This is a genomic window from Pseudomonas putida NBRC 14164, assembly GCF_000412675.1.
GTDB classification, from domain to species: domain Bacteria; phylum Pseudomonadota; class Gammaproteobacteria; order Pseudomonadales; family Pseudomonadaceae; genus Aquipseudomonas; species Aquipseudomonas putida.
The window spans coordinates 1,408,681-1,466,351 of the sequence record NC_021505.1 but is presented as its reverse complement, the minus strand read 5'-3'; the positions used below and the strand labels follow the sequence as shown (position 1 = coordinate 1,466,351).

Here is a 57,671-nt window from a genome sequence, read left to right as displayed (position 1 = left end):
GTCTTGGCCCTATCGCCGGCAAGCCAGCTCCCACAGGTCCCGGAGAAAGCTCAGCCCTGTGGGAAGCCTGTGGGAGCTGGCTTGCCGGCGATAGGGCCAAGACAGGCCAAGCATTTACCGGGCCTTGCGCCGGTACGGAAACACATCAATCACTTTCCCCTCGCGAATTGCCGCCTGCAGCCCCTTCCAGTAATCCGCGTCATACAACTCCCCATGCAAGCGGCTGAACAACCGTCGCTGGCCAATATCGGCAAACAGGAACGGCGGAAACTCTTCGGGGAATACGTCGTGGGGCCCGATCGAGTACCACGGTTCGCCCGACATCTCGTCCTCCGGGTAACGCGGTGGCGGGATATGGCGGAAGTTTACCTCGGTCAGGAAGCTGATCTCGTCATAGTCGTAAAACACCACCCGCCCATGGCGGGTAACACCAAAATTCTTCAGCAACATGTCACCGGGGAAAATGTTTGCCGCCGCCAACTGCTTGATGGCCAGGCCGTAATCCTCCAGCGCCTCCAGCACCTGGCCTTCGCTGGCATGCTCCAGGTACAGGTTCAAGGGCGTCATGCGCCGCTCTGTCCAGCAGTGGCGTATCAGTACCGTGTCACCCTCCAGTATTACCGTCGACGGCGCCACCTCCAGCAGCTCGGCCAGGCACTCCGGCGCGAACTTGCCCTGTGGGAAGCGAAAATCGGCAAACTCCTGGGTATCGGCCAGCCGCCCCACGCGGTCAACGCTTTTTACCAGCCGGTATTTATCGATCACGGTGGCGCGGTCAACGGTTTTTGAGGGCGAGAAGCGGTCCTTGATGATCTTGAACACGGTGTTGAAGCCCGGCAGGGTGAACACACTCATGACCATGCCGCGCACCCCAGGCGCCATGACGAAGCGGTCTTCGCTGCCGGCCAGGTGGTTGATCAGCGCCCGGTAGAACTCCGACTTGCCGTGCTTGTAGAAGCCGATGGAGGTGTACAGCTCGGCAATGTGCTTGCCCGGCAAGATGCGCTTGAGGAAGTTGACGAACTCTGCCGGCACCGGCACATCGACCATGAAATAGGAGCGGGTGAAGGAAAAGATGATCGACACCTCGGCCTCGTCCGTGATCAGGCCATCGGCCTCGATACCATGCCCTTCGCGGTGCAGCAGCGGTATCACCAGCGGCCACTGCTCGTCGCTGTTGTACAGCCGGCCGACCAGGTAGGCACCCTTGTTGCGGTACAGCACCGGCGAAAACAGCTCCACCGCCAGCGTCGGGTCTTTGCAAACCCAATCCGGCAGGCACTCGCGCAGTTGCTCTTCAAGGCGCGACACGTCGCTTTCAAGGTCGCCATAGGCGAATGCGTAGTCGGAAAGAATCGCCCGCAGCAGGCCCTGCAGATTGCCATCGGGGCGGTAGGTACAGGTTTGTGTGGCGCGCTGGTGGCTGCGGATGGACGGCCGGGTGGTGTGGATGAACATGCAGCCGTCGCTGATCTGGTCATGGCTGAACAGGCTGCAGAACAACGAGTTGTACCAGGTCTCGGACAATTCATCGTCCAGGCGCGGGTCGATCAAGCGTATGTAGGCACTTTTCACCAGAGGCCACTGCTCGACCTCCAGCAGCACCTCGTCATCGAACGCATCACGCAACCAGCCGTTGACCTCGCCGACCTTCTGTTCGTAAAGGTTGATCCGAGCGGCGGCTGCCCGCTGGCTGTCTTGCCAACGCGCCTGCTCGAAGCGCTCGCGGGCGCCGAGGGTGATGCGGCGGAAATGCTCGCGGTAGTCGTCGAAGCCATCGAGGATCATCCGGGCGATCTCGCCGGCAGGCCAGTGCTGGGTCATGCGGTGGGCCTCGGTGCAAAGATTGAGTACTGAGCTTAGCCGCCCTTGTGATCATGGGTTAATGCCACACCTCGAAGGCCTGCATGGCCTTTGCAGGAGCAGCCTTGTGCTGCGAAGAGGCCGGTACAAGCACAGGTATTTTTCGCCTGTACCGGCCTCTTCGCAGCACAAGGCTGCTCCTGCAAGGGCCGTGCAGAGCGCAATGGATTGCACCGCAAGAAAGCACAAGAATCCCCCCGCCCCCTGGCGTACACTCGCGCCCTGCCCTGTACCCGGAGACCGCCGTGAGCCCCATCGCCCTAGCCCGCCTGCTGACACTTGCTGCCGTCTGGGGGGCGAGCTTTTTGTTCATGCGCATCATCGCCCCCGAGCTGGGCACGGTGCCGACCGCATTCTTCCGTGTGTCCATTGCCTGCCTGGGGTTGATCGGCATCGTCGCGGCCGCCCGCGTGCGCTGGGACTTCCAGGGCAAGCTGGGTGCCTGCCTGGTGCTGGGCATGATCAACTCCGGTATCCCGGCCACCTTCTATTCCGTTGCCGCTCAGGTATTGCCGGCCGGCTACTCGGCGATCTTCAACGCCACCACACCACTGATGGGCGTGCTGATCGGCATGCTGTTCTTCCGCGAGCCCATGACCCTGCCCAAGATGTGCGGCATCTTCCTTGGCCTGTTTGGCGTCGGCATCCTCAGCGGCGCCGGGCCAGTGGCGCTGGACATGGCCCTGGTGCAGGGCGCCCTCGCCTGCCTGGCGGCCACCACCTGCTACGGCTTTGCCGGCTTCCTTGCCCGCCGCTGGGTCAGCGGCCTGGACAGCCGCCTGTCAGCGCTGGGCAGCATGCTCGGCGCCACCTTGCTGCTAAGCCCACTGTTCGCCTGGAGCGCGCTGAGCCAGCCACCCGCCAGCTGGGGCGGCTGGCAGGTATGGCTGTCGCTGCTGGGCCTGGGCCTGCTGTGCACGGCGTTCGCCTACATCCTGTACTTCCGCCTGCTGGAAGAAATCGGACCGGTAAAGGCCAGCACCGTGACCTTCCTGATCCCGGTGTTCGGTGTATTGTGGGGGGCGTGGCTACTGGACGAGTCGCTGTCCATGGGGCACCTGTACGGCGGCTTGCTGATTGGCATGGCACTGTGGCTGGTGCTGCGCCCGGCGCGCAACTGAAGCGGGGCCCACGATGAACAGCATGTACAAAAAGGTCCTGTTCCGCCTGGAACAGGACGAGAACGGCTACCCGCCGGCCTCGGTCGAGGGCCTGTGGGCCAAGGCCGTGGAAGGTGGTTATGCCGTCGACAACATCCCCTTCCATGTTTACGGCATTGCACCAGGTGATGTAATCACCACCCGTGAAGAAAACGGCGAAACCTGGTTCGATGCACTGCGCAGCAGCAGCGGCAGCTCAGTGTTCCGGGTGCTAGTAAAGCCCCCGGAAACCCTGGACCAGGTAAGTGCGGCCTTGCAGGACTTCGGCTGCAACTGCGAAACCGAGCAGGCCGTGAAGATGCTGGCTGTCGAGGTCCCGCCGCAACGTTCGCTCGACACCCTGCTCTACTACCTGCTCACCCAGCGCGAAGCTGGGCTGCTGGACTTCGAGGAAGGCGTGCTACGCCACACCATCCCCGAAGAATTCCGCTAGGGCCTACGCCTGGGCAAGGCGTGCGGCGGGCTTGCGAAACACGAACAGCAGACCCACCACGATCAACCCCATGCCCAGCAGGCTGAGCGGTGCCAGGCGGTTGCCGAAGATCAGCAAATCCATCACTGCGGTCACCGCCGGCACCAGGTAGAACAGGCTGGTGACATTGACCAGGTTGCCCTTGGCGATCAGCCGGTACAGCAGCAAGGTCGCCAGCAACGAAACCACCAGGCCCATCCACAGCAGCGCGCCGACAAAGCCGCCGGTCCACTCGACATGCAGCGGTTGCAACGGTGCGAACACCGCGCACATGGCAAAGCCGGCCAGGGACTGCAACGGCAGCGTGCCCATAGGGTTATCGGTGATGCGCTTCTGCAGGATCGAGCCCAAGGTCATGCTGGCCAGCGCCAACAGGGCAAACAGCATTCCCGCCAGCGAGACCCCGCCCAGGTTGATGCCCTGGTAGACCACCATGATCAAGCCAGCCAACCCCAGCCCAAGGCCGAACAGACGGCTCCACGAGCGCTGACGCTCCATCAGCACCACGGTGAGGATCGGTTGTACCCCCATGACCGTGGCCATGACGCCAGGGGTGACATGGGTGTTGAGCGCCAGCAAGTAGAAGATCTGGTAGGCGCCGAGCAGCACACACCCGGTACCCAGGGCGCGCAGGATGGCTACACGGCTGCGCGGCCAGCGCAGCCCCAGCAGCGGGCCGATCAGCAGCAGGCCGGCCAAGGCCAGCGCCGAGCGCAACAGCAGGAAGGCGAACGGGCTGGCATGCGCCAGGCCCAGCTTGGAGACGATCGCCCCGCTGCTCCACAGCAGGACGAACAGGCTGGTAGTGGCCGCCGAGGCCACGGATGCTTTGGTAAAGACAGACATGTATTGCCACCTGATAGTAGGCAGGAAAGCCAAACGGACGGCGTGCGCTTCAGCGAGGGAAGTAGCCGACCGTGTTCAGTAGGTTGCGTGTGCGAAGGGGTTCGGCAAGCAGCCGATCAGCCCAGCACGACCACGCAAGGAGGCGGAGCTACGCCGCCTACAACGCCACTGACAGGTGGTGGGTAGTGACTGATCATGACCGGCTGCTGGCTGCCACGCACGACCATGCCCGCGACTGGCGCGATGGCAAAGCATGTGGTGGAAGGGCTGGCTGGCATGAACAGGTCTTCGGGAAGAGAACAGTGGGTTGGACTATAGCCCGGTGCCACATGGCTGGCAACTACCAGGCCGACACACTCCTGTGCAGGGGCAGCCTTGTGCCGCGAAGAGGCCATCACTCCCTGCACATATGTATGAGGCAGCACTGGCCCTTTCGCAGCATAAGGCTGCTTCTACACAGGCCACATCCGATTGGCCACTGGTTAATTTTCCATCGCTCCGGCTCGTCTGAATGCGAAACGCAGCACGCATTCACCCGTTCCGAGGATCACCCATGAACGCAAAAGCCTGGCTCTACCGGCCAGCCCAGATCACCTGCCTGCTGCTGGTCAGCGCCTACGCCCACGCCGCCAAGCCCGGTGATGTTTTCAAGGACTGCAAGAACTGCCCGGAAATGGTCGTGCTACCCGCCGGCAGCTACGTGATGGGCGCCCCCGACGACGAAGTCGGCCGCCAGCCCGACGAAGGCCCGTTGCACACCGTGACCTTCGCCAAGCCCTTCGCCATGAGCCGCTACCAGGTGACCGCCGCCGAGCTGGACGCCTACATCAAGGCCACCGGCACCGTCATCAAGAGCGGCGACGACCGCCCCGGCCGCTGGTGCGAGGCCAGCAAGCCGACCTATAAGCAAGGGCCCCGCCAGCCGGCGGTGTGCGTGGACTACGACGAAGTTCAGGCCTACACCCAGTGGCTCGCCAAGACCACCGGCAAGCCCTACCGCATGGTCAGCGAGGCCGAGCGCGAATACGCCGCCCGCGGCGGCTCCACCGGTCCGTTCCCCTTCCCCTTCGACGAGCCGGGCAAGTACGAAATCAGCAAGCACGCCAACACCTACGGCCCACGCGATGGCTACACCTACACAGCCCCAGTGGGCAGCTACCCGGCCAATGCCTTTGGCATGTACGACATGCACGGCAACGTCTACGAATGGGTTGCCGACTGCTACCACGAAAGCTATGAAGGCGCCCCCACCGACGGCAGCGCCTGGATTCAGGACCCGAAATGTATCCGCGCGCACATGCGTGGCAACGACTGGGGCGAGCCGCCAATTTTCTCCCGCTCGGCCAACCGCAATGACCGCCTCAAGACAACCCGCGGCGACTTCCTCGGTTTTCGCGTAGCACGTGAACTGTGAAGTTGTGACGCGGTTAACGCAGCACCGCTGAAAAAAACAGCCAATAAGAATCGTTCCGGTTTTTCACAGGTGCTGCGTCACATAGCTGACATTAAAAAAACCCTTCTGCCAACGAGACCGCAATAGATGTCCAAGTCCTTGCCCGGCCCGCTCAACCCGCTTGCAAAAGCGTTACTGATCCGTCATTCCCTTCGGCCCTGGCACGCGTTGTCACACGCCGGCATCGGTCTGGCGTTGTCCACTGCGATGGTTGCCCAGGTGCAGGCGCAGGAATGGGCGCTGGATATTCCGGCACAGTCGATGAACTCGGCGTTGCAGGCGTTGGCCAAGCAGACAGATACGCAGTTGCTGTATAGCCCGGAGGACATCGGTGGCTTGCAGTCCTCGGCACTTAAGGGCCGTCACGACCTCGCGACATCGCTGCGCATCCTGCTGGGCGGCAGTGGGCTGCGTTATCAGATCGACGGCAACACGGTGACGGTAACGGCGGGCTCTGCCGCAAAGGACGGCCAGGTCGAGCTTTCGGCGACTAACGTCAATAGCGTCGGCCTAGACGCAACCACCGAAGGCACAGGCTCTTACACGACGGGCGTGACAAGCACGGCCACAAAAATGAACCTGTCGCTTCGTGAAACACCGCAATCGATCACCGTTGTCACCCGTCAGCGCATGGATGACCAGCATCTGGGCGCTATTACCGACGTACTGAAACAGACGCCAGGTATCACCATTTCCCAAGACGGCGGGGAACGTTTCAACGTCTATTCACGTGGCAGCGCCATCGACACCTACCAGTTCGATGGCGTCAATACCAGCCAAGAGAACCAGACGCGCAACATGCCCAGCACACTGTTGGACATGGCGTTGTACGACCGGGTAGAGATCGTCCGCGGCGCCACAGGCCTCATGACAGGGGCAGGCGAACCCGGCGGGGTCATCAACCTGATTCGCAAAAAACCAACCCATGAGTTCAAGTCTTATATCAAGGGCAGCGTAGGCTCCTGGGACAATTACCGCAGCGAAGCCGATGTCTCTGGCCCGTTGACTGAAACTGGCAATGTGCGAGGGCGCATGGTTGCGGCCAAGCAAGACAACCACACATTCATGGATTGGTACGACCAGAAACGCGAAATCTTTTATGGCGTCGTCGAGGCCGATGTGACCGACACGACCCTGGTACGTTTTGGCGTCGACTACCAGAAATACCGCTCAACTGGCTCGCCTGGCGTTCCTTTGCTGTTCACCAATGGCAAGCAAACCGATTTCTCCCGCTCCACCAGTTCTGGCGCACGGTGGATGTACGATGATTTCGAGACCATGAACTACACCGCTACCCTGGAGCAGCAGTTGGTGAACGACTGGAAGCTGCGGGTAGTGGCCAACTACATGGATGTGGACCGAGACGCAGACTTGGGATGGTATCGGAGCACGTCGGGTGTCACTTACCTGAACGAAGCAACCGGTTCGGCAAGCGCCGAGCGGGCCAAGATTTCTGCCGACCAAACGCAAAAAGGCCTGGACGTCAATCTCGCTGGCACCTACGACCTGTTCGGCCGCAGCCATGATCTGGTGCTGGGCTACAACTACTCTGAATACGAGAATGACCACCGCTCCCAGACGGGCGGGATCGCCACCTTCAACTTCTACACTTGGGACAACTACCTGGCACGCGACGGCTACCGTCCATCCTTGATTTTCAACATCAAGACACGCCAGAGCGGCTACTACGTGGCCAACCGTTTCAACGTCACCGATGATCTGCACCTGCTGCTTGGTGCCCGAGTTTCGCAGTACACCTACGACTCCGACCTGACATCCCTGATCGCCAACACCAATACGGTCAGCAAGATGCGTGAAACCGGCCAGGTAACGCCGTACGCAGGTTTGATCTATGACCTGACGCCTGAACAATCCGTGTACTTCAGCTACACCGACATCTTCAAGCCGCAGACTTCGATGGACAAGGATGGCAAAGTCCTCGAGCCGGTTGTCGGCAAGAACTACGAAGCTGGCTGGAAAGGCGAGTTCTTCCAGGGCCGGCTTAACACCAGCGCTGCTGTATTCATGGTCGAGCGCGACAATTTTGCCGAACTCGATCCTGGCCAGCTCACTCCAACCGGCTCATCGGCCTATCGCGCAGTCGACGGGGCCAAGACCAAGGGCTTCGACCTTGAAGTCACGGGTGAGATCGCACCGGGCTGGAACGTACAGACAGGTTATAGCCATGCCAAAACCAAGGATGCCGATGGGGAGCGCCTGACCACGCAATTGCCCATGGACACCTTCCGCCTGTGGACCACCTATCACCTCAAAGGCGATTGGGACAAGTTAACGATAGGCGGTGGCGTGAACTGGGATTCGAGCAAATCGCTGACCTTTACCAACATCAACAACGCAAAGGCCAAGGATGACGATTATGCCGTCGTCAACCTGATGGCCCGCTACCAGGTCACCGAACACCTGGCGGCTACCGTCAACGTCAACAACCTGTTTGACGAAAAATACTACTCCGGCATGGCCGGCAGCTACGGTCACTACGGTGCACCACGTAATGCAACACTCGATGTCCGCTACGATTTCTGATCCTGCAAGCCAGTGTGAACAGCGCCCTTCTTCGTGAAGGGCGTTTTTTTTTCCCGGTACCGGCAATCAGTATCCGCCCAGGGGGCAACAAGCCTGCCCTACCTGGATAGCGGCAGGGCTGCACCCGCAGCCCAAGCAAAAAAAACCTGCGGAATCATCCTTGACGAATGACACCGCAGGTTGCTGAGCCCAGGCAAAGCCCGTGGTTCAGGGGCATGCTCCGTCAGTCACTTACCTTGTCTACCTCTTGCACCATTGTCACCAGGCCATCAATCACTTCCGGGTGTTTGAGGATGTCGTAATGCCCGGCGTTGATAGCCACGTTAACGGTACTACGGCGGGTCCAGTACGGGCTGACGGTGTCGCCCGCCCACCAGCATGAGGCCTGTGCCGAGGTGCTCGGCAAACCGCTGATCTGTGAGGACAGCGCCTTCAATCGCATGGCAACGACGAAAGTATGGGCCAACTCGCCGCTGCTGATATCGGCATAGGCCGATTGCTCGCAATGATCGGCGCGCCATTGTTGGACCATTTGTTCCAGGGCAGCCGCCTCGGTATCGACAGGCACCACCCCCGCGGGCAGTTGCTCCTTCGCAATGCCCAGGACCACGCTCAGGAAACCACGCAAATCATTACCCCAGTCGCCTTCAGCCGGTACTACCTCTGGCTTGGGCATGAAGCTGTCAACCAGGCCTAGCGCCGCTACTTGCTGCCCTTGGTTTTCCAGTTCACGAGCAACCATCACCGCCAGTGATCCACCCAGCGACCAACCCATCAGTCGATAAGGGCCCTCAGGTTGTTTCTGGCGGATGTACTGGGCGTAGTCAATGGCCATCGACTCCAGGGAGTCGTCTTCCCAATCACGATCCAGCAACATGCGGCACTGTAAGCCGTAGACACTGCAATGGCCATCCAGGCGACGCGCCAGCGGCTCGTAGTCAAATACCGTGCCGAAGCCTGCATGCAGGCAGAACAACGGTGTGGCATCGGCCACTCGGCTGTTGAGCAGCAAGAGCGGGTCAAGGTCATTTCCTGCGACAGTGAAGCCCGAAAGTTCGCCAATAGTCGGCTTGGCCATGACATCGCGCAACTTCAACTCGATGGGCAGATCTTCGTGCGCGCGTACCTTGGACAGCATCTTCAGCACCCGCAACGAGTCACCACCAAGCTCGAAGAAGTTGTCGTCGACCCCGACTTGGTCAACCTCCAACACCTCCTGCCAGATACGCGCCAGTACACGCTCGATATCATTGCGTGGTGCCACACGCTTGCGCTGCCCGGTAGCTTCGGGGGCGGGCAGTGCGTTACGGTCGATCTTGCCGTTTGGTGTAAGTGGCATCGACGCAAGCAGGACAACATGTGCTGGCACCATGTAATCGGGCAGCTCGGCACGCAACGCATCACGCAACTGGGCCGACATTACCATCGCGTTTGCTGACACCACATAGCCCACCAGTTGCTTGCCGTTGGCGACCTCGCGGGCCACGACCACCGCGTCCTTGACATCAGGAAGGTTGCGCAGACGGGCTTCAATCTCTCCAGGCTCGATACGGAACCCACGGACCTTCAACTGGTTGTCCAGCCTACCGATGAAGTCAATGACCCCATTGGCACGACGGCGTACCCGATCTCCCGTGCGATACAGACGTGAGCCTGGGTTGAACGGGTCTGCGACAAAGCGTTCAGCCGTCAGCGCCGGGCGTTGGTGATAGCCTCGCGCCACCCCCTCGCCACCGATGTAGAGCTCGCCGGCGACGCCGTCAGGCAACGGGTTCAGGTCCTGGTCGAGTACATGCAGGGTACGCTGACCGACCCGTTCACCGATCGGTGCATAGACCGCTTCGCACGACTGCTGCGCCGATACCTTCCACAACAGGGGCGTGACGACCGTTTCTGTCGGCCCGTAGCCATTGGTCAGGTATTGAGGACGCAACGTACGCTTGACCAGCTCGAACAGCGCATCAGGCACGGCATCACCGCCAAAGCAGTAGATTCGCACCGGTGGTGCAGCCTGCGTCGATGCTTCGGCGAATTCTGCCAACTGCTGCAGATAAGCTGGCGGGAAGCAGGCAATATCGATGCGCTGCGCATGCAACACCTGCCAGGTTTCTTCGGCCGTCCACAAACGGTTGTCGCGTACCACGAGGCTGCCACCACTCGACAAGGTCGAGAGCCAGCGTTCCTGAGCACCGTCGAATGCAAACGACATGAACAGCAGCTCGCGGGTCGCTGTATCCATCTCATACAACTGGGCGATAGCCTGGCAATGCATGCGTATCTGCCCATGGCTCACGGCCACACCCTTTGGCTTGCCGGTAGAGCCGGAGGTATAGATCAGGTAGGCCAGGTTGTCATCCTGCACCTGCACCTGCGGCGCGCTGTCAGGTAGTTCAAGACCTGTCAGCAGGTCGAGCTCAACGCAGCTGCGAACCTGGGCAAAGCGCTCACGCAAGCCACTGCTGGTGACTAGCAGATGCATGGCGGAGTCTTCGACAATCCACTGCAGACGGTCCTGCGGATAGTCTATATCCAGCGGCACGTAGGCGGCGCCGGTCTTCATCACTGCGAGGAATGCCACGATCACGTCCACTGACCGTTCCAGGGCGATCCCGACCGTGACTTCAGGGCGTGCCCCCAGGCTTGTCAGATGATGCGCCAATCGGTTGGCACGATGATCCAGCTCGGCGTAGGTCAATACCCGCTCACCGCAACTCACGGCCGATGCGTGTGGACGTTCGAAGGCATGCCGCGCGACTTGCCCGGCAAGGTGCAGCATGCTGCTTTCGCCGGCCGGCAGCCGATTACGCGCGACCATCTGCTGCACCTGGGCCGAAGTGAGCATGCCAAGGCTGCCGATGGCGGCCCGGGGATTATCCAGCATGGCCGTGAGCAAAGACTCGAAGCTGCCGCGTATGGCATCGGTGGCCGCCTGGGTGAAGCGGCTTCGCAGGTAGAGGAACTCGACCGACAAGGTCTCGCTCAGGTGTACGGCCAGGTCCATGGCGAAGTTGGTCACATCACGGTTGCTGACTTCACCGAACCGCAGGGTGCCATCGGCGCTTTCGCGCAAACGCTCATCCACGGGGTAGTTTTCAAAGACCACGATACTGTCGAACAACGCCTGCCCCGGTTGCCCGGCCCAGCGTTGTACGTCCGCCAGCGCTGCATGTTCATGGTCGCGCAGCTCCAAATTGTAGGCCTGCAACTGTTGCAACCAGTCAGACACCACTACGTCCGGTTGTGGAGCCTGGACCACGGGCAGGGTATTGATGAACAGGCCCAGCATTTCATCCGAACCCGCCAGTCCCGCCGGCCGCCCCGCAACCGTTGCGCCGAAGCAGACGCTGGACTGGCCGGTATAGCGTTGCAGCAACAACAGCCAGGTGGCCTGAATGAGGGTGTTCGGGGTTACCCGCAAACGCTGTGCCTGCTGGCGCAGGCGCGAGGTCTTCGCGGCATCCCAGTGCAGGTACAACGCATCGTGACCCTCAAGTTTGCTGTCGGCATACGGGGCAACCGTCCCTGCCAACAGGGTCGGGCTTTCGAGTTCGCGAAGCTTGCCCGACCAGAACGCCTGCAATGCAGCCTGCGGCTGGCGGGCGAGCCAGCGAATGTACTCTGCAAAGCGCGTGACCGGCACACTCGACCCTTGACCGTGGTAACACTGCAGAACTTCACCCAGTAGGCGCGAGTTGCTCCAGCCGTCCATGAGGATATGGTGTCGCGTCCAGATCAGATGCAAACGCTCATCGTCGAGCCTGACCAGTGTCAGTCTCATCAATGGCGCACTCATCAGATCGAAACCTTGCGCCGTTTCATCCGCTGCCAAGGCTTGCAGATCGTCAGTGCTCACCTCACGCCCACGCCAGTCCAGGACCCGCGTTGGCAATTCGGCCTGGCGGTGCACCACCTGAAGTGGCTCGGCCAGCATGGGTGAAAGCCAGAACCCGGTGCGCAAAATGTCATGACGCACGATCACCTGATTCCAGGCCGTAATGAAACGATCAATCTCGAGCCCGGCCACTTCCACCGAGGTCTGATTGATGTACAGTCCGCTCTCCGATCCCTGCAGGGTATAGAACAACATCCCTTGCTGCATCGGCGACAACGGATAGATATCAGCGACCTGTTGAACAGGTACTGGCAAGCTGTCCAGTTGAGATTGGTTCAGGCCAGCGAGCGGGAAGTCCGAAGGTGTGACACCGGTGTGCTGTTGAAGGCAGCAATGCTCGATCAATGCGTTGAGTTCGGTCACATAGTCATCGGCCAAGCGCTGCAGTGTGGCCTGCGCGAACCGATCCCGGCTGAAGCTCCAGTTCAACTTGAGCTCACCGCCGTATACCTGGCCATTTATCGTTAGCATGCTTGCCAGTGGCGCGGACTTATCCTGAGGTGCCCCTGGGTATTCCTTGGCCGGCACGAATAGAGCAGAGGATGCATCAAAGCTACCATCGAACTGGCCAAGGTAATTGAACACGACTTCGCCATGCGGTAGCTGCACCAACGTATTGCGTGCCTGCTCATCGCCCAGGTAACGCAGCAACCCATAACCCATGCCCTTGTCCGGCACCGCCCGAAGTTGCTCCTTGATCGCCTTGATCGAATCCCCCATGCCACGCTGTGGGTGCAGGTTTACCGGGTACATGCTGGTGAACCAACCCACCGTCCGGCTGAGGTCGATACCCTCGAACAAGTCTTCACGACCATGACCTTCCAGGCGAACCAGCAGCTGCGGATGTGCAGTCCAGCGGCAAACCACTCGGGCCAATGCAGTCAGCAACAGGTCGTTGATCTGGGTGCGGTATGCCGCAGGAGCAACCTGAAGCAGTTGACGTGTGCGCTCACGGTCCAGACAGCTGCTGACCGAGGCAGCGTGTTTTTGCAGATTGCCGCCTTGCGGGTTGTCACACGGCAGCGCATCGCTCGTACCTTGCAACTGCGCCTGCCAGTAGTCCATTTGCGCCACTAGCTGCGGGCTCGCCGCGTAGTCCCGCAATTGCTGCCCCCAGGCTTTGAACGAACTGGTCTTCTCCGGCAGGTTCAGCGGTTGACCGTCCCGCAGCGCCAGGTAAACCTGTTGCAGATCTGCTAGCAGTACGCGCCACGAGACACCATCAACGACCAGGTGGTGGATCACCAGCAGCAGGCGTTGCCCACCGTCGGCCAGGTCGATGAGCACTGCGCGCAAGAGTGGCCCCTGCTCAAGGTTCAAGCTGCGCTGCGCCTGCTCGGTCACCAGCGACAATTGGCTGGCATCCGTTACCGAACGCGTCCACAGCAATGCTTGGGGAGCCTCCTTGAACGCCGCATGCCAGCCGCTTTCGCTTTGGTCGAAACTCAAGCGCAATGCATCGTGATGCTCCACCAGCGCGGACAATGCGGCACCCAAGGTTTCGCTATGCAGTATTTCACTCGGCTGCAACAGTACGGACTGGTTCCAGTGCTGACGCTGAGGGATGTCTTCGGCGAAGAACCATTGTTGGATCGGAGTCAATGGCATGCTGCCAGAAACCTTCCCTTGATCGACAGCACTACGCACGTTGCGTCGCGCGATCGCCGCCAACCTTTGGACCGTCTGGTTCTCGAACAACTCTTTGGGTGTGAACTGAATGTCCTGCAGACGTGCACGGCTTACCACCTGCAACGAAATGATGGAATCGCCACCCAGTTCGAAGAAGTTATCGGTCAGCCCGACCCTCTCCAGCTTCAGCACATCCGCCCAGATCGCCGCAATCTGCTGTTCCAGCTCGCTTTGCGGGGCAACGTATTCACCCTGCAACTGGCTGGCATCCGGCTGTGGCAGGGCCTTGCGGTCGAGCTTGCCGTTCGGTGTCACTGGCAGCTTGTCGAGCAGCAACAAGTGAGCCGGCACCATGTAATCCGGCAAACCGGCCTTGAGCGCCTCACGCAGGCTGTCGCGCAGTGCGCTTTCATCTTGCGTATTGTCGACAGGCACCACATAGCCCACCAGCTGCTTGCCGCTTGACCCGTCCTGCGCCAGCACCACCGCTTCCTGCACGCTCGGCAGCTCCAGCAGGCGCGCTTCGATCTCGCCTAGCTCGATGCGCAGGCCGCGGATTTTCACCTGGTGGTCGATACGCCCGGCGTAGTCGATCACGCCATCGGCACGGTAGCGCGCCAGGTCGCCGGTGCGGTACAGGCGCCCGCCGTTATCACTGAACGGGTCCGGCACGAAGCGTTCGGCAGTCAGCGATGGGCGCTGGTGGTAGCCGCGAGCCAGACCGACGCCACCGAGGTACAGCTCACCGGCACTGCCGCGCACGGCCGGTTGCAGGCTGCCTTCGAGAATGTGGGTTTTCAGGTTGTCGATTGGCTGGCCGATCGGCACGCTGATGCTTTCGTCCGGCTGGCAGGTCCAGTGGGTCACGTCGATGGCCGCTTCGGTCGGGCCGTACAGGTTGTACAGGCCCGCTGCCGGCAGCCGTTGCAGGGTTTGACGCGCCAGCTCGGCCGGCAGTGCTTCACCGCTGCACACCACGCGCTTGAGGCTGGTGCAGCTTTCGACCGCTTCGTGGGTCATGAACGCCTGCAACATCGATGGCACAAAGTGCAGGGTGCTGATGCCATGCTGGTTGATGGTGTCCACCAGCAGTTGCGGGTCTCGGTGCGCCCCTGGCTGAGCCACGACCAAACGCGCGCCGGTCATCAGTGGCCAGAAGAATTCCCACACCGACACGTCGAAGCTGAACGGGGTTTTCTGCAACACGCTGTCGCTGGCGTCCAGGCCGTAGGCCTTCTGCATCCACCACAGGCGGTTGACCAGCGCCTGGTGGCTGTTGCCGGCGCCTTTCGGGCGGCCGGTGGAACCGGAGGTGTAGATCACGTAGGCGAGGTTCAGCGGCGCCACATCGACGGCCGGGTTGGCGTCGCTGAAGCCGCTGAGGTCTTCGACATCCAGGTCCAGGCTGCGCAGGCCGGCCGGAATCGGCAGGTTGTCACGCAGGTGCGACTGGGTCAGCAGCAAACCGATGCCGCTGTCTGCGAACATATAGGCCAGGCGGTCCTGCGGGTATTCCGGGTCCAGCGGCACGTAGGCGCCACCAGCCTTCACAATGCCCAACAGGCCGATGACCATCTCCAGGCTGCGCTCCATGGCGATGCCCACCAGCGCATCCGGGCCAACGCCCAGTTCGCGCAGCTTGTGCGCCAGCTGGTTGGCACGGCGGTTGAGCTCGACATAGCTCAGGGTCTGCTCGCCAAACACCAGTGCCGGAGCGTCCGGGGTGGCGAACACCTGAGCTTCGATCAACGAATGAATGCTGCGCTCGTTCGGATAGGCCGCTTGGGTGTGGTTCCAGCCTTCGACCATCAGTTGCTGTTCGGGCTGGGCCAGCATTGGCAGTTCACCAATAACGGCATCAGCACGATCGGTTAGCGCCTGAAGCAGGTTGGTGAAGTAACCCGCCAAACGGCCAATGGTCTCGTCGCTCCACAACGCACGGTCATGGCTGTACTGCATCGACAGGGTCGCACCCAGCTCTACTACCAAGGTCAGCGGGTAGTTGGTCTGCTCCTGCACGACCACCTCGCCAAAGCGCAGGCCACCGGGGGCGCCTTGTTGCAGCGCCTCGGACACCGGGTAGTTCTCGAACACCAGGATGCTGTCGAACAGCGCGTCACCGCCCTGCCCCGCCCAGCGCTGCACGTCGTACAGCGGCGTGTGCTCGAACTCGCGCACGGCCAGGTTGCCGGCCTGCACCTGGCCGATCCACTCGGCCACGGTCTGCTCGGCACGCGGTGCGCCGATTACTGGCAGGGTATTGATGAACAGGCCGATCTGCTCTTCCACGCCGGGCAGGTCTGCCGGGCGGCCGGCGACCGTGGCGCCGAAGCACACGCTGGCCTGGCCGGTGCAGCGCTGCAACAGCAGCAGCCAGGCCGATTGCACCAGGGTATTGACCGTGACCCGGTTGGCCCGGGCGAAGGCTTCGATGCGCGCGGTCTGCTCGTGGTCGAAGGCCAGCCGGTGGTCACCGTAGCCCGTGCCAGCAACGCCTGCGCTGCCGGCGATGGCCTGGGCCAGGCGGGTCGGCTCATCGAGGCTAGCCAGTTGGGCCTTCCAGAAGGCTTCTGCCACCGCTGCGTCCTGGTTTTGCAGCCAGGCGATGTAGTCACGGTAATGAGTGGCCTGCGCCTGTGGCGCCACGCCAGCATAGCGTTGCAGCACTTCACCCAGCAGGCGCGAGGTGCTCCAGCCGTCCATGAGGATATGGTGGTTGGTGTAGATTAGCTGGTAGCTGTCATCGCCCGTGCGTACCAGTACCAGGCGCAGCAATGGCGCTGCGGCCAGGTCAAAGCCACGCTGGCGCTCGCCTTCGGCCAACGCCTGCAAGGCCTGCTCCAGCGCCGGCTGGCCGCGCCAGTCGTGCTCGCTGAATGGCAGCTCGACCGCCTTGCGTACCACCTGCACCGCCTGCTCCAGTTCGCCCTGCATGAGGAAGCCGGTACGCAGGATGTCGTGGGCATCGAAAGTGGCCTGCCAGGCCTGCTTGAAGCGCTGCACATCCAGCCCGTGCACGTCCACGCGCAGCTGGTTGATGTAGTTGCCGGCCTGTTGGTCAAACAACGTGTGGAAGAGCATGCCTTGCTGCATCGGCGCCAACGGATAGACATCGGCGATCTCGGCGGCAGGCAGCGGCAGGCTGTCCAGTTGTGCCTGGGTCAGCCCGGCCAGCGGGAAGTCCGAAGGTGTAACACCATGATGCTCCGTCTTACAACAATGAGTAATCACAGCCTTCAGTTCCTGGGCGAGTTCATCGGCCAGGTATTGAACCGTCGACTCCTCGAACACTTCCTGGCTGAAGGTCCAGCTCAGCTTCAGTTCACCAGCATAGACCTGGCCATTGATGGCCAGCAGGCTGCTCAGAGGCGTGTTTTCATCCTGACCTTCACCACATCGCTCGGTTGCCGGAACCAGGAATGCCGCCTCATCTGCAAAGCTGCCATCGAACTGCCCGAGGTAGTTGAAAACGATATCTCCTTGAGGCAACAGCTCCAGCGCACGCTGCTGTTCCTCCCCCCCAAGGTAACGGAGTACGCCATAACCTACGCCCTTGTCTGGCACAGCCCGGAGTTGTTCCTTGACAGCCTTGATCGAGGCAGCCATTTGCGTGATGGGCTTCAACTTCACCGGGTAAATGCTGGTGAACCACCCGACCGTTCGGGTTACATCGATGTCGTCGAACAGGTCTTCGCGCCCATGCCCTTCCAGCCGGATGACCACCTCAGGTTGCCCGATCCAGCGGGCAACAACCCGGGCCAATGCAGTCAGCAGCAGGTCGTTGATCTGCGTGCGGTAAGCCGCAGGGGCTTCCTGCAACAGCTGGCGGGTATATGTCGGGTCGAGCTGGGTCGCCACCGAAGTGGCATATTTGGCCAGGTTGCGGCCCGCGGCATGATCCACTGGTAATGGGGCACTTCCGATGCCTTGCAAGCTGGCTTGCCAGTAGGCCATTTCACGTTGCAGTTCAGCACTACCCGCATAAGCATGCAGGCGCTGCGACCAAGCCTTGAAGGCGCTTGTCTTGGCTGGCAGTTTCACAGGCTGCCCGGCGTTGACTGCCTGGTAAGCCTGCTGCAAGTCTTCAAGCAGTACTCGCCAGGACACGCCATCCACCACCAGATGGTGGATGGCCAAAAACAGCCGTTGGCTGGCATCGGGCAACGTCACCAGCAACACGCGCAACATCGGCCCATGCTCCAGGCTCAAACTTCGCTGCGCCTCGTTGGCGAGCGCATGGAGCTGTTCGACACTTTCAAGAGCGCGTTGCCAAATGACCGCCTGCGCCTGCTGGGGAGCAAAGTGTGCCGACCAGTCGCCCTCGGTACACTCAAAGCGCAAACGCAACGCATCGTGATGGTCGAGCAAGGCTTGCAGGGCAGTGGTGAGGGTGGACATATCCAGAGGCGCGCGCGGACGCAAAAGCACCGACTGGTTCCAGTGGTGCCGCGCAGGTATCTCTACCGCAAAGAATCGCCGTTGTACCGGCGTCAAGGGCATGCTTCCGGTTACCGGCCCCTGGTCTATAACCAGGCCCGTCGAACGCCGGGCTACCGCTGCCAGCGCCTGCACGGTTTGATGCTCGAACAACTCCTTGGGTGTGAATTGCACGCCCGCCAGACGGGCACGGCTGACGACCTGAAGCGAGATGATCGAATCCCCGCCCAGCTCGAAGAAGTTGTCTGTCAGCCCCACCTTTTCGAGCTTCAAGACATCCGCCCAGATGGCAGCGAGCTGTTTCTCCAGCTGCGATTGCGGCGCCACGTAATCTGCCTGCAGAAGGCTGGCGTCGGGCTGCGGCAGCGCCTTGCGGTCCAACTTGCCATTTGGAGAAAGCGGCAGTTGCTGCAAAAACACCAGGTGCGTTGGAACCATGTAGTCAGGCAGGCTCGCTTTGAGGATGCTACGAAGCTCATCGCGCAACTCTGCCAACTGCCCGTCATCGATCTCAGGCCCGGCCGAGGGGGCAGGCACTACATAGCCAACCAGTTGATGGCCCTGCGGGCCAGGTTGCGCCACCACCACGGCGTGGAGAACGCTTGCATGCTCCTGCAAGCATGCCTCGATTTCACCGAGTTCGATCCGGAAACCTCGGATCTTCACCTGATGGTCGATCCGGCCCACATACTCCACTGCACCGTCGACGCGATAGCGGGCCAAGTCACCCGTACGATAAAGCCGGTCACCGCTGTGCTGTGCGAACGGATCGGGAACAAAACGTTCGGCGCTGAGCAGCGCCTTGCGATGGTAGCCACGCGCTAGCGCCTTGCCACCAATATAGAGCTCACCGCAGACACCAACAGGTACAGGCTGCAACCCTGCGTCAAGAATCAGAATGCGTGTATCAGGAAGCGCATTACCGATCTCGACATCGCCATTTCTTGCACTCAAAGCCTGGCTGTGAGTCGCGTTGATGGTTGCCTCCACCGGCCCATAGCGGTTGTAGATCTGCACATGCGGCAGGCACTCAAGGGCCTTGTTCAGCAAGTCACTGGACAACGCCTCCCCGCCCGAAAACAGGCGTTTGAGGCTGTGGCACTGGGCCAGCCCCTCGGCCTCCAGGAAGTTTCTGAGCATGGAAGGAATAAAGTGCAGGGTGGTCACGCCATGGGTACGAATCAGCTCGATCAACAACGCCGGATCACGTTGATCACCCTGACGGGACAACAGCAACCTGGCACCACAGGTCAGCGGCCACAACAGCTCCCACACCGATACATCAAAGCTGAACGAGGTCTTTTGCAGCACCACGTCGTCTTCCCCAAGCGCATAGGCCGCTTGCATCCATAACAAGCGGGAGCAAAGCGCCTGCTGATCAATACCAGCACCTTTCGGCCTACCCGTGGACCCTGATGTATAGATCATGTAGGCAAGGTTGCCGGGTTCGGTCACGTTTGGCAGATTGCCAGGGGCCTCAGCCATGCGAAGCGCGCCATGGTCGACCAACACGCATTCAACCTGATCGGGCACCGGCAGTTTCGCCTGGCAGGCCTGGTTGGTCAGCAGCAAATGCACGCCGCTGTCTTCAAGCATGTAGGTCAGGCGCTCACGCGGGTATTCCGGGTCCATAGGCACATAAGCGCCCCCGGCCTTCAGAATCGCCAGCAAGCCCACGACCAGGTCCAGGCTTCGCTCCATGGCGATGCCCACCAGCACATCAGGGCCAACGCCCAGCGCACGTAGCTCATGGGCCAACTGATTGGCCCGGTCGTTCAACCCCTGATAAGTGAGCGATTCATCGGCAAAGCGCACAGCTTGTGCCTGTGGAGTCCGTGCCACCTGCGCCTCGATCAAGGCACTGACGCTGAGCCCGTCCGTGGCGGTTGGCTGGCAACGGTTCCATTGCTCGACTACCAGGCGCTGCTGCTGTTCATCAAGCAGCGGCAACTCACTCACCGGCCTGTTCGCATCCTCGACCAACGCCTGAAGTACATTACGCAGATGCCCGGCAACACCTTGAATGGCAATTTCACTCCACAACGCACGATCATAGGTGTAGCGGATGGAAAGTACGTTGCCCAGCCCTACTGCCACGCTCAACGGGTAGTTGGTTTGCTCGACATTGTCTACCTCGCCAAAACGAAGGCCGCTGGGCGCCCCCTGTTGCAGGGCTTCGGAAACGGGATAGTTCTCGAACACCAGGATGTTGTCGAACAGCGCTTCCCCCCCAGCGCCGGCCCAGCGCTGGATCTCATAAAGCGGTGTGTGCTCCAGTTCGCGCATGGCCAGGTTGTTTGCTTGAACCTGGTTGATCCATTGCCCGACCGTCTGTTCACTGCGCGGCGAGCCAACAACTGGCAACGTGTTGATGAACAGCCCGATCTGCTCTTCGACGCCTGGCAGGTCAGCCGGGCGCCCGGCCACCGTGGCACCGAAACAAACGGTGTCCTGGCCGGTATAGCGTTGTAGCAAGAGCATCCAGGCCGATTGCACCAAGGTGTTCACGGTGACTCGATTGGTGCGCGCGAACGCTTCGATTCGAGCGGTCTGCTCCCGGTCAAAAATGTCATGCAGCGCAGCGTGGCCTGATGGTCGACCGTCTACGGGCAAACGCACAGCCTGAGCCAGGCGTGTAGGTTGTTGCAGGTTGGCCAACTGGCCTTTCCAGAAGGTCTCGGCAGCATTGCCATCCTGGCGTTGCAACCAGCCGATGTAATCGCGGTAATGCGTGGTACTGCTAGCCCGCCAATTGCCGGTGTAACGCTGGAGCACTTCGCCCAGCAGGCGCGAAGTACTCCAGCCATCCATCAGGATATGATGGTGGGTATAGATGAAGTGGTACTGATCGGCGCCGGTACGCACCAGCACCAGCCGCAACAACGGTGCTGCATCCAAGGGGAAGCCTCGCTGCCGCTCTCCCTCGGCCAATGCCTGTAGCGCGTGCTCGCGCGCAGGCTGCCCGCGCCAGTCATGCTCTTCGAAAGGTAGCGCAACGCTACGGCACACCACCTGTACTGCCTGGTCAAGATCGCCTTCCCAGATAAAGCCAGTGCGCAGAATATCGTGCGCCTGCAAGGCGGCCTGCCAGGCTTGCTTGAACGGCTCGACCTGCAGGCCTTCCACATCTACGCGCAGCTGGTTGATGTAGTTACCAGCACTTTGCTCATAAAGCGTGTGGAACAACATGCCCTGCTGCATCGGCGACAGGGGGTAGATATCAGCCACCTGGGCGGCATCGATCGGCAAGCTGTCCAGCTGCGCCTGGTTAAGTGCAGCCAGCGGGAAATCGGACGGCGTCATGCCATGATGCCTTGCATCACTGCAGTAGCTGATCAGTTGCTTGAGTTCCTCGACATATTCTTGCGCCAGACGCTGTATGGTCGACTCGTCAAACAGTTCGCGGCTGAACGTCCAGCCCATTTTCAGTTCGCCAGCGTAAACTTGACCATTGAGTGCCAACAGGCTACCCAAGGCGGCGTCTTCGCTTTGATTCGCCCCACCATACTCCCTGGCAGGTCGGAACAAGGTATTTTCATCTGCGAAACTGCCATCGAATTGACCCAGGTAGTTGAAGACGATTTCGCCCTTTGGCAACTGCGCAAGGATGTCCTGGCTTTCATCGCTTCCCATGTAACGCAGCAGACCATAGCCAATGCCCTTGTCAGGCACCGCGCGCAACTGCTCCTTGATGGTCTTGATCGTGCTGTCGAGTTGCGGCTGCACGTCCAGTTTCACCGGGTAGATGCTAGTAAACCACCCCACGGTCCGCGTCAGGTCAATCTGATCGAAAACATCTTCCCTGCCATGGCCCTCAAGCCGCACCAGCACCTGAGAACGCCCGGTCCAGCGAGAAATGACACGGGCGAGGGCCGTCAGCAGCAAATCATTGATCTGGGTGCGGTAGGCTGCCGGGGCCTCATGCAAGAGTTTGTGAGTCCACTGCGCATCCAGGTGGGAGCTGGCATAAGCAGCATCCCGTTGGAGATTGCCGCCCTGCGGATTGTCAACAGGCAAGGCATCGTCTGCATCACACAGGTGATCCCGCCAATAGGCCAATTCTTGCGCCAGATCATCACTCTTGCCGTAGCGTTGCACCTGCTCGGCCCACGCTTTGAAGGAGCTGGTCTTGGCCGGCAAGGCTACCGGCTGGCCTGCTGCAAGAAGCTGGTATGCCCCTTGCAGATCCTCCAGCAACACGCGCCATGACACACCATCCACCACCAGATGATGGACAACCAGCAACAGTCGCTGGGCGCCGTCGGCAAGCGTTACGAGCACTGCCCTCAACAACGGGCCGCCAAGGGTAAAGCTGGCCTGAGCGTCATCAGCCAGGCGCGAAAGCGCCTCAATATCGTCGACTGAACGATCCCACAGAACATCATGGGCATCCACGTCCTGGAAGGTGCCTTGCCATTGCCCTGCTACCTGATCGAAACCCAGGCGCAGGGCATCGTGGTGCTGTAACACGCAGCCCAACGCTGCACTCAGCCGCTGGGCATCAATCTGTTCACTGGGTGCCAACAGTACAGACTGATTGAAGTGATGTGGTCGGGTAATCGCCTGATCGAAGAACCAGTGCTGCACCGGCGTCAGGGGCATGGAGCCCGTGACAACGCCCTGATCGATAGCCAGGTTGTCAGCAAGCCGGGCAACCGATGCCAAGCCCTGCACTGTCTGGTACTGGAAAAGCTGCTTGGGCGTGAACTGGACGCCAGCCTGCCGCGCCCGGCTGACCACCTGCAAGGAAATGATCGAATCGCCGCCCAGCTCGAAGAAGTTATCGGTAATACCCACTTTTTCTAGCTTCAGCACGCTGGCCCATACCGCTGCAATTTCACGTTCCAGCTCCGAACGGGGCGCTACATGGCTGGCCTGGAAATGGCTGACATCGGGCTGCGGTAGCACCTTGCGATCCAGTTTGCCGTTAGGGGTCAATGGCAGTTTGGCAAGGAACAGCAACTGTGCCGGTACCATGTACTCCGGCAGGTTTTGCTTGAGCCGGGAACGCAATGCATCACGCAGCGTCGATTGTTGCGCGGGCGTGCCCGTCAGCGCTTCATCAACCGGCACGACATAACCCACTAGTTGCTTGCCAGACGGGCCATCCTGCGCCAACAGGACCGCTTCACGTACAGCCTCATGGGCCTGTAGCCGCGCCTCGATCTCACCCAGCTCGATACGGAAACCGCGGATTTTCACCTGATGGTCGATACGGCCGACATATTCAATCAAGCCACCCGCCTGATAACGGGCCAGGTCGCCGGTACGGTACATGCGGCCGCCACCCTGCTCGTCGAACGGGTCGGGAATGAAACGTTCGGCAGTCAGTCCCGGACGCCCCAGATAGCCACGCGCCAAGCCTGCCCCGGCCATGTAAAGTTCACCGTTCACGCCCACCGGCACTGGCGCAACAGCATCACTCAGCAGATAGACCGAACTGTTGGCGATGGGTCGGCCAATATTGGCTTTGCCATGGGCTGCACGAAGCGTGAAGGTTGAATACGTAGTGTCTTCCGAAGGGCCGTAAAGGTCATACACCTGCTGAACATGCCCGGTGGCGTAAAGGTCGTCGACCAACGACTGCTTCAAGGCTTCCCCGGCCAGGTTGATAGTGCGCACGGTAGCCGGCAAGCCTCCGGTCTCGTGCAGCATCTTGATCGCTGACGGCACGGTATTGACCAGTTGCACACGCTCTTTGGCTGCCAGATGAGGCAGCTCCAGGGCGTTGGCCGCCAGAACCACATAGCCGCCAGCCGACAACGTGACAAACAGCTCCCATACCGACAAGTCGAAGCAGATCGACGTGGAAGCAAGCACACCGCACAGATCCTGCTGGCTGTAAACGCTTTGTGCCCAGCCGATCAGCGCAGTAACGTTGCGGTGCTCGATCAGCACGCCCTTGGGCTTACCCGTGGAACCTGAGGTGTAGATGCTGTACGCCAGGTTGCCCGGCTGTGTGATGCAAACCGGGTCAGTGGTGGGGTAGGACGCCAAGGACAACTGGTCAAGCAACAACGTCCTGGCATGAAACTCCTCGGGCATGCGCGCAAGCAGGTGCGATTGGGACAACAGCAATATCGACTGGCTGTCCTCGAGCATGTATTCAATGCGGTCCTGCGGATATTCCGGGTCAAGCGGCACGTAGGCGCCGCCGGCCTTGAGAATGGCCAACAGGCCAACGACCATGTCCGGGGTACGCTCCATGGCGATACCTACCAGCACATCCGGACCTACGCCTTGCTGCCGGAGCCTGTGCGCCAGCTGGTTGGCACGCTCGTTAAGCTGTGCATAGCTCAGCTCATGCTCAGCGAAAAGCAATGCCGGTGCGTCAGGCGTTGCCTTTGCCTGGGTCTCGAATAACTGGTGCATGCATTGATCGGCGTGATATTCCGCCTGCGTGCTGTTCCAGTCACGAAGGACGCGTTGCAGTTCCTGGCCGTCAAGCATCGACAGGCCCGCCACAGGCTGGTTCGGTTGCGTCACGATACTGGCAAGCAGGTTCACCCAGTGTGCGGCCATGCGTTCGATGGTAGGTGCATCGAACAGGTCGGTTGCGTAGGTCAATGCTGCGCTGATGCCAGACTCATGGTCAAAGGTGTCGAGCGCCAGATCAAACTTGGCAACATGGCTCCCCCAGGTCAGTTCCTCCATCACCAGGCCAGGAAGGTTGCGAGCGCTGTCTTGGCGGGTTTGCGACTGGTGGTTGTACATCACCTGGAACAGCGGGCTCAGGCTTAGGCTCCGCTCAGGCTGCAACGCCTCGACCAGTTGCTCGAACGGCAGGTCCTGATGCGCTTGGGCACCGAGGGCACGCTGCCTGACCTGCTCCAGCAGTTCGGCAAAGGTGATGTTCAACCCAAACTCGGCACGCAATACTTGGGTATTGACGAAGAAGCCTGCCAAACGCTCCGTCTCCACACGGTTGCGGTTGGCGATGGGTACACCCACGCGTATATCCGACTGCCCCGAATAGCGATGCAGCAGCGTCTGGAAGCTGGCCAGCAGCAACATGAAGGGTGTAACACCTTGCTGCTGCGCCAACCGTTTGAGCGAGGAGGTAAGCTCGGCAGCCAGTGGGATTTCCAGCCGCGCGCCTTGCTGGCTATGGAGGGCCGGACGAGGACGGTCTGTCGGCAGCTCCAGCACAGGCTGTTCGTCGCCCAGTTGAGCTTGCCAGTACTCCAGTTGCCGGTCCTTTTCACCGGCCTCCATCCACGCTCGTTGCCAGATGGCGTAGTCGGCGTACTGAATGGGCAGCGGGGGCAGCTGGATGTCATGCCCTTGGCTGGCCCCCTCATAAAGCCGAAGCAGGTCTTCGACCATCACCGGCATCGACCAGCCGTCCGCAACGATATGGTGCAACGTGAGCACCAGTACGTGCTCTTGGGGAGCGAGTTTCAACAGCTTGGCACGCAACAGCGGCCCATGCTGCAGATCGAAGGGTTGCCGGGCCTCAGCTTCCAGGCAAGCTTGCAAGATGCCCGGCTCCTGAGACGCCACAGATTCCACGGCAAGTTCGAACTTCAAGCTTGCATGAACAACCTGTACCGCTTGCTCATCTTCGAGGCTGAACGTGGTACGCAGGATTTCATGGCGGCCGATCAGGACCTCGAAGCTGCGCTGCAAAGCGGCGATGTCCAGCTCGCCGCTGAATCTCAGGGCCGCTGGGATGTTGTAGGCCGAACTTTGCGGCTCCAATTGCCAGAGAAACCATTGCCGCTGCTGAGCATAGGAAAGCGGCAACCATTCTGCGTTCTGACGTGTTTGCGGAATTGGGAGCTGAGCCAGGCTCATGCCTTTTGATGCAAGTTTCTCCAGAAACAGCTTGCGCTGCGCCGAAGGCAGCCCGATAAAGCGCTGTACCAGTTCCATGTTGCGGTTATCTGTTTGCATCTCAAACTGCCTCAAGCTCGCTCATGAAGTCCTGGAGGTCATCCAGGTCAGCATCGGTATTGGTATTCAGGCCACTGATCATGGCTGCGTAGGTCTGCAGATCTGCGGCCTGGAACAACAGGCCGAGCGGCAGATTGACGCCCAGCTCCATCTGCAGGCGCGCCATCACCTGGGTGGCCAGCAACGAGTGCCCACCCAGTTCAAAGAAGTTTTCGTTCAGGCCAACCCTTTCCAGCTTCAGCACATCGGCCCAGATCGCCGCGATCTGCTGCTCCAGTGTGGTCTGCGGCGCCACGTATTCGCCCTGCAACAGGCTGGCACCCGGCTGTGGCAACGCCTTGCGGTCCAGCTTGCCGTTGCCGGTCAGCGGCAGCTCGGCCAGGAACAGCACGTGGGCCGGCACCATGTAGTCCGGCAGGCTGGCCTTGAGCCCTTCACGCAGCGTTTCGCGCATGGCCACTTGCGCTTCAGGGTTGCCAACCACCGCACTGTCGGCGGGCACCACGTAGCCCACCAGTTGCTTGCCGCTCGGGCCATCCTGAGCCAGCACCACGCACTGCCGCACGTCGTCTTGCTCATGCAAGCGCGCCTCGATCTCGCCCAGCTCGATACGGAAGCCACGAATCTTCACCTGGTGGTCGATACGCCCCAGGTACTCGATCACACCATCACCCGCGTAACGGGCCAGGTCTCCCGAGCGATAAAGCCGCCCGCCCTGCCCGTCGAACGGGTCCGGCACGAAACGCTCGGCGGTCAGCGCCGGGCGGCCATGGTAGCCGCGAGCCAGGCCGTCCTGGCCAATCATCAGCTCACCGTGGCTGCCTGGTACGATCGGGTTCAGCGCGCCGTCCAGCAGGTACCAGCTGAGGTCGGGAATCACCTCACCAATCGGGCTGCTGCCGACCTTCTTCAGGTCATCCAGGCCAATCGGTCGATAGGTCACATGCACCGTGGTCTCGGTGATGCCATACATGTTGATCAGCCGTGGCTGGCAATCGCCGAACACCTCGAACCATGGCTTGAGGCTGCTCACATCCAGCGCCTCACCCCCAAACACCACATAGCGCAGGGCCAGTTTCCGGCCAGCCTGCGCCGCTTCGCAGGCAACCGGGATCAGTTGCTGGAATGCCGAAGGGGTCTGGTTCAGTACCGTGACTTGCTCGTCTACCAGCAAGGCATGGAAGTCCTGCGAGGAGCGCGCCACGTCCTTCGGCACGATGATCGCCTTGCCGCCGTACAGCAGGGCGCCATACAACTCCCATACCGAGAAGTCGAAGGCGTAGGAATGGAACACCGTCCACACGTCGCTGGCATCGAAGCCGAACCAGTCTTGTGTGGCCGCGAACAGGCGCACCACGTTATGGTGCGCCAGCAGCGCGCCCTTGGGCTTGCCGGTGGAGCCGGAGGTGTAGATCACGTAGGCCAGGCTCTGCGACGACACGGACACATTCGGGTTGGCGTCGCTATAGCCGGCCAGGGTCTGCTCGTCCAGCGCCAGGCACTGAATACCCGATGGCGCAGGCAAGGCAGCGCGCAAATGGGTTTGGGTCAGCAACAGGGCAATGCCGCTGTCTTCGAACAGATAGGCCAGGCGATCCTGCGGGGATCCAGGGTCCAACGGCACGTAAGCACCGCCTGCCTTGAGGATCCCCAGCAGGCCGACCACCATCTCCAGGCTGCGCTCCACGGCCAGCCCCACCAGGACGTCCGGGCCCACGCCCGACTCACGCAGGCGATGCGCCAGGCGGTTGGCCCGGCGGTTCAGCTCGCCGTAGCTGAGTGTCTGGCCGCCACAGCTCAGGGCGATGGCATCCGGAGAGCGCTGGACCTGCGCTTCGATCAGCTGGTGCAGTGTGCGTTCGCCGGGGAAGCTTGTATGGGTGCGATTCCAGTCCTGAATGACCTGCATTCGCTCATGCTCAGCCATCAACGGCAGGTCGACCACTCGCTGCCCGGGTTCACCCACGATTCCCTGCAACAGGTTCAACCAATGCCGGGCCATGCCCTCGATGGTTGAGGCATCGAACAGATCCGTCGCATAGGTCAATGCCGCACCAATACCCTGCTCGTGCTCGAACGTATCCAGGGTCAGGTCGAACTTGGCGGTGTGGCTTTCCCACGCTAACTCTTCCATCTCCAGCCCATGAAGGCTGCTGCGTGCGCCCTTGGCCTGGGTCTGGTGGTTGTACATCACCTGGAACAAAGGGCTGTGGCCTGGGTTGCGCTCGACTTGCAAGGCCTCGACCAGTTGCTCGAACGGCAGGTCCTGATGGACCTGGGCGTCCAGTGCGCACTGCTTTACCTGCTGCAACAACTGGCTGAAGGTCGTCGTCAGATCGAAATCGGCGCGCAACACCTGGGTGTTGACGAAAAAGCCGATCAAGCGCTCGGTCTCGACCCGGTTGCGGTTGGCGACCGGCACGCCTACACGGATGTCGGGCTGCCCGCTGTAGCGGTGCAGCAGTGCCTGGAAGCTGGCCAGCAGCAACATGAACAGTGTCACGCCCTGCTGTTGGGCGAGTTGCTTCAGCGCCGCAGCCAAGCCGTTATCCAGTGCAACCGTGACACGCGCTCCCTGATAGCTGCTTACAGCAGGGCGCGGGCGGTCAACAGGCAGTTCCAGCACAGGCTGCTCATCACCCAACTGCGCAGTCCAGTAAGCCAGTTGCTTCTCTTGTTCGCCGGCCTCCATCCAGTTGCGCTGCCAGGTGGCGTAATCGGCGTACTGCACCGGCAGTACCGGCAGTTCCACCGCCTGGCCCTGGCTGTGGCCGTGGTAGAGCTGCACCAGCTCGTTGACCATCACCGGCATCGACCAGCCGTCGGAGACAATGTGGTGCAGGGTCAACACCAGCACATGCTCGTCCGCCGCCAGGCGCAGCAGGTGCACACGCAGCAGCGGGCCTTGCTGCAGGTCGAAAGGCAAGTGCGCTTCGGCCTCGACACGCTGACGCAGATGGTTGTCGTCAGCCTGCTCCAGCACTTCAATAGCCAGTTCGAAAGGGATGTGAGGGTGGATTACCTGAACCGCCCGCTCCCCCTCCAGCTGGAAAGTGGTACGCAGCGTTTCATGGCGTTCGATCAAGGTCTCGAAACTGCGCTGCAGGGCCTGGATGTCCAGATGGCCTTTGAAACGCAAGACGGACGAAAGGTTGTACGCGCTGCTGACCTCGCCCAGCTGCGACAGAATCCACAGGCGTTGCTGGGCATAGGAAAGCAACGCCGGTTCTTCAGGGGTCCTCGGGAGGATTGGCGTGACACCGTACAGGTTCACGCCTTGTTTCTTGAGCAAGGCTGCCAACGCCTTACGTTTTTGGGTGGACAACGATACGACTGTATCGAGCAGCTCTTGCACAGGGAATCTCCTAAGAAATCAGCTCATCAATTTCCTCCGTAGTTAGACGGTTGAGTGGTGGCATGGATTTAGCCGGAAATTCGTGGCCGGTATCGCGCGGCATCTGTACGCATGAGACTGGAGGCTGCTCCAGGCCTGCAGGAGATCCCCCAGCCCTGCGGACTGCGCTGTCGCGCAGAGAACTGTGTCCACTGTGGGAGATTCTATGGTTTTCAGCAAGGCGCTTTCCCACCCTTGGTGACATATTCGTCCTGATTCTTCATCAGGGCGAATGCCACTCGTGCAAGCTTCCTGGCCAGGATTACCAACGCCTGGGTTGTTGCTTTACCCGCATTGCGATGCTGTTCGTAGAGCCCTTTCCAAGTGGCCGTCCGGCTGGCTGACATCGCCGCGTTATGCAGCAGGCGACGGATTTCTGAGCAGCCTCGCTTGGTAAGGCGACGACGTCCATTCTTCTGCCCAGAATCAATCACTCGTAGATCCATTCCCAGGAATGCAATGTACGAATCACTGCTCTTGAACTCGCCCCGCATAAAAGCCATTACCAAGGCAGTGGCCGTGAGAAACCCAATACCCTCTACCGCCTGGCAGCGAGCAACTTGCTCGTGCAGCCCTGCTTCGCGCAGCACTTCTTTAATTTTCTTTTGGATCAACAAATCCAGCCGGTCTATCGATTTTACAAAGGTTGTGAAGGCGGCTTTCAAAAGGGCTTCATTAGCCCAGCTCTGAGTCATCGCCGTGCGGGCAGTCACCAAGGCCGCTCGGCGTCGCAGAAGGCTCTGAAGCTTGCCGTAGACGGCGGGAGGGGGAGTCCAAGGGCGGAGGTCTTCCCCCTCGTTTCTCAACAACAACCGAGCATCAGTGGGGTCCGTTTTTACCCGTACACCCACGCTTTTGCGGTAGTTGCTCAGTTGGAATCCATCAATGACATAGACCTCGAAACCCAGGCTATGGGCCAGCTCAACCAAGTCCAGGTGGTAAACATTGGTCGCCTCAACAGCAATTGCCGTGTTGAGAGGCTGTTGCTTCAGCCATTTCTTGATTTCTGGTTTGGTATTTTTCACCTTGATGATCTCATCGCGATCATCGTGATGAATCACTAACTCAGCTTTCGCGACATCCGCACCGACGATCAATTTGCCAACCTGCATTGCCACGGGAGCCTCCTCACGTTATGGTTTTTTGGCTTGAAGGGGTTTCACCAAGAGGCGCTGGCTTGCTTCTATCGTCGTTTGCAAACGATGCATTCTTTATCGGCGCTTTGGTGGAAGGGGTGGGGCGATGTCTCCCACGGTCTGTACTGCTGTGAACAGTCAGAATCGGGCATTTAGTCCCACCACCCCTTCAAGTCTAACCATACAAGCGGGCTTGTCCCGCGAAGGGGGCCACGCAGTGCATCGCACCGGCTTCGCCGGTGTTCGCGGGACAAGCCCGCTCCCACAGTGATGGCGCCAGCTTTCAGATCTTGTGTAAGACCATTGCTGCCACAAGGCAGAAGGCTCAGGAAATCAGTTCATCGAGTTCTTCCATGCTCAGGCTATCCAGCAGCGCCAAGGACTTGGCCAGCTGGTCCTGGGTGGTATCGACAATTGGCGCCTTGCCCTCGAGCAGGCGGCAGAAGTCGGCCAACACCGGGTACTCGAAGAGTTCTTTCAGTTCGGCCGCTACACCCGCTTGCTCCTGGATGCGCACAATCACGGAGGTGGCTAACAACGAGTGCCCACCCAGCTCAAAGAAGTTGTCGCTCAGCCCGACCCTCTCCAGCTTCAGCACATCCGCCCAGATCGCCGCGATCTGCTGTTCCAGCTCGCTTTGCGGGGCAACGTATTCACCCTGCAACTGGCTGGCATCCGGCTGTGGCAGGGCCTTGCGGTCGAGCTTGCCGTTCGGTGTCACGGGCAATTTGTCGAGCAGCAACAAGTGAGCCGGCACCATGTAGTCCGGCAAACCGGCCTTGAGCGCTTCGCGCAGGCTGTCGCGCAGTGCGCTTTCATCTTGCGTGTTGTCGACAGGCACCACATAGCCCACCAGCTGCTTGCCGCTTGACCCGTCCTGCGCCAGCACCACCGCTTCCTGCACGCTCGGCAGCTCCAGCAGGCGCGCTTCGATCTCGCCCAGTTCAATACGCAGGCCGCGGATTTTCACTTGATGGTCGATACGACCGGCGTAGTCGATCACGCCGTCGGCGCGGTAGCGCGCCAGGTCGCCGGTGCGGTACAAGCGCCCGCCGTTATCACTGAACGGGTCCGGCACGAAGCGTTCGGCAGTCAGCGATGGGCGCTGGTGGTAGCCGCGAGCCAGGCCGACCCCGCCCAGGTACAGCTCGCCCGCACTGCCGCGCACGGCCGGTTGCAGGCTGCCTTCGAGAATGTGGGTTTTCAGGTTGTCGATTGGCTGGCCGATCGGCACGCTGATGCTTTCGTCCGGCTGGCAGGTCCAGTGGGTCACGTCGATGGCCGCTTCGGTCGGGCCGTACAGGTTGTACAAGCCCGCTGCCGGCAGCCGTTGCAGGGTTTGACGCGCCAGCTCGGCCGGCAGTGCTTCACCGCTGCACACCACGCGCTTGAGGCTGATGCAGCTTTCGACCGCTTTGTGGGTCATGAACGCCTGCAACATCGATGGCACAAAGTGCAGGGTGCTGATGCCATGGTGGTTGATGGTTTCCACCAGCAGTTGCGGGTCACGGTGCGCCCCTGGCTGGGCCACGACCAAGCGCGCGCCGGTCATCAGCGGCCAGAAGAATTCCCACACCGACACGTCGAAGCTGAACGGGGTTTTCTGCAGCACGCTGTCGCTGGCGTCCAGGCCGTAGGCCTTCTGCATCCACCACAGGCGGTTGACCAGCGCCTGGTGGCTGTTGCCGGCGCCTTTCGGGCGGCCGGTGGAACCGGAGGTGTAGATCACGTAGGCGAGGTTCAGCGGCGCCACATCGACGGCCGGGTTGGCGTCGCTGAAGCCGCTGAGGTCTTCGACATCCAGGTCCAGGCTGCGCAGGCCGGCCGGAATCGGCAGGTTGTCACGCAGGTGCGACTGGGTCAGCAGCAAGGCGATGCCGCTGTCTTCGAACATATAGGCCAGGCGGTCCTGCGGGTATTCCGGGTCCAGCGGCACGTAGGCGCCGCCAGCCTTCACAATGCCCAACAGGCCGATGACCATCTCCAGGCTGCGCTCCATGGCGATGCCCACCAACGCATCCGGGCCAACGCCCAGTTCGCGCAGCTTGTGCGCCAGCTGGTTGGCACGGCGGTTGAGCTCGACATAGCTCAGGGTCTGCTCGCCAAACACCAGTGCCGGAGCGTCCGGGGTGGCGAACACCTGAGCTTCGATCAACGAATGAATGCTGCGCTCGTTCGGATAGGCCGCTTGCGTGTGGTTCCAGCCTTCGACCATCAGTTGCTGTTCGGGCTGGGCCAGCATTGGCAGTTCACCAATAACGGCATCAGCACGATCGGTTAGCGCCTGAAGCAGGTTGGTGAAGTAACCCGCCAAACGGCCAATGGTCTCGTCGCTCCACAACGCACGGTCATGGCTGTACTGCATCGACAGGGTCGCACCCAGCTCTACTACCAAGGTCAGCGGGTAGTTGGTCTGCTCCTGCACGACCACCTCGCCAAAGCGCAGGCCACCGGGGGCGCCTTGTTGCAGCGCCTCGGACACCGGGTAGTTCTCGAACACCAGGATGCTGTCGAACAGCGCGTCACCGCCCTGCCCCGCCCAGCGCTGCACGTCGTACAGCGGCGTGTGCTCGAACTCGCGCACGGCCAGGTTGCCGGCCTGCACCTGGCCGATCCACTCGGCCACGGTCTGCTCGGCACGCGGTGCGCCGATTACTGGCAGGGTATTGATGAACAGGCCGATCTGCTCTTCCACGCCGGGCAGGTCTGCCGGGCGGCCGGCGACCGTGGCGCCGAAGCACACGCTGGCCTGGCCGGTGCAGCGCTGCAACAGCAGCAGCCAGGCCGATTGCACCAGGGTATTGACCGTGACCCGGTTGGCCCGGGCGAAGGCTTCGATGCGCGCGGTCTGCTCGTGGTCGAAGGCCAGCCGGTGGTCACCGTAGCCCGTGCCAGCAACGCCTGCGCTGCCGGCGATGGCCTGGGCCAGGCGGGTCGGCTCATCGAGGCTAGCCAGTTGGGCCTTCCAGAAGGCTTCTGCCACCGCTGCGTCCTGGTTTTGCAGCCAGGCGATGTAGTCACGGTAATGAGTGGCCTGCGCCTGTGGCGCCACGCCAGCATAGCGTTGCAGCACTTCACCCAGCAGGCGCGAGGTGCTCCAGCCGTCCATGAGGATATGGTGGTTGGTGTAGATTAGCTGGTAGCTGTCATCGCCCGTGCGTACCAGTACCAGGCGCAGCAATGGCGCTGCGGCCAGGTCAAAGCCACGCTGGCGCTCGCCTTCGGCCAACGCCTGCAAGGCCTGCTCCAGCGCCGGCTGGCCGCGCCAGTCGTGCTCGCTGAATGGCAGCTCGACCGCCTTGCGTACCACCTGCACCGCCTGCTCCAGTTCGCCCTGCATGAGGAAGCCGGTACGCAGGATGTCGTGGGCATCGAGCGTGGCCTGCCAGGCCTGCTTGAAGCGCTGCACATCCAGCCCGTGCACGTCCACGCGCAGCTGGTTGATGTAGTTGCCGGCCTGCTGGTCGTACAGGGTGTGGAACAGCATGCCCTGCTGCATGGGCGACAGCGGGTACACATCGGCGATCTGCCCGGCGGCCAACGGCAGGCTGTCCAGTTGCGCCTGGGTCAGCGCGGCCAGCGGGAAGTCAGATGGCGTCACACCTTGGTGTTGGGCATTGCAGCAATGCTCGACCAGTTCCGTCAGGGCCTGCCCGTAGGCATGGGCCAGGTGCTCGATGGTGGCCGGGTGGTGAACGTCGGCGCTGTAGGTCCATTCCAGGAACAGTTCGCCGCCGTACACCTGGCCAGTGATGCTCAGCCAGTTACCCAACTGCGCTCCAGCACATTGGGTGCGGCCTGCCGCCTCACTGCTTGGGGTGAACAGTGCGCTGGCTTCGCTATCGAAGCTGGCGTCAAACTGGCCCAGGTAGTTGAAGGTGACACGGGGCCGGGCGGCGCTCGCCAGTTGCTCACGCACCTCGGGGGCGCCAAGGTAGCGCAGCAGACCATAGCCGATGCCTTTGTCCGGTATTGCGCGCAACTGCTCCTTCACCCGCTTGATCGATTGGCCAAGGTCGTGGCCAGGGGCAAGGCGCACCGGGAACAGACTGGTGAACCAGCCCACGGTGCGGCTGAGGTCGAGGTCGTCGAACAGGTCTTCGCGGCCATGGCCTTCCAGTTGCACCAGTACGTTGTCCTGGGCACTCCACTGGCACAGCGTGCGCGCCAGTGCAGTCAGCAGCAGGTCGTTGATCTGCGTGCGGTAGGCGGCTGGGGCCTGCTTCAGCAGCTTGGCGGTACGCTCGGCATCCAGTCGCGTGGCGGCGGTGCGGGCATGGGTGTTGTCCAGGCTGCCCTGCGGGTTGTCACGCGCAAGTTCTGCGTTGTCGCCGGCCAGCACCTGCTGCCAGTAGCCTTGCTGTGCGTGCAAGGCCGGGCTACTGGCGTGGGCGGCAAGGCGCTCGGCCCAGGTATTCACCGGGCTGGTCTTGGCGGGCAGGCTCACGGCCTGGCCGTTCAGCAATTGCTGGTAGGCCTCCTGCAAGTCTTCCAGGAGGACGCGCCACGACACACCGTCCACCACCAGGTGGTGAACCACCAGCAGCAGGCGCTGCTGGCCGTCGGGGAAGTCGAACAGTTCGGCGCGCAGCAACGCCCCTTGCTCCAGGTTCAGGCTGGCCTGCACACCGTTGCCGGCAGCGTCCAGTTCGCCCAGCGAGGCCAACGTGTGCTGGCGCAGCAGCGGCGCATTGTCCAGTGGCTGGAAGCGGGCTTGCCACTGGCCGTTGTCTTGGGTGAAACGCAGGCGCAGGGCATCGTGGTGTTCAACCACGGCGCGAAGGGCGGATTCCAGTTGCGGCACCTGTACCGGGTCGGCCGTCTTGAGCAATACGGACTGGTTCCAGTGCGCAGGCTGGGCGACATCCATTTCGAAGAAACGCACTTGGGCGGGCAGCAGCGCGGCCTCGCCGCTGATGGCGGTGTCCACGGCTGCAGCTGCAACTACCGGCTGTTTGGCCTCGATGCGCTTGGCCACCTGGGCCAATTGGGCGATGGTCTGTTGCTCGAACAGTTGCTTGGGAGTGATCTTGATACCCTGGCGCTTGGCCCGGGCGATGATCTGCAGGCTGAGGATGGAATCGCCGCCCAGCTCGAAGAAGTTGTCGCTGCTACCAACCTGCTCCAGCTTCAGTACATCGGCCCACACGGCGGCCAGTTTCTCTTCGATCTCACCTTCCGGCGCCACGTAGCCACGGCTGACCGCGCCGGGTACCGGCAGCGCGCGTTTGTCTAGCTTGCCGTTGGCGGTCAGCGGCAGGCGCTCCAGCAACAGCATCTGTGCCGGCACCATATATTCCGGCAGGCGTGCTTGCAGTTGCGCCTGCAACTGCTGCGTCGTCACGCCAGCATCGACCACTGCGTAGGCCACCAGTTGCAGGCGCTCGGCATCACCTTCCAGCGGCAGTGCCAACACCACGGCGTCGTTGACTTCAGGCAGGCCGGCCAATACCCGGCCGACTTCCCCCGGCTCCACGCGGTAACCGCGGATTTTCACCTGGTCGTCGGCACGGCCAATGAACTCGACCAGGCCATCGGCCGTCAGCCGTGCACGGTCACCCGTGCGATACAGGCGCAAACCGTTCTCGGCCGGCACGAAGCGCTCGGCGGTCAGCGCGGGCTGGCCCAGGTAGCCCTGGGCAACGCCCTGCCCGCCCAGGTACAGCTCACCGGGCACCTGTGCCGCCAGTGGGTTGAGGTAGCCATCCAACACCTGGGCGCAGGCATTGCCCAACGGGCGACCGACCGGCACCGTACGGCAGCCTGGCACAGGCTGGGCGGGTTCGAAGGTAAGCACACCGACCGTGGTTTCGGTCGGGCCGTAGTGGTTGATTACCCGGCAACCCGGGCGAAGCTCCCGGACTTTTTCCAGCAGGCCCCAGCTACATGCCTCACCGCCCAGGATCAGCGCCTCGACAGGCAGTACATCGGCGGCGCGGGCTGCTTGCAGCAAACCTTGCAAGTGGCTCGGAACCAACTTCAACACGCCAACCTGATGCTGCGCCATGTAGCTGGCGAAGCCATCCGGGTCGAATGCCAGCTCTTGCGGCAACAGGTGCAGCAAGCGGCCGGACGCCAGAGCGCCGAATAGCACGGTATGGCCCAGGTCGGCTGCGGGAGTGGACACCATTGCCATGCTGGCCGAACCCGGCAGTTGCAGGCGCTCCAGCACGGCCTGGGTGTAGCTGGCCAGCGCGCCGTGGCTCACCACCACGCCTTTCGGCTGGCCGGTCGAACCGGAGGTATAGATCAGGTAAGCCGGCTGCTCAGGCGCGATTGCCACCTCGACCGGGCTGTCGCTGCAGGTTGCCCAGGCGGCGTGCTCGCAGGCAATCACCTGCACGCCTTGCAGGTCGGTGAAACGATCATCACCGGGTTCGTGCAACAGCACTGACGCACCACTGTCAGCAATCAGTTGTTGCAGGCGCTCCTGCGGTTGCTGGCCGTCCAGCGGCAGGTAAGCCGCACCGCTCTTGAGCACCGCGAGCAAGGCGCTGACCCACTCGATGGAACGCGGCAGGCACAGGGCTACGATGCTGCCAGCACCCACACCGCGCTGGCGCAGGAAGCTGGCCAGGCGATTGGACGCTGCCTCCAGCCCGGCCTGGGTCATGAACCGCTCACCGGCTCGCACGCCGCCGTGGGCCTGGCCTTGGGCTATGGCCTGGCGCCACAACGCAAGAATGTCACCCTGCGGATAAGACTGCACAGCAGCCGGCAGCACAGCCACAAGCTCTGGGCAGTCGACGATTACCTGCTGCGGGTCGCGGGTCAGCGCTCCCAGCAGATGGCGCAAAGAGCCAGCCATACGCTCGATGGTGGCCTGCTCGAACAGGTCAGTTGCGTAGGTGAAGTAGCCCTCGATGCCTTCGGCCTTGTCGGAAAAATCGAACGCCAGGTCAAAGCGCGCGTCGCCACCGTCACGGGCAAAGCCCTCCACCTCCAGCGTACCTAGCCGCTTGCGCTCGGTGTCGCTGGCGGCCACGTGCTGGTTGATCTTGAACTGGAACAGCGGGTTGTGGGCCAGGTTGCGCTCCGGCAGCAAGGCATCCACCAGATGCTCGAACGGCAGTTCCTGGTGCGACTGTGCGCCGCCGATCACGTCCTTGACCTGCTCCAGCAGCGCGGCAAAGGTGGCGCGCTCGTCCACCTGCACACGCAGCACCTGGGTGTTGATGAAGAAGCCGATCAGGCCTTCCAGCTCCTTGCGGTTGCGCCCGGCGTTCGGCGCGCCGATGCGGATATCGGCCTGGCCGCTGTAACGCGACAGCACCACCGCCATGGCCGCCAGCACCAGCACGAACAACGTATGGCCACCCTTGCGGGCCTGGTTGCGCAGGGCTTCGGCCTGTTCGCCGGCAATGTCCACGCGCACCACCGCGCCGCGCTGGCTTGGCGTGGCCGGGCGCTCGAAGTCCAGTGGCAGGCTAAGCACCGGCTGCTCATCGCCCAGCTGTGTCTGCCAATATTCCAGCTGTCGCTGTGCCTCGCCGGCTTCCAGCCAGGCACGCTGCCAGATGGCGTAGTCGGCGTACTGGATTGGCAGGGCCGGCAACTGCGCCTGACGGCCTTCGGCCAGGGCGGTATACAGCTGGATGAACTCCTGCACCAGCACATCGCTCGACCAACCGTCAGAAATGATGTGGTGCATGCTCAGCACCAACACATGCTCCTCGTCACCCACGCGGAGCAGCGTTACCCGCAGCAGCGGCCCAGTCAGCAGGTCGAACGGCCGCTTGAGTACGGCGTCCACCGCCGCGCCCAGCGAGGCCTCATCGTCGGCACCGTCGAACACCGCCAGCTCCAGTGGCAGCGGGCAGTGGTCGAGGATTTCCTGATGAAATTCGCCTTCGTCCGAGGCGAAGCGCGTGCGCAGAGACTCGTGCCGTTGCACCAGTGCATCCAGCGCCTGCTGGAGCACCACCTGGTCCAGCGCACCTTTGAGGCGCACCGCCATCGGCACGTTGTAGGCCGGGCTGTCAGGCTCCAGCTGCCAGAGGAACAGCAGGCGCTGCTGGGCATACGACAGCGGGATGCGCGCCAAACCCTGGCGTGCGGGCACGATGGGCAGCAGGCGGAAGCTCTGGCCGCTGGCCTGCATCTTTTCCAGGATCTGCTGGCGCTGCTCCACGGGGAGGCCGACGAAACGTTGGGCGATGCGTTGTGCTGCAGTGAGTTCCATGTCAGGCCTCTGTGAATGCGTTCATCATTTGTTCGATATCGCTCAGGCCGTCGTCGGAAAGCGACAGACCTTGCTCGTCCAGTGCCTGGGCGAACGCGCGCAGTTCGGGGTGGCTGAAGATCAGCCGCAGGGGCACGTCGAGCCCCAGCTCCACGTTGATCCGTGACACCGCCTGAGCGGCCAGCAGGGAGTGGCCGCCCAGCTCGAAGAAGTTGTCGTTCAGGCCCACCCGGGCAACGTTCAACAGCTGCGCCCAGAGCGCGGCCAGCTGCTGTTGCCGCTCGGTCTGTGGCGCCTCGTAGTCATGCTGCGGCTGGCTTGGGTCGGGCAGCGGCAGCGCCTTGCGGTCGAGCTTGCCGCTGGGGGTCAGTGGCATGCTTGGCAGGGTCACCAGGTAAGACGGGATCATGTAGTCCGGCAGGCTGGCCTTAAGGTACTGCTTCAGTGCCATGCGCAAGTCGCCGCTGTGGCCTTCGGCTGGCACGGCATAGGCACACAGTTGCTTGCCACTGGGCAGGTCGATGGCCAGCACGGTGGCCTCGCGCACGTCCGGGTGCGCCCGCAGGTACTGCTCGATTTCGCCTAGCTCGATGCGAAAGCCTCGTACTTTCACCTGATGGTCGACCCGGCCGCGATAGGCCAGCTGGCCGTTTTCGTCGTAGTAGCCAAGGTCGCCGGTGCGGTACAGGCGGCCACCGCCAACCGGGTCGAACGGGTCGGGGATGAAGCGCTCGGCAGTGAGCGATGGCCGCTGGTGGTAACCGCGTGCCAGGCAGCCTGCACCGCCGATGAACAGCTCACCGGGGACACCCACCGGGGTTGGCGCCAAGCCATCGTCCAGCGCATGCAGGCTGCGGCCCGGCAAGGCGCGGCCGATGGGTACGCCCCCCAGGCTGATCTGCTGCTCGGTCATCTGCGAGCAGTCATAAGTGGTGGCGACCACGGTGGCCTCGGTCGGGCCATAGGTGTTCAGCAGGCGCACGGCTGGTGGGCCATCCGCCAGCCAGGCGCGCAGGGCGTCTTCCGGCACTGCTTCGCCGCCCACGTGAATCTGCTTCAGGCGGCCATAGGCTTCGGGGGCACGGCGCTCCAGCGCCAGCAGGCGCCAGTAGGCGGCCGGCAGGTCGGCCACGGTCACGCCATGGCGGTTGATTTCGTCCAGCAAGGTGGCTGTATCCCACAGCCGCAGGTCGCGCAGCACCACGCAGGCGCCGCAGGCCAGCGGCGGGAAGAACTGCTCGATGAAGCCATCGAAGCTGAAAGTGGCGAACTGCAACACACGGTCGTGCGGGCTCAACCGCGAATAGTCGCCGGCCACCTGGCAGAACACCGACAAGGCATGGTGGTCGATGGCCACGCCCTTGGGCATACCGGTGGAACCGGAGGTGTAGATGACGTATGCCAGGTTCTGTGGCGTAACCAGGTTCGGTAGCGGCTCGGCTGGCCAGGCTTGCAACCACTCGCTGCCAGGCTCCAGCACCAGGCAAGGCAGCTGCTTGGCCAGCTGCAGGCGCTCCCGCGAGGCGGCATCGGCCAGCAGCAAGCCGATTTCGCTGTCCTCGACCATGTAGGCCAGTCGATCCTGCGGGTAGTCTGGGTCCAGCGGCACATACGCGCCTCCGGCCTTGTGAATGGCGATCAGTGCCAAGGCCATGCCCAAGCCACGCTCAACGGCAACGCCGACCAGGCAGTCCGGGCCTACGCCCAGTGCCCGCAGGCGATACGCCAGCTGGTTGCTGCTACGGTCCAGCTCGGCATAGGTCATCTGCTGGTCGTCAAAAATCAGCGCCAAGGCGTCTGGCCGCTCACGCGCCTGGTGTTCAAACAACTGGTGCGCGCACAACCCGCTGGTGGCTTGAGGCACGGGGTTCCAATCGTGGGTCAACTGCTGGCGCTCGGCGATGCCAAGGAAGTCCAGCTCGGCAATGCAACGCTGCGGCTCGGCGCAGATGGCCTCCAGCAATGCCTGCCAGTGCCCGGCCATGCGCTCGATACGCGCCGCGTCGAACAGGTCGGTGGAGTAATTGAATGAAGCCGTCACGCCATCGGAGCGCTCCAGCGTGTTCAGCGAAATGTCGTACTGCGCGCCCGGCTCCAGCAGGTCCACTTCCTTGACGCTCAGGCCGTGCAGGGCATCGCTGGACACCTGCTCGCCCAAGTCGCGCAGGTGGTTGTACAGCACCTGGAAGAACGGGTTCACGCCCTGGTCCCGGTCTGGGTACAGCGCTTCGGCCACCTCCAGGAATGGCACATCCTTGTTGGCCTGGGCTTGCAGCGTGGTTTCCTTGATGGCGGCCAGCAGCTGGGGGAACGGCTGGCTGCCATCCACGCCGATCCGTGCCACCACCACATTGATGAAGAAGCCGATCAGCCCTTCCAGCTCCAGGCGGTTGCGGTTGGTGACCGGTACGCCGATGTTCAGCGTGCCCTTGCGGCTGTAGCGCGAAAGCACGATGGCGTAAGCCGCCAGGAACACATGGAACAGCGTGGCGTTGGATGCCACCGCCAGTGCACGCAGGCGCTCGGTCAGGGCCAGCGGCAAGCGCACGTCGAAGCGGCTGCCCTGGTAGCTTTTGACCTGCGGGCGAATGCGGTCGGCGGGCAGTTCGAGCACTTCGAAGTCGTCTTCAAGGCGCGTCTTCCAGAAGTCGATCTGGGCCTGCATCTGCCCTTCGGCAAGCCATTTGCGCTGCCAGGCGGCGAAGTCGGCATACTGCACCGCCAGCGGTTCGACGGCGTGCACCTGACCAGTGGCAGCAGCGTTGTAGGCAGCGGCGAACTCGCGCACAAGCAGGCTCATCGACCAGCCGTCGGAAACGATGTGGTGCAGGGTCAGCGACAGCAGGTGCTCCTGCGCATCCACCTTGAACAGGCGGGCACGCAGCAGCGGGCCGTGCTCCAGGTCGAACGGGACGAACGCTTGGGCTTCCAGCTTGCGCATCTGCGCCGCGTGGTCCTGGCCGCTGATATCTTCGAAGCCGATCGGCACCGAAGCCGCCGGCTGGATGCGCTGCCAAGGCAGGCCCTCAGCCTCCACGAACACCGTGCGTAGCGATTCGTGACGGGCGACCAGGGCGTCCAGCGCAGCCTGCACCGCTGCACGGTCAAGATTGCCCTGCATGCGCACAGCCATTGGCGTGTTGTAAGCCAGGCTTTCGGGGTTCAGCTTCCAGAACAGCCACTGGCGGTTTTGCGAGCGAGACACTGGCAGCGGCTGCTGCCGGTCAAGGATTTCGATCTCCAGCCCGGCGCCCTGCTCTCCCTCGGCTACCGCTTGAGCGAAGGCTTGCAGGTCGACGGTATCGAACAGGGTACGCAGCGGGAGGTCCACGCCCAATTGCTTGCGCACCCGTGATACGGCCTGGGTGGCCAGCAGCGAATGGCCGCCAAGGGCGAAGAAGTTATCAGTCAGGCCCACCTGCGGCACTTGCAGGACTTCGGCCCAGATTTGTGCCAGCTGCACTTGCAACGGATTCTGCGGTGCCTGGTAAACCACCTGTGTCGCGACCGGCTCTGGCAGCGCCTTGACGTCGACCTTGCCGTTGACAGTGAAAGGCAGGTGCTCCAGCACCATCAGATATGCTGGCACCATGTGTTCGGGCAGCAGGCCTTTGAGGGTGGCGCGGATCGCGTCCTGCCAGGCCACGCTGTCGGCCGGCACCTGGCTGGGCACCAGCCATGCGGCCAGTTGCAGTTGCGGTGCCTGGCCATGCACGCGCACCAGCGCGTTGGCGACACCCTCCAGCGCACGCAGCTGGCTTTCGATTTCGGCCAGCTCCACACGGTAGCCACGGATTTTCACCTGGCCATCCATGCGCCCGGCAAATTGCAGGTCGCTGCCCTGGCGTACCCAGTCGCCGCTGCGGTACAGCCGCTGGCCGTGCCTGCCGCCTGGATCAGGGACGAAGCGCTCGGCCGTGAGCGCCGGGCGATTCAGGTAACCACGGGCCAGCCCGGCGCCACCGATGTACAGCTCGCCCTTGGCCTTGGCCGGCAGCGGTTGCAGGCAACGGTCGAGTACCGCAACGCAGGTATTGGCCAATGGCTGGCCGAGGCGGGCTTGCTCGTCAAGTTCAGCGACCAACACGCCGACAGTGGTCTCGGTCGGGCCGTAGTGGTTGAACACCTTGAGCGCCGGGTTCAAATGGCTAATTTTAGCCAGCAGGCCCGGGCTGATGGCCTCACCGCCCAGCACCAGGCACTGCGCTGGCAGCGCCGAACGGCCAGCCACCAACATCGCCTCCAGGTGCGACGGCACGATCTTCAGCGCGTCTACCTGATGCTCGGCCAGGTAGGCAGCGAAGCCTTCGGCATCCAATACCTGTTCACGCGACAGCATGTGCAGAGTGTGGCCGCCGCACAGGGCACCGAACAACATGGTGTGGCCCAGGTCGGCGGCCGGCGTCGAAACCTGGGCCATGCTGCGGATGCGCTCGACCGGCAGGCGCGCGGCGATGCCATCCACGTAGTTGGCCAGAGCGCCGTGGCTGATCGCCACGCCCTTGGGCTGCCCGGTGGTGCCAGAGGTGTAGATCACATAGGCCAGGTTGGCCGGCTGGGGCGCTGGGCGAACGGTACTGGCGCTACCCGTTTGCGCCCAGTCGATGCGCTGCACGCCATCAGCCAGTTCAGCCTGCCAGTGACTGGGTGCCAGCACCAGGCGCGTGTCGCTGTCGGCCAGCATGTAGGCCAGGCGCTCGGCAGGTTGTTCAGGCTCCAGCGGCAGGTATGCGCCACCGGCCTTGAGCACACCCAGGATGCTGGCGAGCATGCCAACGCTGCGGTCGGCCAGCACGCCGACCAGCGTGTCCGGCCCTACCCCGGCCTGGCTCAAGCGGCCGGCAATAGCTTCGGCACGGGCATCGAGCTCGGTAAAACTGGCTTGCTCGCCCGCGGCCATTACCGCCGTACGTTCGGGGTGACTGCTGGCGGCAGCGGCAAATCGTTGGTGCACCAGCCGGGTTGCCTCGACCGGCTTCAACTCACTCTGGGCAACGGCCAGGCCCGGCAATGCCAGCTCGCCGACAGCACCACCGGTTTCATCGGCCAGCGCTTGCACCAGGGCCAGCCACTGCTCGCCGAGAGCTTCGACAGTAACAGCGTCGAACACATCGGTGGCGTAGGTGAACGCCGCGTGCAATTGCCCGGCGCGCTCGTGTGTGTCCAATGCCAGATCGAAGCGGGCGCTGTGCTTCTTCAGCGTGATCGGCGCCAGGCTCAGGCCGGAGCGGGTTTCAATGGCCTGCACATCCGCCACCTGCGCCTGGTGGTTGAACAACACGCGGAACAGCGGGCTCTCGGTGCTGCGCGGCAGCTCCAGGGCCTCGACCAACTGCTCGAATGGCAAATCCTGGTGGCTTTGGGCGCCCAAAGCGGTCACGCGCACGCACTGCAGCAGGCCAGTGATGTCCAGCAGCGGGTCGATCTCAGTGTGTAGCACTTGGGTATTGATGAAGCAGCCGATCAGGCCCTGGCCTTCTGCACGATTGCGGTTGGCGATAGGCACGCCGACACGGATTGCGGCTTGGCCGCTGTAGCGTTGCAGCAGCAGTTTGAAGGCAGCCAGCAGGACCATGAACAGCGTGACGTTGTGCTTGCGGGCCACACTCCGCAGGCGCTCGGCAACGTCTGCGGCGATGGAGAACTCGTGGCGTGCGCCCCGGTAGCTGGGCCGGCCCTGCCGTGTGCGGTCCAATGGCAGTTCCAGCGGTGAATGGTCATCACCCAAACGGGCTTGCCAGTAAGCCAGCTGGCGCTCCTGCTCTCCGGCTTCCAGCCAGCTGCGCTGCCACAGGGCATAGTCGCGATACTGGATTGGCAGCGGCTCAAGGGTGGCGTCGGCACCCGCCACGGCGGCGTCGTACAGGCGCAGGAACTCGTCGATCAGCACGTTCATCGACCAACCGTCGGCGACGATATGGTGCAGGGTCAGTAGCAACACGTGATCTTGCGGGGCCAGTTGCAGCAGGCGCACACGTAGCAGCGGGCCGCTGGCCAGGTCAAACGGGGCCATCGCCTCGGCTTCGGCGATGGACTCGACAGCGGCCTGGCGGGCACTTTCATCCAGTTCGGCCAGGGCATCCTGGCGCAACTGCAACGGGGCAGCGACCGCATCGACCTGCTGGCGTACGTCATCGCCATCGGCGACGAACCGGGTACGCAGGGTTTCGTGACGGGCGATCAGGGCGTCGAAGGCGTGCTGCAGGGCAGCCAGGTCCAGCGGGCCATGCAAGCGCACAGCCATGGGCAGGTTGTACGCCGCGCCCTGCGGGTCGAGCTGCCAGAGGAACCACATGCGCCGCTGGGCGTACGATAGCTGGTCGCGCTCAGCTACTTCCACACCGGGCGCGATCGGCAGCACGGAAAAGTCCATGCCCTCGCCCTGCAGCGCCTTGAGGAACAGGCGGCGCTTGTCGGGGCTGAGTTCGATGAAGCGGCGGGCGAGCTTGAGGGTTTGATCAGCATTCATGTCGAGCGGTGTCCTGGCAGTCGAGCGGTAACTGTCAGACGAAGGCATGGGGGGCTGATTTAGGGGGAGCTAAAAGAGAGCAACTGCTGTGTACAAAATCCAGAAGCTGGCGTGATCACTGTGGGAGCGGGCATGCCCGCGAAACAGGCGACGCGGTGGATGGCACCGGCTACGCCGGTGTTCGCGGGCACCCCGCTCCCACAGGTTCTGCGCTGGTTTCAGCTACTGCGCAATCGTTGCACATTGATCGTGGCGCATATCAGCGCAGCAGTTCGGAATGCCCCTCAGCCATCGCTACCACCACCTTGCGCTTGCCGGTAAACGGCGACCGCGCATGCGCCGCGAGCATGTTGTCGAGCATCAGCACATCATTCGCCAGCCAAGGGAAGCTGATGGTGCAGTCATCGAGCACCCCGCGTACTTCATCGAGTAGCGAATCTTCGATGGTTGTACCGTCGCCGTAGTACACGTTGCGCGGCAGGTCCTCTTCCTCGACGATGTCCATCAGCGACTCACGCACTTCTGGTTGCAGGTTCGACACATGAAAGAGGTGCGCCTGGTTGAACCACACATTGTCCCCGGTCACGGGGTGGCGCCCCACCACCTGGCAACGCTGGCGGGTGCGCAGCTCGCCGTCGTCCTTCCAGATACACTCGATGGCATGCGCCCGGCAGTAGGCCTCGACCTGGCGCGGGTCTTCGGTGTTGAACACTTGCGACCACTCCACGTCCAGGCCGTTACCGTAGTTGCGCACGTACATCAGCCCTTTCTCTTCCAGACGTTGGCGAATGCGCACCGGCATGCGCCGGTACACCTCGCGGCTGTCGGCAATCGGCGTCTCGCCACCGGTCTCGGCGGGGATCACGCTGTAGAACCAGATCTTCATCGGCCATTCCAGGGTGTAGGCCTGCTCGTTGTGCAGCGGGATGCTCTGGTGCGCGGGGTACTCCGTTGAGGTGTAAACGCCCTTGGTCACGTTGCTGCGTGGCGTGGAGCCAAACTCATAATTGAGCAGCGGGTGCCCGAAAGAGGCGGCAAACTGACGGAAGGCTTCGGCGCCACCGACCTCGAACCCGCGGAACAGGATGCCACCCGCCTGCAGCAGGTGCCGGTCCACCAGCGGCTGCAATTCGGCAAAGGCCTCCAGCAGGTCAATCCCCGGCTCCGGTGCGCGCACCAGCAGCGGCAGGTTGCCGCGCGTGGCGTCCAGGGGTTCGATGGCAAAGCTCAGCAGTTCACTCATGTACGGTCACCTCAAGCCAGGGCCGCTTTGGCGGCGTAATCGGGTTTTGCGCCATGGCGGCGCCTGACTAGATGAACGAGCGGGCCAGCGGGAAATTCACCAGGGCAGCACACGCAGGTAAAGCGCAGCCGCGCCGGTTCGTCTGAACGATGTGACCCTTTAATCGCCCAGGAACCGTACATGACTCGCCAGCTTCTGCTCCTCGCCCTGCTTGCCGCGGCCCCTGCCGCCTGGTCGGCGGAGCAATGCGCCGTGGAAATCCATGGCACCGACCAGATGACCTTCGACAAGGCCGCCATCACCGTACCCAAGGCGTGCACCTCGTTCACCGTCACCCTCACCCACCCCGGTGACATGCCAAAGAACGTGATGGGTCACAACTGGGTGCTGAGCACCCCAGCCGACATGCAAGGCGTGCTGGATGAAGGCCAGAAGGCCGGCGAGGCGCAGGACTATGTGAAACCTGGCGACACCCGGGTCATCGCCCACACCCGCCTGATCGGCGGCGGCGAAAAGGACAGCGTCACCCTCGACACCCGGTCGCTGAAGACCGGTACCGACTACAGCTTCTACTGTTCCTTCCCGTTCCACAGCACCTTGATGAAGGGCACCCTGACCCTTGGCAGCTGACCCCGCCCCCACCTCACCAGCGAGATCACGCTTCATGAAAACCTCCTCTCCCGGGGCCATCCGCGAATTGCTGGGCCTGCTCAAACCCTACCGCCCTGCGGTAATCGTGTCGGTGCTGCTGGGCATGCTCGGCGGCCTCGCCGTGACTGCCCTGCTGGCTACCGTCAACCAAGGCCTGCACGCTGACGGCGGCATGAGCCAGGGTGTGATCCTGGCCTTCGCCGGCCTGTGCGTACTGGCCCTGGTCAGCAGCGTGGCGGCCGATAGCGGCACCAATTACGTCGGCCAGAAAGTGATTGCCCGCCTGCGCAAGGACCTGGGTGCCAAAGTGCTGTCGGCGCCGATCGAACAGATCGAGCGCTACCGCACTCACCGCCTGATCCCGGTGCTGACCCGTGACGTCGATACCATCAGCGATTTCGCCTTCGCCTTCGCCCCATTGGCCATCTCGCTGACCACGGTGACCGGCTGCATGGCCTACCTGGCCTGGCTGTCGTGGCCGATCTTCGTCATCACCCTGGTGGCCATCGGCATCGGCAGTGGTGTGCAGTACATCGCCCGGCAAAAAGGCCTGGCCGGCTTCAACGCCGCTCGCGATGCCGAAGACAACCTGCAGAAGCACTACTCGGCCATCGCCGAAGGCGCCAAGGAGCTGCGCATCGACCGCCGCCGCCGCCATGCCATGCTCACCCGTAATATCCAGGGCACCGCCGACTTCATCGCCAACACCCACATCCGTGCCATCAACATCTTCGTGGTGGCCAAGAGCCTGGGTTCGATGCTGTTCTTCGTGGTCATCGGCCTTACCCTGGCCCTTCAATCGCTATGGCCGAGCAACGACCCGGCAGTGATGAGCGGTTTCGTGCTGGTGCTGCTGTACATGAAAGGCCCACTGGAGACGCTGATCGGCAACCTGCCAATCCTTGGCCGCGCCCAGGTGGCTTTCCGCCGCATTGCCGACCTGGCCGAGCGCTTTTCGTCGCCCGAGCCGCACCTGCTGCTGGAGCCGCCGGTCAAGCGCGAGGCCTTGGCTACCGCGCACCTGGAACTGCACAACGTCGAGTACGCCTACCCGCCTGTGGACGGCAACGAGCCATTTCGCGTGGGGCCGGTGAACCTGAGCATCGAGCCGGGCGAAATCCTGTTCATCGTCGGTGAAAACGGCTGCGGGAAGACCTCGCTGATCAAGCTGCTGCTGGGCCTGTACACCCCGCAGCGTGGCGAAGTGCGCCTGAACGGCAAGGCTGTCGGCCCGGAGGGGCTGGACGACTACCGCCAGCTGTTTACCACTGTGTTCGCCGATTACTACCTGTTCGAAGACCTGCCAGAGCACGAGCACAGCCTGCCCAGCGATGCCACACGCTACCTGGAACGGCTGGAGATCGCCCACAAGGTCAGCGTGCGTGATGGCGCCTTTACCACCACCGACCTGTCGACAGGCCAACGCAAGCGCCTGGCGCTGGTCAATGCCTGGCTGGACGGGCGGCCGGTGCTGGTGTTCGATGAATGGGCGGCGGACCAGGACCCGACCTTCCGCCGGGTGTTCTACACCGAGCTGCTGCCGGACCTGAAGCGGTTGGGCAAGACCATCATCGTGATCTCGCATGACGACCGGTATTTCGATACGGCGGACAAGGTGGTGCACCTTAGCCGTGGGAAGATTGTCGAGGCGTTGGAACCGGCCTGAAAAAATAGTGGGGGCGTTTTGCGCCCCCACTCGCAGAATCAGAACAACCAGCGATACAACGCGTATGCCACCACCACCGCCAGCACCGGCCGCAGCACGCGGTAGGCCTTGGGGTTGGCGCGCTTGAACTGCTTCACGTGGGTGCTGATTTTATTGCTGAACCGCTTGCTCCAGGCATACGCCTGGTTGATGCCGCCCACGCGCTCGTCGTCGGTGTTCTGCGGCGCGGTGGCGCGGCCGAGGAAAGCACTGACCTGGCGGTTGATGCGGGCCATCAGCGGGCTGCTCAGCGGGCGCTCGATGTCACAGAACAGGATCACCCGGGTAACGTCGGTCTCGTTCTTCACCCAGTGCACGTAGGTTTCGTCGAACATCACGTCCTCGCCATCACGCCAGGCGTATTCCTCGCCATCGACGTAGATGCGGCAAGCATCGGAATTCGGCGTGGACAGGCCCAGGTGATAGCGCAGCGAGCCTGCGAACGGATCGCGGTGCGGGTTCAGGTGGCTGCCGCCGGGCAACAGGGCGAACATCGCGCCCTTGACGTTGGGGATGCTGCTGACCAGCTCGACGGTGCGCGGGCACAGGGCTTCGGCCGAAGGCAGCGGTTTGTCGTACCACTTCAGGTAAAAACGCTTCCAGCCTTTCTTGAAGAACGAACCGAAGCCGGCGTCGTTGTCCTTTTCGGCGGCGCGAATGTAGCCTTCATCGAACAGGCGCATGGCCTCTTCGCGGATGTCTTGCCAGTTGTCCTTCAGCACGTCCAGCTCAGGGAAGCGCTGGCGGTCCAGGTAGGGTTTGGACGGCACGCCGGAAAACAGGTACATCAGGGCGTTGTAGGGGGCGAACAGCGCCGAATGGTTGACGAACTGGCGCAAGACCGGCAGGCGAGCCTTGCCGCGCAGGTGCACGAACAGCACGCTGCCGAAGAACACCAGCAGGACACCCGCCTTGGCTGCAAAGGAAAAGGTCATGCTTCACTCCTTGGAAAGGAGACAGGGCTGCGCAGCCTGGCTCCTGAAAATCATCCTGCCATCATAAACCGATCCCGCCGCGGTAAAAACAACCCGGGCGGGATCGCATTCATGAAGATTTTGCAATAAACCACGCCGCCAAACGTTGCGCCGGATCAGCGGCGAGGCCGATTACTGCTGGTTTTCCTGCTCGCTGAACATGTCGCTGAACAGCATGCTCGACAGATAACGCTCACCCGAATCGGGCAAAATTACGACGATGGTCTTACCCTGCATTTCGGGTTTTTCGGCCAGGCGCACCGCGGCGGCCATTGCCGCACCACACGAAATACCACAAAGGATGCCCTCCTCCTGCATCAGGCGAATGGCCATGGCCTTGGACTCTTCATCGGTCACCGTCACCACTTGGTCGACAATCGACAGGTCGAGGTTTTTCGGCACGAAACCGGCGCCAATGCCCTGGATCTTGTGCGGGCTGGGCTTGAGCTCTTCGCCCGCCAGGGTCTGGGTGATCAGCGGCGATGACACGGGCTCGACAGCCACCGACAGGATTGCCTTGCCCTGGGTGTGCTTGATGTAGCGCGACACACCGGTGATGGTGCCGCCGGTGCCCACGCCCGCCACCAGTACGTCGACTGCGCCGTCAGTGTCGTTCCAGATTTCCGGGCCGGTGGTTTTTTCGTGGATGGCCGGGTTGGCCGGGTTCTCGAACTGGCCAGGCAGGAAATACTGGGCCGGGTCGGAGGCGACGATTTCGTTGGCCTTCTCGATGGCGCCCTTCATGCCTTTTGCCGGCTCGGTCAGCACCAGTTCGGCGCCCAATGCCTTCAACACCTTGCGCCGCTCCAGGCTCATGGAGGCTGGCATGGTCAGCATCAGCTTGTAGCCACGGGCGGCGGCAACAAAGGCCAGGCCGATACCGGTGTTGCCCGAGGTAGGCTCGACGATGGTCATGCCCGGCTTGAGCTTGCCGCTGCTCTCTGCGTCCCAGACCATGTTCGCGCCAATGCGGCATTTGACCGAGTAGCCCGGGTTGCGCCCTTCGATCTTGGCCAGGATGGTCACGCCACGCGGGGCGATGCGGTTGATCTGCACCAGCGGTGTGTTGCCGATGGAGTGGGCGTTGTCTGCAAAGATACGGCTCATGGCAGGGGTCCTTGGCATGAAAAACAGCAGGGAAAGACCCCAAGGGTAAGCCCCGACCGGTGGCCCGTAAAGCCTGTTCGAACTCGACCGGGCGCGTTGCGGTCAACCACACATCCCGCCTTGGAGACGCCCTGATGAGAGCCCGTTACCGCTGGCCGCTGATCGGCCTGGGCAGCCTGATCGTGCTGCTGGTAGCCCTGCACCTGGCCCTGCCCTACCTGGTGCGCGATTACCTGAACGACAAACTGGCCGACATGGGCGATTACCGTGGCCAGATCGCCGACGTGGACCTGGCCTGGTGGCGGGGCGCATACCAGATCAACGGGCTGAAGATCGTCAAGACCAGCGGCAAGGTACCGGTACCGTTTCTGGACGCGCCGCTGATCGACCTTTCGGTGAGCTGGCATTCGCTGTGGTCCGACAGAGCGGTGGTGGCCGAAGTGACCTTCGTGCGCCCGGAGCTGAACTTCGTCGACGGTGGCACCAAGCAAGCGTCGCAGACTGGCCGGGGTACCGACTGGCGCCAGCAACTGGAAAAACTGCTGCCCATCACGCTCAACGAAGTGCGCATCGACAATGGCGTGCTGACGTTCCGCAACTTCAACTCCAAGCCACCGGTCGACCTCAAGGCCACCCGGCTGAACGCCAACATCCGCAACCTGACCAATGTTCGAGACCCCAAAGGCCGTCGCGATGCGAGTTTCGAAGGTACTGCCCTGATCGCGGGCGATGCGAAGGTCGAAAGCCGTGCCACGTTCGACCCGTTCAGTGATTTCGATGACTTCGAATTCAGGCTGCGCGCCACCGGCATCGAGCTACGCAAACTGAACGACTTCGCCAGCGCCTATGGCAAATTTGATTTCAATGCCGGTCACGGGGACGTGGTCATCGAGGCGCAGGCGGAAAACGGCCGGCTAAACGGCTACATAAAGCCGCTGCTGCGTGATGTCGATGTGTTCGACTGGCAACAGGACGTCGAGGAAAAGGACAAGGGCTTCTTCCGCTCGGTGTGGGAAGCGGTGGTGGGGGCGACCGAGACGGTGCTGAAAAACCAGCCGAAAAACCAGTTTGCGACCCGGGTGGAGCTCAGTGGCAGCGTGCGCAAGCAGGATATCAGCGCCTTCGAGGCGTTTTTGCAAATCCTGCGCAACGGGTTTATCCAGGCGTTCAATGCCCGATACGAGCGAGGGGCGCCGGATTCCGACTGAGTGGGCGTGACGGGGCATTCAGGGACTGAATACCCGGTCTGCGTTTCCAGCCGCTCAACCCCGCGTTATAGTCGGTAACAAATCGAAAACAGGTGTTGGGCCTTTCGCGGGCACGCCCGCGAAGAGGCCCTGACAGGCATACGGCAGAGGACAGACCCATGAAGTTCGAAGGCACCCGCGACTACGTCGCCACAGACGACCTGAAACTGGCGGTAAACGCGGCCATCACCCTCGAACGCCCGCTGCTGGTCAAGGGCGAGCCCGGCACCGGCAAGACCATGCTTGCCGAGCAGCTGGCGGCCTCGTTCGGCGCGCGGCTGATCACCTGGCACATCAAGTCCACCACCAAGGCCCACCAGGGCCTGTACGAGTACGACGCGGTCAGCCGCCTGCGTGACTCGCAGCTGGGCGTGGACAAGGTGCACGATGTGCGCAATTACCTGAAAAAGGGCAAGCTGTGGGAGGCTTTCGAGGCTGATGAGCGGGTCATCCTGCTGATCGACGAAATCGACAAGGCCGACATCGAGTTCCCCAACGACCTGCTGCAAGAGTTGGACAAGATGGAGTTCTACGTCTACGAAATCGACGAGACCATCAAGGCCAGACAGCGCCCGATCATCATTATTACCTCCAACAACGAAAAAGAGCTGCCGGACGCGTTCCTGCGCCGCTGCTTCTTCCACTACATCGCCTTCCCCGACCGCACCACGCTGCAGCAGATCGTCGACGTGCACTACCCGAACATCAGCCAGTCGCTGGTCAGCGAAGCCCTGGATGTGTTCTTCGACGTGCGCAAGGTGCCGGGCCTGAAGAAAAAACCGTCCACCTCCGAGCTGGTCGACTGGCTCAAGCTGCTGATGGCCGACAACATCGGTGAAGCAGTACTGCGCGAGCGCGATCCGACCAAGGCCATCCCGCCGCTGGCCGGCGCGCTGGTAAAAAACGAGCAAGACGTGCAGTTGCTGGAGCGCCTGGCCTTCATGAGCCGGCGCGGCAACCGCTGACAGGAGCCGGGCCATGCTGCTCAACCTGTTCAATGAAATGCGCGCGGCCAAGGTGCCGGTGTCGGTACGCGAGTTGCTGGACCTGCACCAGGCCCTGCAAAAGCATGTGGTGTTCGCCGACATGGACGAATTCTACTACCTCGCGCGCGCCATCCTGGTGAAGGACGAACGCCATTTCGACAAGTTCGACCGGGCCTTTGCGGCCTACTTCAAAGGCCTGGAAAACCTCGACCGCCACATTGAGGCGCTGATCCCCGAAGACTGGTTGCGCAAGGAGTTCGAGCGTTCGCTCACGGATGAAGAGCGTGCGCAGATCCAGTCCCTGGGTGGCCTGGACAAGCTGATCGAGGAATTCAAGAAACGCCTTGAGGAGCAAAAGGAACGCCATGCCGGCGGTAACAAGTGGATCGGCACCGGCGGCACCAGCCCGTTCGGCTCGGGTGGTTTCAACCCCGAAGGCATCCGCGTGGGCGATGCAGGCAAACGCCAGGGCAAGGCGGTAAAGGTGTGGGACCAGCGCGAGTACAAGAACCTCGACGACCAGGTTGAACTGGGCACGCGCAACATCAAGCTGGCCCTGCGCCGGCTGCGCAAGTTCGCCCGTGAAGGCGCCGCCGAAGAGCTGGATATCGACGGCACCATCGACCATACCGCGCGCGACGCCGGCTTGCTGAACATCCAGATGCGCCCCGAGCGGCGCAATACGGTAAAGCTGCTGTTGCTGTTCGACATCGGCGGCTCGATGGACGCCCACATCAAGGTTTGCGAAGAGCTGTTCTCGGCCTGCAAGACCGAGTTCAAGCACCTGGAGTACTACTACTTCCACAACTGCGTGTACGAGTCGGTGTGGAAGAACAACCTGCGCCGCACCTCGGAGCGCTATTCCACCTTCGACCTGCTGCACAAGTATGGCGACGACTACAAAGTGGTGTTCGTCGGCGATGCGGCCATGGCGCCCTACGAAATCACCCAGCCGGGCGGCAGCGTGGAGCACTGGAACGAAGAGGCCGGGTATGTGTGGCTGCAGCGCTTCATGGAAAAATTCAAGAAGATCATCTGGATCAATCCGTACCCCAAGCAGGCCTGGGACTACACCGCATCGACCCATCTGGTGCGGGACCTGATCGAGGACAAGATGTACCCGCTGACCTTGCAGGGGCTGGAAGAAGGGATGCGCTACCTGTCCAAGTGATGTTGCCGGTGCCGGCCTTTTCGCGGGCTCGCCCGCTCCCACAGGTGCACCACAGACCCTGAGGTTTGTGGAATACCTGTGGGAGCGGGCAAGCCCGCGAAAGGGCCAGCAGCCTTACAACCAACGGCCCAGGTAAACCTGGTGCTCCCGCCAGGCCTCATCCTGCACCACCGCCCTGAACCGCGCCACCGCCCCCGGCATGCACTGCGCCAGTTGCGCCAGTGCCAACGGCGTCAACGCCCCCAGCCGCGGATACCCGCCAATGGTCTGCCGATCATTGAGCAACACAATCGGCTGCCCATCCGGCGGCACCTGCACCGCCCCCAGCGGTATCCCTTCAGAAATCATCGGCGCCCCCTGGTAAACCAGCTGCGGCCCCAATAGGCGGATGCCCATGCGGTCAGCCCGGCTGTCCAGCGTCCACTCCCGGTTGAAGGCTTCGAACAGGCTGGTACCGCTGAAATCACCGATCTGTGCGCCCATCACCAGGTCGAGCACAGGCTTTTCTGCGTACTGCGGGCGCAGCGCTGGCGGCACCTCGCGCAGGGTTGCATCGCTAACGGTAAACGCTAACGCCTGGCCTTTGGCCAGCGCCGCACCCTGCCCACCGATGCCACCCAGTGCTTCACGTACCACCGTGGCACAACTGCCCAGTACATCTTCGCCCAGGAACCCGCCCGGTGCCGCCAGGTAAGCCCGCACACCCTGCTTTGGCTGCTTCAGGATCAAGCGCTGGCCCTTGCCCAGGGCAAAGCTGCGCCAGGGCGCGACAGGCTGGTCATCGACTCGGGCATCCAGGTCGGCACCGGCCAGGGCCAGCACGCAATCCTGTTCGGCCACCATGCAAAAGCCACCCAGCGCCACCTCGACCACCGGCGCCCCCAACGGGTTGCCCAGCAGCCAGTTGGCCCAGCGCATCGCCACCCAGTCCAGCGCCCCACCCTGGGTCACGCCCAGGTGGCGTAAGCCAAAGCGCCCGGCATCCTGCAACTGGCACAGCGGCGTGCTGGCCTCGATCTTCAATTGCTTCATCCTTGGGCCTCCACGTCGCCGCCCATCGCCAGGAACTCGCTGCGCGAAACCGGCACGAAACGCACCCGGTCGCCGGGTTGCAACAGGCTGTAGCCGTCACGGTCACGGTCGAACAGGCGCACCGGCGTGCGCCCGATCAGGTTCCAGCCACCCGGCGATACCGCCGGATACGCCGCCGTCTGGCGCTCGGCGATGCCCACGCTACCCGCCGCCACCCGCTTGCGGGGGGTGCTCAGGCGTGGGCTGGCCAGGCGTTCGTCGACCAGGCCCATGAAACCGAAACCGGGGGCGAAGCCCAAGGCGAACACGGGATAATCACGTTCGCTGTGCAAGCGCACAACCTCGGCTTCACTCAACCCGCTGCGGGCCGCCAGCACAGGCAGTTCAGGGCCGACGCTGGCGTCGTACCACACCGGGATCTCGTGGCGCCGGCCGCCGCTGCCGGTGTCTGGCTGCAAACCCTCCAGCGCCTGGTTGATCAGCGCCCTCGCCTCGCCCGGTGGCAGGTCGAACTGCACCATCAGCGTGGTGTAGGACGGCACCAGGTCCAGCAGGTGCTCGCCGAACACGCCGCTCAGGCGCTGGCTGGCGGCGAGCATCCAGGGCATGTTGGCCTCGTCGATCCGGTCGAACAGGCGCACCATCAGGCTGTCGATGGCCACCACTTCGATACGCGCTTTCATTGCGGCTCCAGGGCGTCGAGAGCCTGGCGTATCTGCCGCACCGCCGCCACCGAACTGTCGTTGTCGCCATGCACGCAGAGGGTGCTGGCCTGCAGGCGCAGGGCGCTGCCATCGTCCGCCACCAGCGTATCGCCACGGGCCAGGCGCACCGCCTGCTCCACCACCAACGCCGGGTCGTGATGCACCGCGCCAGGCAAACGGCGCGACACCAGGTGGCCGCTGGCGGTGTAGGCGCGGTCGGCGAACGCCTCGAACCACAGCGGCACACCGATTTCATCGCCCAGGGCCTGGGCGGCGCGGTTGTCGGCGGTGGCCATCAGCATCAGAGGCAGGTTGCTGTCGTAGGCCGCCACAGCTTCCAGTACGGTACGCAGCTTGAGCGGGTCGGCCATCATGTCGTTGTACAGCGCGCCATGGGGCTTCACATAAGCCACGCGGCCACCCAGCACTTTGCAGATGCCGTCCAGCGCACCGATCTGGTAGTGCAGCAGGTCGCGGATTTCCTCGGGGCTGCAGGCCATGGAGCGGCGGCCGAAGCCGACCAGGTCCGGGTAGGCCGGGTGCGCGCCGATGGTTACCCCATGCTCCAGCGCCAAGGCCACGGTGCGGCGCATGATGCCGGGGTCGCCGGCGTGGTAGCCACAGGCAATGTTGGCGCAATCGATGTAGGGCATTACCTCGGCGTCCAGGCCCATGCGCCAGCTGCCGAAAGTCTCGCCCATGTCGCAATTGAGTAGCAGGCGTTCCACCACGCGGTCTCCCTTGTTGTTGTTCATAGGCTTACCTTACCGCGCCTGCAGCTGTTTGACGCGTGTTTCCGGCAAGCTCAAGGCCGCCAGGATGCGCACGCCATGGGCCATCCCGGTAGAAAACAAAGTCGACCTTGCGCACGGCCACCAGAGTCTGTGTGAAATTCTTGGAACGAAGGTCGGGCAGGCGAAAACGTAGTTTACGGATTGTGAATGAGCGTTCCGAGACTGTTTTCAACAGAGCATCACCGAGTACCAAGGCTTTTCGTACTGCGTCTGGAAAAGGGAGATAGCGAGCGTTGAACTCAACGCCGCCTAGGTTTGGAAATTGTAATTATTTCACCTTCACCAATGGAAAAAGACAAACTTCTAATTTCCATGCCTTGATCTTGTACCGTACGAAAGAGCTGATCTGTAGAGTTATCCGCAAACATTTCAATTACCTCCGTAGCTGGAACCCCCTCCATACTCTTCGAGAGTGCTGCATTACGAAGGAGTTTCCTTTCGAACAACCGTCCCTGAGCGGCACCTGTTGCTAAGCCAACGTTCAAGCCTTCCATATAGCTCGCTTGGCCAAGCGCATCCCCCCCAGCTTCAAACCCCTCTACGAAACCTTCCTCACGCCCTTTTTCTATACCCTTATCGAAGGCTTCCTGAACATCCATTTTAGCCTTCGCCTCTTTTTGGGCTTTTTTCTTCGCTCTGTATCGCGGAGAGAGCATTTTGATAAATTTAGGCATTAACCGACTG

General features: G+C 62.3%; 23 protein-coding genes and 1 pseudogene. 9 read left to right on the top strand and 15 right to left on the bottom strand.

Annotated features, from left to right (window positions below; genetic code table 11):
- Positions 1–114: 114 nt before the first annotated feature.
- Entirely contained in the window at positions 115–1,824 is a 1,710-nt protein-coding gene (aceK, locus tag PP4_RS06385) for a bifunctional isocitrate dehydrogenase kinase/phosphatase (protein ID WP_016498408.1), read from the bottom strand.
- A 284-nt stretch (positions 1,825–2,108) separates the two neighbouring features.
- On the opposite strand from aceK, the gene PP4_RS06380 reads away from it, so the two are divergent.
- Positions 2,109–2,984, top strand: a complete 876-nt coding sequence (locus PP4_RS06380; protein WP_016498407.1) for a DMT family transporter — start codon at positions 2,109–2,111, stop codon at positions 2,982–2,984.
- Between the two features lie 13 nt (positions 2,985–2,997).
- Entirely contained in the window at positions 2,998–3,456 is a 459-nt protein-coding gene (locus PP4_RS06375) for a DUF4265 domain-containing protein (RefSeq protein ID WP_041167633.1), read from the top strand.
- Positions 3,457–3,459: 3 nt separating this feature from the next.
- Here the strand turns inward: PP4_RS06375 and PP4_RS06370 are convergent, their stop codons facing one another.
- On the bottom strand, positions 3,460–4,341 hold the full coding sequence (locus PP4_RS06370; RefSeq protein ID WP_016498405.1) for a DMT family transporter: 882 nt from the start codon (positions 4,339–4,341) through the stop codon (positions 3,460–3,462).
- Between the two features lie 116 nt (positions 4,342–4,457).
- A complete protein-coding gene (locus tag PP4_RS29325) occupies positions 4,458–4,619 on the bottom strand; it encodes a hypothetical protein (RefSeq protein ID WP_167332716.1) in 162 nt (53 codons plus the stop codon).
- A gap of 275 nt (positions 4,620–4,894) precedes the next feature.
- Between PP4_RS29325 and pvdO the strand changes: the two genes are divergently transcribed.
- Positions 4,895–5,755 carry a dihydropyoverdine dehydrogenase gene (gene pvdO / locus PP4_RS06365; protein ID WP_016498403.1) on the top strand — a complete coding sequence of 287 codons (861 nt, stop codon included), beginning with the start codon at positions 4,895–4,897 and terminating at the stop codon, positions 5,753–5,755.
- Between the two features lie 126 nt (positions 5,756–5,881).
- On the top strand, positions 5,882–8,338 hold the full coding sequence (locus PP4_RS06360) for a TonB-dependent siderophore receptor (protein ID WP_016498402.1): 2,457 nt from the start codon (positions 5,882–5,884) through the stop codon (positions 8,336–8,338).
- A gap of 223 nt (positions 8,339–8,561) precedes the next feature.
- On the opposite strand, the gene PP4_RS27475 is transcribed toward PP4_RS06360, so the two are convergent.
- From PP4_RS27475 to PP4_RS06325, 6 genes and pseudogenes are all read right to left on the bottom strand, one after another.
- Complete coding sequence (locus PP4_RS27475) at positions 8,562–26,192, bottom strand: non-ribosomal peptide synthetase (protein WP_016498401.1); 17,631 nt, start codon at positions 26,190–26,192, stop codon at positions 8,562–8,564.
- A 94-nt stretch (positions 26,193–26,286) separates the two neighbouring features.
- A pseudogene (locus PP4_RS06345) lies at positions 26,287–29,547 on the bottom strand (amino acid adenylation domain-containing protein); the annotation flags it as partial.
- A gap of 212 nt (positions 29,548–29,759) precedes the next feature.
- Positions 29,760–30,704 (bottom strand): IS110 family transposase, encoded by a 945-nt coding sequence (locus PP4_RS06340; protein WP_016498399.1) that lies wholly within the window; start codon positions 30,702–30,704, stop codon positions 29,760–29,762.
- 343 nt (positions 30,705–31,047) lie between these two features.
- A complete protein-coding gene (locus PP4_RS06335) occupies positions 31,048–38,904 on the bottom strand; it encodes a non-ribosomal peptide synthetase (protein WP_016498398.1) in 7,857 nt (2,618 codons plus the stop codon).
- Position 38,905: 1 nt separating this feature from the next.
- Positions 38,906–45,373: a non-ribosomal peptide synthetase gene (locus tag PP4_RS06330; RefSeq protein ID WP_016498397.1), complete on the bottom strand. Its 6,468-nt coding sequence runs from the start codon at positions 45,371–45,373 to the stop codon at positions 38,906–38,908.
- 259 nt (positions 45,374–45,632) lie between these two features.
- Positions 45,633–46,616: a TauD/TfdA family dioxygenase gene (locus PP4_RS06325; RefSeq protein ID WP_016498396.1), complete on the bottom strand. Its 984-nt coding sequence runs from the start codon at positions 46,614–46,616 to the stop codon at positions 45,633–45,635.
- A 180-nt stretch (positions 46,617–46,796) separates the two neighbouring features.
- On the opposite strand from PP4_RS06325, the gene azu reads away from it, so the two are divergent.
- Positions 46,797–47,246, top strand: a complete 450-nt coding sequence (gene azu, locus PP4_RS06320; RefSeq protein ID WP_016498395.1) for an azurin — start codon at positions 46,797–46,799, stop codon at positions 47,244–47,246.
- A gap of 34 nt (positions 47,247–47,280) precedes the next feature.
- Positions 47,281–48,933 carry a cyclic peptide export ABC transporter gene (locus PP4_RS06315; RefSeq protein WP_016498394.1) on the top strand — a complete coding sequence of 551 codons (1,653 nt, stop codon included), beginning with the start codon at positions 47,281–47,283 and terminating at the stop codon, positions 48,931–48,933.
- A gap of 38 nt (positions 48,934–48,971) precedes the next feature.
- Here the strand turns inward: PP4_RS06315 and PP4_RS06310 are convergent, their stop codons facing one another.
- Both PP4_RS06310 and cysK read right to left on the bottom strand, forming a co-directional pair.
- Positions 48,972–49,907 carry an aspartyl/asparaginyl beta-hydroxylase domain-containing protein gene (locus tag PP4_RS06310; RefSeq protein ID WP_016498393.1) on the bottom strand — a complete coding sequence of 312 codons (936 nt, stop codon included), beginning with the start codon at positions 49,905–49,907 and terminating at the stop codon, positions 48,972–48,974.
- Between the two features lie 171 nt (positions 49,908–50,078).
- Positions 50,079–51,053 (bottom strand): cysteine synthase A, encoded by a 975-nt coding sequence (gene cysK, locus PP4_RS06305; RefSeq protein ID WP_016498392.1) that lies wholly within the window; start codon positions 51,051–51,053, stop codon positions 50,079–50,081.
- Positions 51,054–51,187: 134 nt separating this feature from the next.
- On the opposite strand from cysK, the gene PP4_RS06300 reads away from it, so the two are divergent.
- The 3 genes from PP4_RS06300 (at position 51,188) to PP4_RS06290 (ending at position 54,457) form a co-directional block, all read left to right on the top strand.
- The gene (locus PP4_RS06300; protein ID WP_016498391.1) at positions 51,188–52,261 is read left to right on the top strand and encodes a DUF748 domain-containing protein; all 1,074 of its coding nucleotides are present in this window, start codon (positions 51,188–51,190) and stop codon (positions 52,259–52,261) included.
- 158 nt (positions 52,262–52,419) lie between these two features.
- A complete protein-coding gene (locus tag PP4_RS06295; RefSeq protein ID WP_016488585.1) occupies positions 52,420–53,265 on the top strand; it encodes an AAA family ATPase in 846 nt (281 codons plus the stop codon).
- A gap of 13 nt (positions 53,266–53,278) precedes the next feature.
- Positions 53,279–54,457: a vWA domain-containing protein gene (locus tag PP4_RS06290; RefSeq protein ID WP_016498390.1), complete on the top strand. Its 1,179-nt coding sequence runs from the start codon at positions 53,279–53,281 to the stop codon at positions 54,455–54,457.
- A gap of 114 nt (positions 54,458–54,571) precedes the next feature.
- Here the strand turns inward: PP4_RS06290 and PP4_RS06285 are convergent, their stop codons facing one another.
- The 4 genes from PP4_RS06285 to PP4_RS06270 all read right to left on the bottom strand — a co-directional run bounded on the left by PP4_RS06285 (position 54,572) and on the right by PP4_RS06270 (position 57,661).
- Complete coding sequence (locus PP4_RS06285; protein WP_016498389.1) at positions 54,572–55,489, bottom strand: 5-oxoprolinase subunit C family protein; 918 nt, start codon at positions 55,487–55,489, stop codon at positions 54,572–54,574.
- Positions 55,486–56,172, bottom strand: coding sequence for a 5-oxoprolinase subunit PxpB (pxpB, locus tag PP4_RS06280; protein ID WP_016498388.1), 687 nt, complete (start codon positions 56,170–56,172; stop codon positions 55,486–55,488). The genes PP4_RS06285 and pxpB overlap by 4 nt, the downstream gene beginning before the upstream one ends.
- Positions 56,169–56,948: a 5-oxoprolinase subunit PxpA gene (locus tag PP4_RS06275; RefSeq protein WP_016498387.1), complete on the bottom strand. Its 780-nt coding sequence runs from the start codon at positions 56,946–56,948 to the stop codon at positions 56,169–56,171. Before PP4_RS06275 ends, pxpB begins: the two co-directional genes overlap by 4 nt.
- A gap of 278 nt (positions 56,949–57,226) precedes the next feature.
- A complete protein-coding gene (locus tag PP4_RS06270) occupies positions 57,227–57,661 on the bottom strand; it encodes a FliH/SctL family protein (RefSeq protein ID WP_016498386.1) in 435 nt (144 codons plus the stop codon).
- Between the last annotated feature and the right edge of the window lie 10 nt (positions 57,662–57,671).

Excerpts from the sequence above, each read along its gene's own strand:
- aceK (WP_016498408.1), bottom strand. The coding sequence starts at position 1,824 with ATGACCCAGCACTGGCCTGCCGGCGAGATCGCCCGGATGATCCTCGAT.
- PP4_RS06375 (WP_041167633.1), top strand. The coding sequence starts at position 2,998 with ATGAACAGCATGTACAAAAAGGTCCTGTTCCGCCTGGAACAGGACGAG.
- PP4_RS06370 (WP_016498405.1), bottom strand. The coding sequence starts at position 4,341 with ATGTCTGTCTTTACCAAAGCATCCGTGGCCTCGGCGGCCACTACCAGC.
- PP4_RS29325 (WP_167332716.1), bottom strand. The coding sequence starts at position 4,619 with ATGCCAGCCAGCCCTTCCACCACATGCTTTGCCATCGCGCCAGTCGCG.
- pvdO (WP_016498403.1), top strand. The coding sequence starts at position 4,895 with ATGAACGCAAAAGCCTGGCTCTACCGGCCAGCCCAGATCACCTGCCTG.
- PP4_RS06360 (WP_016498402.1), top strand. The coding sequence starts at position 5,882 with ATGTCCAAGTCCTTGCCCGGCCCGCTCAACCCGCTTGCAAAAGCGTTA.
- PP4_RS27475 (WP_016498401.1), bottom strand. The coding sequence starts at position 26,192 with ATGCAAACAGATAACCGCAACATGGAACTGGTACAGCGCTTTATCGGG.
- PP4_RS06335 (WP_016498398.1), bottom strand. The coding sequence starts at position 38,904 with ATGGAACTCACTGCAGCACAACGCATCGCCCAACGTTTCGTCGGCCTC.
- PP4_RS06330 (WP_016498397.1), bottom strand. The coding sequence starts at position 45,373 with ATGAATGCTGATCAAACCCTCAAGCTCGCCCGCCGCTTCATCGAACTC.
- PP4_RS06325 (WP_016498396.1), bottom strand. The coding sequence starts at position 46,616 with ATGAGTGAACTGCTGAGCTTTGCCATCGAACCCCTGGACGCCACGCGC.
- azu (WP_016498395.1), top strand. The coding sequence starts at position 46,797 with ATGACTCGCCAGCTTCTGCTCCTCGCCCTGCTTGCCGCGGCCCCTGCC.
- PP4_RS06315 (WP_016498394.1), top strand. The coding sequence starts at position 47,281 with ATGAAAACCTCCTCTCCCGGGGCCATCCGCGAATTGCTGGGCCTGCTC.
- PP4_RS06310 (WP_016498393.1), bottom strand. The coding sequence starts at position 49,907 with ATGACCTTTTCCTTTGCAGCCAAGGCGGGTGTCCTGCTGGTGTTCTTC.
- cysK (WP_016498392.1), bottom strand. The coding sequence starts at position 51,053 with ATGAGCCGTATCTTTGCAGACAACGCCCACTCCATCGGCAACACACCG.
- PP4_RS06300 (WP_016498391.1), top strand. The coding sequence starts at position 51,188 with ATGAGAGCCCGTTACCGCTGGCCGCTGATCGGCCTGGGCAGCCTGATC.
- PP4_RS06295 (WP_016488585.1), top strand. The coding sequence starts at position 52,420 with ATGAAGTTCGAAGGCACCCGCGACTACGTCGCCACAGACGACCTGAAA.
- PP4_RS06290 (WP_016498390.1), top strand. The coding sequence starts at position 53,279 with ATGCTGCTCAACCTGTTCAATGAAATGCGCGCGGCCAAGGTGCCGGTG.
- PP4_RS06285 (WP_016498389.1), bottom strand. The coding sequence starts at position 55,489 with ATGAAGCAATTGAAGATCGAGGCCAGCACGCCGCTGTGCCAGTTGCAG.
- pxpB (WP_016498388.1), bottom strand. The coding sequence starts at position 56,172 with ATGAAAGCGCGTATCGAAGTGGTGGCCATCGACAGCCTGATGGTGCGC.
- PP4_RS06275 (WP_016498387.1), bottom strand. The coding sequence starts at position 56,948 with ATGAACAACAACAAGGGAGACCGCGTGGTGGAACGCCTGCTACTCAAT.
- PP4_RS06270 (WP_016498386.1), bottom strand. The coding sequence starts at position 57,661 with ATGCCTAAATTTATCAAAATGCTCTCTCCGCGATACAGAGCGAAGAAA.